Origin of the sequence: Sphingobacterium puteale (assembly GCF_003627955.1) — a bacterium.
Lineage (GTDB): Bacteria > Bacteroidota > Bacteroidia > Sphingobacteriales > Sphingobacteriaceae > Sphingobacterium > Sphingobacterium puteale.
This window is the reverse complement of sequence record NZ_RBWS01000005.1, coordinates 57672-115342: the sequence shown is the minus strand read 5'-3', so window position 1 is coordinate 115342 and position 57671 is coordinate 57672. Positions and strand designations below refer to the sequence as shown.

Genomic DNA, 57671 nt, shown 5'->3' with positions numbered 1-57671 from the left:
AATGGTTTCATCTGTTTTAGTATTGAGTATATTGTATTGCGTACTGAGATTTTGCCGATGCACATCCAGAATTTATCTTGTATCTGCTATTCTTACGTTTTTTAACACCAATACCCAGTCGTCCTATTTGTTTTCGTCCTATTTGTTTGATAAAGTACCAGCGATACTTGTCCTGTACGCTTTCACAGCGGGAATCAGCGCTGCGAGCACGCCGATGAGGCAAGCAACAAGCAAAAATACCAATTCTTTTGGATGTAGCCTAAAAGCTTCGATAAAGTCAGCGCTCTGGCTCGTTTGGTTACTGATATAGTATAAAGCCAGATGTGCGAATAAAAGTCCCACCAGTCCACCAACGATCGTTATGATCAGACCTTCCAACAGAACAATGTTGAATAACTTTCCTTTAGACGCACCGAGTGTACGCATAATGGCCAGATCATACTTACGTTGTTTCAACGCATTGTAGAGGTTAATAAATACACTCAGGCCAGCAATGAGCATGATGACATAAGCAAGGATAGCCAAAGAATCTATTCCTGCACCTAGGAGTGAAAACAGACGCGTACTTTCCATTGCCGGAGAAGCCGCTTGCATATCAGTTTGTTGGTCGATCATTTTGGGCAATATACCGATGGCTGCCGGTGACTGGTATTTTATTAAAATAGCCGTTATTTCAAGACCATTCTGTTTCACCATATCCGCGCCGATGGATTTAACAAATACACCTTCCTCTTCGTGTTCATGATCAGCATGTCCTTCATGGTCATGATCATGATGCTCCTTTTCATTGGTTGCTACTTGAGCAGTAGAATTTTCCGGCAAATCCTCGCCATGGTGGTGCAGGTGTGCTTTAACCGTTTCTTCGCGGTCTTCTTCCCGTTCACGTTTTTCTTTTTGAGCTGCTGTTTCGTGATCGGCATGATCATGGGCGATACCATGAACATCCCAGACGCTTTCGAGGTTGGTCAATATGAGGTTGTCAGTTACGTTGTTGTTTTGCTTTAGAATACCCACAATAGTAAAAGGATGTTCGTCATGACTATGGCCATCCTTGCTCAGTCCATGTGAGCTGTTGATCTGGTCACCTATTTTCAAGTTGTTTTTTTTAGCTACCTGTTCACCGATAACGACCTCAAAGTTTTTTTTCCAGATGCGGCCGTTATTTATTTTGGTACCATAGATGGCTAGAAAAGAAGAGTCCGTACCGACAATTCGATGTCCCTTAAAGTTATCACCCAATGACAAGGGAACCGCTAATTGTACAAGCGGGTTCTGACGCAGTGGCTCGAGTTCGTTCAAAGGTATATTTCCCGTTGGGTTGTCAATATGATATACGCTGGATAGGATCAATTGAAGAGGACTACCTTTGGCTCCGACGACCAGGTCAATGTTCTTACTGTTGTTGTCGAGCTGCTTTTCGAATGTTTCACCTGTAATCGAGAGTACAGCCAGTATGGAGATTCCAAAAGCTGTCAGTAAAATGCTCAAAAAGACAGAACCGAATTGTCTACTTAAATTTTTCCAAACCAACTGTATCGTGTTCATAGCAAATTTTGAATCTAAAAGGGTGATGAATATTTGGCGTGCGCCATTATTTTAAGAGATACATTTTTGAAAACTGATCTTTAATCCGTTTATCATGCGTGGTGATCAACAAGGTCGAGCCGGCAGTGTCTGCGATATCCATAAGAAGCTCCAACACGCGATTTGTATTGGTGTCATCTAAGGCTGCTGTGGGTTCATCCGCAATGAGCAGCGCCGGCTTATTGATCACACTACGCGCAATAGCGGCGCGTTGCAGTTGGCCACGACTTAATTCATTTGGATAGGCACCAGTTTTGTCCTCCAACTGCAATTGTTTCAATACCTGATGAATCTCATCTACATTGACTTTTTTTCCGGCGAGCGATTGTGCTAATTTGATATTTTCTAGCAAAGTTAAATTTTTGAGAAGGTGAGCTTCCTGGAAGATAAACCCAATATATTGCGATCTGAACTTATCTATTTTGCTATTTGATAATAGCGAAAGATCTTGATCATTAATTTTAACATGACCAGTTTTCGGTCTGGATAACCCCCCCAACATATTCAGCAAGGTTGTCTTTCCTGTACCTGAATCGCCCAATAATAGCGTGTGTTGCCCTTTCTCAATATGGATATCAGGAAATGCGATGCTTTTTGCATTCGTATATTGGAATGTTAGCTGTTCAGTAGATACGATCGGGTTGCTCATATGCTCAAAAATTGAAAATATATTCAAACTTAGAGAAATTGCTTTGTATATGCAATTATATTGCAATAATAAGATCATTCTTGGCATTTTGTTCCATAAATAGGGGAGTACTTTTCTTGTGATAAGCTATAGAATAAGAGGAACTATACCAAAAACGTGGAAATAGCTATTATATGTTAATAACTTTTTGACTTAATAATTTTATTACACTGCTTTAATATAATTCGATAGAAATTATAAAATCTCCGCTCAAAATGCAGTTTAGATGTGTTTTTGACCAAAATATAAACACAAAACCCTAATGAGTAACATTAAATTAACAAGTGGTTTACGTAATGGTAATTCCTTGTTAATGTTAATATAATATTATGGCAATAGCTTTGCAGAAACAAAAAACAAAATAAATTGGAACCACAATTACAACTTAAAAGAATCGCTGCTGCCATTACGTTCGTCGTAGCTGCGTCAACAACAGTTTATGCACAGGGGAGTGGGAAGATTGCAGGTAAAGTTACAAATGTCAAGACAGGAGAGACCATCGCGGGGGTGACGGTAAAGGTTCTTGGTACTTCACGTGTAGGAAGTTCGGATGTAACAGGTAATTACAATATTCCGGCTGTACCCGCAGGAAAGTATACCTTAGAATTTAGCTACTTGGGGTTTGCGACAAAGCAAATTACTGATGTAGAGATTAAAGATAAGGATGTAACGAATTTAGATGTGGTTCTTGACAATTCCGAGGGAAAAGTGTTGGATCAGGTTGTGATCACGGGTACATTTAAAAAAGAATCAATAGGTGCATTGTATGCGCAGCAGAAGAATAGCATTTCTATTTCTGATGGTATTTCAGCCGAAGTGATTAAGAAAACCCCAGATAAAAATACGGGAGAAGTGTTAAAGCGTGTCAGTGGTGCAAGTGTTCAGGATAATAAATTCATTATTATCCGCGGACTAAGTGATCGTTATAATTCAGCATTGCTAAATAATAGTCCGTTACCAAGTACGGAATCCGATCGTAAAGCATTTTCATTCGATATTATTCCTTCGTCATTGATCGATAATATTGTTATCAGTAAAACGGCAAGCGCAGATCTACCTGGGGATTTGACAGGAGGGGCGATAAATGTAAAGACAAAGGACTTTCCAGATCGAAAATCCTTTGAAGTGTCAGTCGGTCTTGGCTATAATTCTTTAAGTACTTTTAAAGATTTCTATGGAAATAAAAGATCAGCTGGTAATTATTTTGCGACATTAAATCCTGACAATAAATTACCCAATAGCTTTCCAGGCTCTTTTCAAGACTACTCCAATTTAAATCTTAGTGATAAAGTAAATTATAGTAAACAATTTAAAAATACTTGGGTAACTGAAAAACTAGGAAAAGTATTACCAGCTCAAAATGCACAGATTACGTTTGGGAATTCTTATCTACTTAGTAATGCGGGAAAATTAGGTATTATTGGATCCTTATCTTACCGCAATTCTGAAACAATTTCACCAGAAGTAAGAAATGACTTTAATACTCTTGATCAAGGTAAAGATCTCAAAATCTTTAGTTATAATGATACATACTATCGCTTCAATTCTAATATAGGAGCATTGGGTAACATATCATATATCAAAGACGATCTTAAGCTATCCTTTAAAAATATCTTTAATCAAGGTTTAGAGCAATCCTATACTCAACGAGAAGGATGGTTTGATGACGGAACAAAAGAGATGAGGAAAGTAACCTTACTCGAAACGGTTCAAAAAAGAATGTTTAATTCTGTTTTCGATGGCGAGTATTTACTTAATAACGATAAGCAATCCAAACTTTCTTGGAATCTTTCTTATAGTAATGTCAATGTGGATCAGCCAGATTTACGAAGGACAATTTATTCGAAAAAAGAAGGTAGTGATCCGAATAGTCCATATTCTGCTAGTGTGGGTACAATCCCTTCTCCATCAGGAGCAGGACGGTTTTATAGCACTTTGAATGAGAATATTTATGGTGGGGCAGTAAATTGGTCTATATCAACAAAGCTGTTAGGTCAGGAACAAACATTTAAAACGGGAATTTTAAAACAAAATAAAAAGCGTACGGTTGATGCTCGAGTTTTGGCATATAGAGATTTAAGTGAAAGTACGGCTGATCAGAAGAATTTATTAGCGATGCCATTAGATAAAATTTTTGCTCCAGATAATATCTCAAATAAAACTTTAGTTTTGGAAGATATTACTAATCCCGATAATTATTATGAAGGTACAGGGGATCTAAATGCTGCATTTGCCATGCTTTCTGGAAAAGTTACAGAAAAGTTGAAAGCTAGTTTAGGCGTTCGTTACGAAAATTATAAGGAAAAATTGTTAACTGGTAACCTAAATTCCAGTGAAGAAAATAATGTAAACAATACATATAATGATTTTTTGCCATCACTTAACTTGACATATGAACTAAATCCAAAGACTAATTTACGATTTAGCTTTTCAAATACCTTGGCGCGAGCGCAATTTCGTGAATTGGCATCTTTTTCCTTTTATGACTTTGTGACTGGTATTACAAAAAAAGGAAATCCTGATGTTAAGAGAACTAGAATCTCAAATTTTGATTTGCGTTATGAATTTTATCCAAGTCTTGGAAAATTGATCTCAGTTTCGGCATTCTATAAAGATTTGAAAGATCCGATTGAATCAAATATTATCTCAGGATCTTCACCTGCCAGTAAGTTAATGTCTTTCACCAATGCTCCAAAAGCATATATACTAGGTGGGGAAATTGAAATACGTCATGACTTTGGATTTATTGATCCAGATACAGAGTTCTTCAAAAATTTGGTTTTTAGTACAAATGCAGCAATTATGAAGTCTGAGGTGAATTTTGAAGGTTCACAACCAACGATGGAGAACAAAAGGTCATTGTATGGGCAATCACCGTTCTTATTGAATTTTGGTCTTCAATATTCATCTGACCGTCTTTTTGATGCGAATCTTTTCTTTAATCGTATCGGTCGAAGAATCGATATAGTAGGTTTTGGGCGTTATGAAAATGCAAACTTTATAAGTGAGTACCCTGACATTTTCGAGGCCCCAAGGAGTGTTTTGGACTTTCAACTCTCTAAAAGAATTATTTCTAAGAAAGCAGAACTAAAGCTAAATATTGGCAATCTATTGGATAGCAAATCAATTTTCTATCAGGACGTAGATAAAAGTGGTAGGTACAATGAGGCGGGAGATCGTTTAATAAATTCTATTCAATATGGTAGAAACGTGTCTCTCTCATTCGGTTATAGATTTTAAAGATTAAATAAATATTAGTTAACATTAAGGTTACACTTGGCTTGTAGCTTTGAAAAAAAAACAAATTATGAAATTAAACATGAGTTCAAAATGGTTTGCGTTAGCTTTAGTAGCGACTTCTATGAGTATTGCAAGCTGCAGTAAGTCAGATCCAAGCCCAGTTGACCCTAATCCTAACCCTGGAAGTGGAGATGTAGAGGTAATTGAAGGGAAAATTACGAGCAATAAAGTTTTAAGTGCTTCCAAAACATACTTGTTAAGAGGTTATGTGCAGGTAATGGATGGGGGAACTTTGGAAATACCAGCAGGTACTATCATAAAAGGAGAGAAAGCAACGAAGGCTGCGCTGATTGTTGAAAAAGGAGGCAAATTAAAAGCAAATGGTACAGCAACAAATCCTATTGTTTTTACATCAGATCAAACATCTGGAAATAGAAACGTGGGAGATTGGTCAGGAATAATTATTTGTGGTAAATCTAAGGTGAATTCTGCTGATGGTACTTCTCAATATGAAAGTGGTGTATTAGGTGCTACGGTTGCAACGTACGGAGGTGGAACAAATCCGGTTTTAAATGATAATTCTGGAGAGTTAACTTATGCACGTATCGAATTTGCTGGAAACCCAATTCAAACAGATAAAGAAATCAATGGATTAACATTATGTGCAGTTGGTTCTGAAACTAAAATTCACCATATTCAAGTCTCTTATGGGGGGGATGATGCTTTCGAATTTTTCGGGGGGACAGTAAATGCATCTCATTTAATAGCTTATAGAGGTACTGATGACGATTTCGATTTTGACCAAGGTTATACCGGAACAATCCAGTACGGAATTTCTATAAAAGATCCAATGATTTCTGACGGAGCTGGTACTTCACGTGGAATTGAGCTAGAAAATAAGGCTGCTGTGGCAAATAATATGTACTCTAGACCAGTCTTATCTAACTTTACTTTTATTGGGCCTGGAGTGGGGACCGATGTTGATAAACACGGAGCTACTGTACATTTTGGGCTAAACAGCCGTATGGTTCTAGCAAATTCAATTATAGTAGATGGTAAAACAGCTGGAATTGAGTTTAACTCGGACTTCCCTGCTGCTGAATTGAAAGCAGGTCGCTCAATTCTCTCAAATAATATGGTATTTGGTAATAAAGCAAACTATGTTTTAAAAGATGTTACATCGTTTGCATCAGTAGCTGACTTAACGGGTTATTTAAATGGATTTGGTGATTTTACAGTTGCTAATCTAGCTGCAGCTGGACTTACAAATACAACCATTGCAGCTCCGAACCTTTTATTGAAAGCTGATTCACCAGCTTTGGGAAAAGCGAAATATGAGGGAGATCTAGCTTCTTTAACAAAAGAGACGTTTATTGGAGCAATGGGGACTACAACAGACTGGACAAAAGGCTGGGCTAGTTGGGATCCTAAAAACAATAAATACTAGAATAATTTATAGTTTAGTAAAATAGAAAATCCTGCTGAAAGCAGGATTTTTTTGTAGCATCAAATTCTAATATATCGTTATATAATCAAAATGTATAAACTTTAGAATTATGACAAAGACAATCTATTTATTTGCGTTAAGCATATTTCTGTTTTTGGGCTGTAAAAAGTCTGATGACAAAGTTAATCCTGAAGATTCCGGACTAAAAATGGAAATAAAGGGAATTTCTGGCTGGGGTGATGGGGTGAACATCAGCATTGATCAAAATAAGACTGAAATTAAATATCCTAAAGATGGTCTATCAGGATCAAAAAAAGATAAAGTTTATAAAACAAGTGAGGCCACATTAAAACAGCTGTCCAGCTATATCAATACTTATAAATTAATGGATGTTAAAATTAATGAATGCGCACGTTGTGCGGATGGACTTGATTATGTGATCACAATTAAATCCGAAGGCAGAGAAAATACGGTAACCATTGCAGCATACCGTACAGATGGTCGATATACTGATCTATTAGACTTTATTAATAAGATGTAATAACTACAGCTAAGTGGCTATTTTTTGCCGGAAATTTTACCTAGGTTCATAATGATAAACGATCTGATACGATTGATTCTTGAGTTTATCGGACAATTGACCGATAGCTAAACTTTGGGCTTGTGGAGTAGGCTCACATATCGAATAGTATTTGCCATTGTACAAAACTGCGTCACCAATAGGATGTTCAAATTGGACGGCCATTGTGATATGCGTAGGGTAGAGGAGAGTGATCATTGGTAGATTGTAGATCTCCTTAACGAGATAAAAGAACAGCGCTGCACGATCATCGCAGTCACTATATTTATTTAACAAAGTCTGTTCCGCAGATAAACGTTTCTCTGTGCCAAAATTCTCTTCATCGTTTTCGTACAAAAAAGCATAACGTGTAAATCGCATTAAATAATCAACACCTTGTTTTTCGTTCTTGCCCTTTAAATTTTCTTTCAATGCTGGAATAAGCGATTGATAAGTTTCCTTGCTCAATGGAATATTAAAATAGGTTTCGAAATCAACTCCAGGATAGTTTTTAAAAAGATCGCTAATATCATTGTTCAGTTTAACATTAAAATGATAAGCCTTATGACCATCATTGAATGCTATCTGTTTTTCAATATAGTTTGCAGGTATAAAATCTGGAAGCTTGGTGATTTTATAGCTGAAATCGTTGGTGGCTTCCGGTACTTTAATCTTTACGGGTATATAGGCATCTGCTCTTTGAAATAGCTTTCCATAGTCATGGAAATTTAAGCAGGTATATTTTTTACCATCAATTTCAAAGAAAGGAATATCAGAAATATCCTCATTATTTTGGATAAAAAAGATAATCTGATTGTTTCCTACCGCCAAACGTGCATCATATCCAGATTTACACATTAGAAACCATTTGTATAATGTGTAACGTGCGTAATTTTCCGTTTTTGGCGCTATCTGTTGCGCTGTTCGACGCACGAGCTGATAATATACCCAGTCGTTGAGATGCTGTTTATCTTTGTATTCTAGCAAACTATTTACCAGATCACGATAGTCTGTCTGATCAGCAGTTTGGTAGAACTCCTGTACGAGAGATCCTGTTAAACTGTCATTGAATGGAATATTGAATGATGGTGATACGTTAATGCAAACTTTCCCATCATAGAAATCGAACACATGCTTTTGAGCGCTAACAAGTTGTGGACTGTAGGTTAACCAGCATAAAATGGTCAAAAACGCAATATAGTATCCTTTGATGTTCAATTCTTAACAATTTAATAACATTAGTGTAATATAAATTTAACAAATTATAGTTGCTTTTTATAGCGATTATTGAAAAATGTTTTTGGGATTGCAATGGTTGGAAACCTTTAAATAATACATACCATGTACTGCTCATAAATCGAGTATGCTCGCCCTGAACAATGGTTGTATGAAGCTATATGCCTTTTCATTTTCCTGATTTTTGGAATGTTATCAAATCAAAGTTAGGGAAGTGGGATACCAAAAAATTGGGCTTTTAAGCACTATTTTTTGGTGTTTGCTTCGGTATTTGTACAGTATTTCTTCGCCTTTTGTCCGTACCGTCTTCGGAATGCCCATATAGATTCTCTACTCATTCTCTACATATTGCCTACATAATCAGTAGGGAAAGAGTAGGTGTTGAGTGGAGAAAAGTAAGGTGATCGGCGAAGAAGGGGCGAAGCATTCCCGAATGAGTTCCGAAAATAGGATGAACAATTTTAGATAATGCTAATCGCACTAACTTCCTATGTTCGTTGCTATTTTTCCTGATCTTATTTGCACACTGACGTACCACTGACCTACTGTTGGCCTACTATTCTCCTATCCCAGTAAACCAAATGTAGGCCAACAGTAGGAAAACTATACCTGAAATACGGTATTACGGCAGGTAATTACTAAAGGAAAATAACTAGTTGGTTGTATCCCAAATACAGCACTATTTTCTTTGTTTGTTTTTTAAATCTGTTTTCCTGTGCAAAATTATTGCTAACAAGATGTTACAATATGAAGGTTTCATTTTGTTGTTTTTTGTAACATTTTTGTTTTATTTGATTTGTTAATTTTCTTTCTGTTCAAAATACACTCTTAGCATTAAATTAAAACAATCTTAATGATTTAATAACTAGCTGAATGACGGTTTGTGTGGGCTTGTTGTTAGTTTTGCAGCGTTCTAATCGAAGGTCTTATTACCTGTGATAGCTTATGTTATATATTTCTAATGCTTTCATATTTTATTAAAATAACTTTATTATGTTTCAATTTTGATTTTGTAAATATTTGTTTTGTTTGTTTTTCTAAATTATATTCGATCTAACTTTTAGAACCAATTGTAGATTTACTTAACCGAAGTTATTATGAAATGTAGTCAATTAACATTTTCTTTGTTAATGTTGCTGTTTTCTTCTTCCTGTAAGGAAGATGTTGCGACAAAACAGAGCGAGCATGATCCCAATAAACCGGTCGTGCTTTCTTCTTTCTATCCTGCAGAAGGCGGGGCTAAGGATAAAATCTTATTAGATGGTCAAAATTTTGGATCCGATCCAAATAAGATCAAAGTGTATTTTAATAATGCACGGGCCGCCGTAGTATCCTCGAGCGGAGAACGCATTTATGCCATTGTACCACGCCTCCCTGGCGATGATCCCAAAATCTCGGTTGTCATCGGTAAAGATTCATTGGTTTATGATAAATCATTTACCTATCATATCCAGGCACAAGTTAGTACTGTAACCGGTACGGGGGATAAAAACTTTTTGACGGGTACCCTTGATCAAGCACATGTCTACGGTAAATACCTAGATATGGACGCGCAAGGCAACCTGTTTATGACCTGGCGTGATGGTGGGTCATTTGGGATAGCGCGTATCAACGAAAAGGAAAATATTGTTACCCCTTTATATTCAGCGGCATCATCACCGAACCCTTATGCCAATGGAGTGACGGTAGATCGGGTGACTGGTATTATGACGGTTTCACATGAGTCGGTTGCCGAAGTGTTTTTTTCCTTTGATCCAAGGGAAGCTTGGACCATTCGCCAGCGGAATGCACAGTTCTCAGCTGCGGATTATGCGAAGATCGTTCAGGCCGACCGTTATGCCAACTTTGTGACTTTTTGCCCCTACGATGGACATTTATATACACGCTTTCGTGATGGTCATATCGCTAAAATAGATCCGGTGACATATGCTGCGACGATCGTGCACAAAGGGCCTTATGGTTCACAATATGGACAGGCTATTAATCCTGCAAAACCTTGGGAATTGTATATTACGTTGCACTCAAACGCTAGCCCGAACACGTTTGCACAGGGCATTTCTGTATTAGACCTACGTCCTGACCATATCAACGAAGGCTTCAAACGTATCAATGCACCGGGTGGGTCGGGATTTCGTGATGGCCCCGTCAAAGATGCTGTATTCAATTATCCAAAAGATATCAAATTTGATAAGACCGGAAATATGTTTATTGCCGATTACGGTAACCATTGTATCCGCATGTTATCGGCTGATGGAATTGTTTCTACTGTTGCGGGACAACCGACTAAAGCTGGTTATAAAGACGGTGGGCCTGTAGAATCGCAGTTCAACCAACCTTGGGGAGTTGCGGTGAATGATCAGGGTGATATCTATATCGCCGATTGGAACAATGCGCGTATCCGTAAATTAGTTATCGAATAATTAACCTACTTATTATATTATGAAGATTTTTTATTTTTTGTGCATCCTGCCGCTGTGCCTCTGGCTATCACCTGCACTTGCACAACAAGCAGAAGAACAGTTAGCGATTGCCGGAACTGTCGTTGATAGCAAGGGGCAACCTATATCTAAAGTGTCAATCTACGTCAAGGATAAACCGACAGGAGCAACTTCTACAGATGAAAAGGGAAAGTTTACTATTAAAGCTGTGTATGGAGACTGGTTGGTATTTACCAGTGTTGGCTATGATGTTGCCGAGCATTTGGTGGTAGAATCGACCAACAATCTGGAAATAAAAATGCTCAATAAGAGTACGAATATTGATGAGGTCGTCGTAGTTGGTTTGGGCGCAAAACAACGGAAAATTAGTTCTGTAGGTGCCATTACAACAGTTGATGTAAAACAGTTACAAAGTCCCGCGCCTTCTATCGCGAATATGCTGGGCGGTCGTGCAGCAGGCATTATATCCATGCAGACTTCGGGTGAACCGGGATCAAATATCTCTGATTTTTGGGTGCGTGGTATAGGTACATTTGGTGCCAACGCGAAAGCCTTAGTGCTTATTGATGGGCTTGAAGGCGATTTAAATACCATAGACCCTGCAGACGTGGAGAGCTTCTCCATTCTGAAAGATGCTTCAGCAACAGCAGTATATGGTGTGCGGGGTGCAAACGGAGTGGTATTGGTGACCACTAAACGTGGTACCGTAGATCGGATACAGATCACAGGGCGTGCAAATACGACCTTATCCAGACTGAATCGTTTACCGAAATACCTACGTGCTTATGATTATGCCCTATTGGCTAATGAAGCTTCCGTAGTGCGGGGGAGCGAGCCCTTGTTTAATGATACTGAATTAGGTATTATACAACAACATCTAGATCCAGATATGTATCCTGATGTCAGCTGGCAAGACGAGATTCTAAACCGAAGTTTCTGGCGTCAAAGCTACTATGCTTCGGGACGTGGAGGTTCTGAGGTTGCACGATATTTCCTGAGTTTGGGCGGTAATAGCGAAACAGCGGCCTACAAAGTTGATAAGAATAGTATTTACAGTTCTAATGTTGGTTACAATACTTACAATTATCGGCTTAACCTTGATATCAACCTGACAAAAACGACTAAGGTGTTTTTGGGTTCAGATGGATTTTTATCGGTTAAAAAAGAACCGGGTTATGGGAATACGGATGCGATCTGGAAAACACAATCGACACTTACGCCAATTTCCATTCCGCTTCAATATTCCAATGGCTTATTGCCTGGTTTAGGAGCAGGCCAACGTTCATCACCTTATGTGATGATCAATCGTACGGGTAACTATAATAATCAAAACTATAAAGGTAAGGTAACCGTGGCGCTTGATCAAGACTTAAGTAGTCTCCTGGAAGGTCTGAAAATTCGTGGTCAGGGTGCTTATGACATTCAGAGTTATTTTGCCGAACGTAGATGGATGCAACCGGCATTGTATGAGGCAACCGGCCGAAACTTAGACGGTTCGCTAATCATGGTTCAAAAGGTACAGGAAAGTCCGGCTTCCTATCTGAAGACCGTAAGTCAGTACCGAAAATATCATTTTGAGTCTACACTTAATTATGAGAAAAAATTTGGTGAGGATCATCGTACCTCAGCTTTGGTTTATTATTACCTGAGCGATGCTAAAGATACCGATGATGCAACCAGTAATATGACCGCAATACCTGTTCGTTATCAAGGGGTTTCCAGTAGGTTTACCTATGGTTATAAGGATACATACTTATTGGACGCCAATTTTGGATATACAGGTTCTGAAAACTTTCAGCCCGGCCGTCAGTATGGGTTCTTCCCATCGGTGGCAGTGGGATGGGTACCTTCAAGTTACCAATTTGTGAAAGATGCAGCACCTTGGTTAGACTATTTCAAAATCAGGGCATCTTATGGTACCGTAGGTAATGACCGGATTTTAAATGCTGTCCGTTTCCCTTATCTGACGAAAGCGGATATTTACAATAGCGGTGTTTGGGGTGTTGGTGGCATTGAAACAATTTCTGAAACGCGTATCGGGGCGGACAACCTAGCATGGGAACGCTCGATTAAGTCCAATCTAGGAATAGAGGGAAAGCTCTTTAATAACAAAATTGATTTTGTGATTGATTTTTTCCAGGATCAGCGCAACGGTATCTTCCAGCCACGGGTTCAGGTGCCGGATTATGTGGGTGTAATATCCAATCCTTACGCCAATGTGGGGCGTATGAAAAGCTCGGGTGCTGATGGTAATTTGAGCTACACCACCAAACTCAATAGCGATATGACTCTTACTTTGCGGGGTAATTTTACCTATTCAAAGAATGTCGTACAAAATTGGGAACAGGCTTACCTGGAGTATTCTTACTTGGAGTTTAACGGCTATCCTTACGGCTCTATTCGTGGTTATCAATCATTAGGATTATTTAAGGACGAAGACGATATCAAATACAGTCCGACACAAAGCTTTGGAACGGTATTACCTGGTGATATCAAATATAAAGATGTAAATGGTGACGGTATCATCAATACGCTGGATAAAGTTCCATTGACCCATAGCAACTATCCATTGACCATGTATGGTTTCGGAGGAGAGTTTCGTTACAAAAATCTATCTCTAGGAGTGTTATTCAAAGGTACAGGGAAGACGTCCTTTTTCTATGTGGGGCAGCCAATGACATATAAAGATGTTACTGAAAATACCGGTATGGGTTATATGCCGTTTTTTGGCGGTACAGATGGTAACGTCATTACCTTGGCTAATGACCCTGCCAACCGTTGGATCCCAAGAGACTATGCGTTACAGCATGGTATTGATCTATCTTTAGCTGAAAATCCAAATGCTAAATTCCCCCGTTTGCAATACGGAAACAACAGTAACAACAGTCAGCTGTCTTCGTTTTGGATGGATGATGCCCGCTATTTGCGCTTACAGGAGGTTACTTTGAATTATACCCTAAGCCCTAAGTTTTTAAAGAGACTGGGTGTCAGATCTATGGATCTTCAATTTGTTGGGAATAACCTTTATATCTGGGATAATGTTAAGATTTTTGACCCCGAACAAGCGGCCTGGGGAGGGCGTAAATATCCAATTCCGACGACTTACTCGTTACAGGCTTATATTAATTTTTAATAGTATAGAAATAAATGAAGGACATGAAAACGTCAGTAATCATAAAGAGAATAACCAAATTCGTCTTAGCCATACAACTGTTGTTTATGGTGGCATCCTGTAAAGATTATCTAAATATTGATAAATACTTTGATGATGAGTTTAATATTGATTCAGCTTATACAAATACGCGTTATATCGAAGCGTATATGTGGGGGGCGGCAGCACTGTTCCCTGATGAATCCAATACGATCAGATCAAATTATACGCCCGGGCCAATGGCGACAGATGAAGCTATAAATGGCCTTACAGGCACTGGAACTACTAATATTTATTACGGGATGGATTTTGTAACCGGAAATATTACGCCTGATTTTTACGGTGGACTTAATCAATGGGGAAAATACTACAAAATCATTCGTAAAGCTAATAATGTTTTAAAGAACCTCGATGTGCCAAGGGATATGAGCTACGCAGACCGTAACCGTATCGAAGGATATACACGTTTTATTAGAGCTTACGCATACTATAACCTCATTATAGATTTTGGCCCACCGATCTTGCTGGGAGATGAAGTTGTGAATACCAATGAGGATATTGCGTATTATGACCGGCCCCGGGCAACGTATGATGAGGCTATGGAATACATCTGTGGTGAATTTGAAAAGGCTGCAATACAACTTCCCACTGATGTTAGTCTATTGGATTTTGGCAAACCGACAAAAGGAGCAGCATTTGCATTGATCGCCCGTTTGCGCTTGATCCATGCCAGTCCATTGTTTAATGGCGGACCGGTTGCCGCATCCTATTTTGGTAGCTGGATTCGCAAGACCGATGGTACACATTATGTATCACAACAATACGATGAAAAACGTTGGGCAGTAGCCGCTGCCGCTGCTAAGCGTGTCATGGATATGGGCCGGTATAAATTATATACAGTGCCAGCGGACGAAAGAACGCCCACACTTCCGGCTGGCGTAACTTCCGACCCCAACTTTTATGGAAGCTATCCGAATGGGGCGGGTGGTATTGATGCATTTAGATCATATTCTGATGTCTTTACCGGTGAAGCTGTCGCTTCAATCAATCCTGAATACATTTGGGGGCGTAATACAGAATATTTTAGAACGGATTTGAATCAGGGGGCATTTCCGCCAACTTTAGGAGGATGGGGACGTTTCTCGGTGACACAAAAAGTTGTAGATGCCTATCTGATGGATGACGGACGTACCAAAGAAGAAGCACGTGGCGATACGTATTTTGAGGCAGTGGCTGATCTTCCTGCCGGTGGCACTTTTGACGATTTATTTACGGCTCAATCGCGTAATTTTTCGGGTTACCCACTGAATGCAGGGATATTTAAGATGTATGCAAACCGGGAAATGCGTTTTTATGCATCGATAGGTTTCAACGGTGCTGTGTGGCAGGCTTTGTCGAGTACGACGTTGAATACACATACGGCTAAATATTTTTACCAGGAACCTGATGGTCGAGGTGGTGTCTCGGCATCTTCACCTAACTATCCATTAACTGGTTATGTTATTAAGAAATGGGTAAACCCATTTGATGCAATCAGTGGTACGGGGGCCAGAATGATGCCCAAAGCATATCCTATTATCCGTTATGCAGAAATATTGTTATCCTACGCTGAAGCACTAAATAACCTTACTGGAAGCCATACAGTACAGCTTGGTGATAAAACCTATACCGCGAACCGGGATGAAAGTGAAATAAAAGCTTCTTTTAATTCTGTTCGGTATCGTGCAGGTTTACCAGGATTGTCCTCTGCGCAGCTTGCCAACAAGGCAGAGGTGCAGAAGCAAATAGAACGTGAGCGTATGGTGGAGTTTCTATGGGAAAACAGACGCTTTTACGATGTACGCCGTTGGGGCAAGTACGAAGAAACAGAACGTGAGCCTATTCGCGGTATGAACCCCGATGGTGCGGATCGGGAATCTTTCTACAAGCGAGTTTCACCAGGTACATCGTCATTCCTGACAAGGCAGGTCGATAAAAAGTTGATTTGGGTGCCTATACCTCGTGCCGAAATGCGCAGATTACCATCATTGGATCAGAATCCGGGCTATAATTAGGATTAAGCATTAGAAAAGGAAAATATAACCGTCTTCCATAACCGTTTTGGTTTGTGGAAGACATTAAAATATTAAATTATGAAACGAAGTTTTATCGCTATACTGACATCTTCGATGGCTTTAGTTGCCTGTAAGGACAACGAAGTATTCGAGAAGGAAATGTATAAAAATGAGGTAGCATTAATAAGTTCTGATTATCACAATACGTTTAAAGAAGTGGTTCGCTTGACCGGAGAAGAGGTAATTGGCTATGTAGCGGCATCATCAGGAGGTACACATGCGCCTGATAAAGATCTTGTTATTGCACTGGAAGAGGATTCAGAACCTTTAGTAAAATACAATTTTGCTGTTTATGATAATTCGGAAGATCTGTATGCCAAATTACTTCCCAAAGAGAAGTATGACATCATGGACAAAAAGATTGTGATCAAAGCAGGTGAGCTAACAGGCCGTACCATGGTTAAATTGCGACCAGATGGATTATCTCCGGACTCTACCTATTTTATTGGACTGAAAGCGACAGGCTCATCCGGTGTTGAAATCAATCCTAAGAAAAGCACCATGTTGTACCAGGTTATCATAGAGAATGAATATGCATCACAGGCCAAAAATACCATGTATTCAATGGTGGGGTTTGCCAATGGTTTGTCTACAGCGGCGAATAAACAGCTATTTCCATTAACCAGCAATAGCGTGCGGATGGTCGCCGGCAATGAGACCTTTATATCTAAAGTACCTAATATTGAGAAAAACTGTCTTACCTTGGAGATAGATGATTTTAATAACGTAAAGATAAAGCCTTACAAAGATATTCAGGTCGTACAATTGGACAATGACCCCATGTATCCGAATAAATTCAAAGTGGAAGAAGCATTTGGTATGCGCACAAACGTGTTTCTATTGTCATATCAGTATACAATAGGCAATGTGACGACAATTATGAAGGAACGTGTTGAAATGCAGGCTAAATAAAATTATGGAATTCATGAATACGATTAATTATTACAAATTGGATACGCTTCCAAAATCAATAGTTGTCTTTTGTCTTAGTTTGATAATGATACTAACATCCTGTAAAGACGATCTTGCGGTACATGGTGATTTTGCACTAAAAGATAACCCATCAAAATTGGCCGCTGCGGCTAATGGTGTATCTGAAACCTACACTGTTCAGGCGACTGGCAAATGGAAGGTTGAGCCCCTCCGAAAAGAAAACTGGGTTAAAATAGATCCAATGGAGGGGAATGGAAATGGAACATTTACCGTTACCGTTCACAAAAATACCGATCCCGAAGCGCGTGAACTGACTTTGTTTTTTACTTTAGATGGAAAGTTACAAAATAACGTGCTGAAGGTAGAGCAGGCAGGAACCACAGATCAAGGACAGGTGAAAGATCCCTATTTAAAAATAGATGGCATATCCAACCGTTTGGAAGTTCTGGAAGCTGGTATAACTGGGCAGTATATTCTCCGCGCTACGGGGAAATGGAAAGTCGCTTTGGAAGATGAATCTGAATGGGTGAATGTTGCTCCTATGGAAGGTGAGGGCGATACTCCAATAACAATCACAGTAAATAAAAATACCGACATTGAGCGTACAGCAAATCTATTGTTGTTTTTAGACGACGTGCAACAGGCATCTCCGCTAGCTGTATATCAGAAAGGTGTAAAATTGCAGGTAGAGGGCGATGTCGTTCTTAAGGAGGACTTTAACTGGCTGACTTATGGAAGCGAGATCTTTAATGCGACGTCAGGCGAAACCAGGATTGCTTTATGGAGTACCGAAGAGTTGGCCAAAGGCTGGACCAGTACGATCAATACGACGGAAGGTGGCGGTAATTATGCATCGATTTATGCGCGACCGGGTTTTATTAAATTAGGACGTACGAACTACGGCGGCGATCTAATTTCGCCGAAGCTGGCCAATGTACAGCGTACAAAAAATCTGTTGGTTACCTTCAAAGCTGTGCGATATGCCACTGGTGATCATCATCTACTCAATGTTGGTGTCAAAGGACCAGGAACGGTCAGTGTGAGCCAATTTAATGTGATGAACGTTGCAACTCCTAATTCGAATTTAGAATCGTGCAGAGCTGCATGGCAAGCTCCAGAGGCGACCTATTCTTTTGTTGTTACGGGAGCTACTGCGGAGACTCAAATTTGGTTATTGGGTGGCGCTTTTGATCAGCGTGCTGGTAATTGGCCAGCTACCGTTAACCGTATTTTTGTCGACGATATCGTTGTTACAGTAACTAAATAATAAAACTAGCCCATGTATACCTTTTTGTGAAAAGTTACATGGGCTAGTTTGTGCCCTCCGTCGAATAGTTTTTAACCGCTATCACAAACTTAGACGGCTTTTGCATGTTGTTATTTTATACAAGTCCAAGCCCAAAAACTGGCTCTATAATCTTTTAAGAGAAATTAATACGTTACTTTAGGCTTGCCATTTTCACAGATCACACCTTTAGCCGGTTTTTCATTTGTCTCACTACAATTTAAGCTTTTGTCCAGTATTCTTTTGGCATTGTCCAAATGATTATATTGTTCTGCCATATTTCCAAACTCAGCAAAGTTTTCTTTGTCCGTATACAATATGGAGATAAATTCACAGTCTTTACGAAAGGTGGCAATGTGCCATTTACTTGGGTCGTTGCAGGGAATGTCATCAAAAAATGTCTGCAATTTGGGGAGCAGATCCGCCAATCGTTGATTGATTTCGGATAATTCCAGATCTCTAGCCGAAGCGACTTTCAGTTTACCGGCGATGCAACGTATCCCAAAATGGGGTGGAAGATAATTAGGGGCTACGCTCGTGTTGTAAATAATTGGTCCTTTATATACTTTCTGTGCTCTCTCTTTAAGATCTGCGGCCTCGGCAAGTAATTTATTATAGGTTTGCTCGAAGCTCGGATGTACGGGTACGTAGGTATAATAAAGTGTGTCAATACGGCATTCCTTCAGATCATTGCAAGAAAGATTTTCAGTAAGTTTTACCGCTTCCTGAATTTTGAGATCCGCCAGTCTAGAAAGCTCATCGTAATTATCTTCTTTTTTGCATCCGGAAAATAGAAAAATACTGAATAAAATGGTGTAAAATAAAGTTATCCTTTGCTTCATAAAATTTGGTTTTAATTATTTTGATAATAATATAACGATCATTATTAAGGCTACGCTACAAAGATGAGGATAAATATCAACCCATCGAAGATGCGATAGTTCGCTAGGAAGCATCTCATGAATAATTGTACCTTATTCCATAGTTCGATTGTTTCGTCTGTGATGTAATTAGATATTGTATATAAAGGCAAATTTATCTAAGTTTGAAAACCAAATGGCTGCAAGTATGTTCCTTTCATCCATTTGGAACCTATGTAAAAATACAGATGTTAAGCAGAAATAGTCTTAGTTGTGATATGGAAGAACGGGAGCATTTAATGCTTTTGAAGAAAGGAGACTATCATGCTTTCGATGCACTTTATAAGATCTATAGCCCCAAGATATTGGGTCGACTGATCCGTTTATTGGGAAGTGAGTATGTCGCCGAGGAAATTTTACAGGATCTCTTTTTCCGAATTTGGGAAAAAAGAGAACAGATAGATATTGATAGACCTTTTAAAGGCTATCTGTTTGCTATTGCGCAGAACCTTGTGTATGATCACTTTCGGAAATTGAGCATCAATGAGCGGTATAAAGATGAGTTTGTACGGGGCTATTCGGAATTGTACGGACATGTGGAGGAAGATATTATCTTCAAACAGACCGAAGAACGTCTGATGCAATCGATCAATCAACTGCCTCCACAATGTAGGCAAGTATATGTACTTTTTAAATTGGAAGGCAAAAGCTATGCTGAAATAGCTGAGCTGATGGGGATCAGCAAATCAACGATCAATAATCACTTGACAAAAGCAAACGCTGTTTTAAAAAAAGAATTCCCCTTTTTGGGGCATTGGATCGCAATTGCCTTTACCATATTATGGCGCAGTTACTGAATATGGATGTTACTACAATGAGCTCAATTCTTCCATATTAAAAAAAAGTTAACTTTCTATTAGGTACTTTTTAATAGCAGTCCGTATTAGCTATTAAAGGACCTAATCAATTGAAAGAAAAAACGAATCTAAAGGAACTATTCAACAAGTATCTTACAGGCAAAGCTTCTGAGGGTGAACTCTTGCATTTACTGGATTTTTTCAAGTTGGAAGAAGATTCCGCTTTATTGCGCGCATTGATTTTAGCGGAGCTTGAGGAGGAGGAAGCTTTGGAAACAACCGAGGAGCAGCATGCTATTCTAGATCGGGTATCTTCGGTATTGAAGTATGGTATCAGAAATGAGAAGGTTCGCTTACGTAGATTGTACGTCCGCTGGGCAGCTGCAGCTGCTGTAGTTATAATCGCTGGCTTTTGGATTGCTTTGGAGCGAATTCAAGAAGGTGCCGGAATTTTTACAAGCACTCGACAAGAAGTTATTGCCCCTGGACAGGATAAAGCGATTCTGGAATTGGAAGATGGCCGGATTATTAACTTGGATAGCAGTATTGGATCGGGGGTAAAAAATAGCTATGTTTTTGCCGATACCAACGGAATGATGACATTCAATACCCGGGGATTACCTGCTACGGATAAAAAGTCGGGCGAACGGACCCTCAGTACTCCTAAAGGTGGACAGTTCGCTGTTTTACTTTCAGATGGAACCAAAGTTTGGCTTAACGCCGAATCTTCTATCAGCTTTCCCGCAATTTTTGCTCAGCACACAAGAGATGTAAGCATCACGGGCGAAGTCTATTTTGAGGTAGCCAAAAATCCAACGAAACCTTTTTTGGTCCATGCCAGACAGCAAACGGTCAAAGTGCTGGGTACCCATTTTAACATCAATGCTTATCCTGAAAATGATGCTGTACAAACGGGCTTGCTTGAGGGCAGTGTTGCTGTAATTGCCGGAGGAAAACAAGTACAGCTACTTCCTGGGCAAATGTCAGTATGGCAAGAAAGCCAAGGCGGACTGAAAGTTGGTCGGATTCCGGACCCGGAGACCCTGCTGTCATGGAAAGGGGGCATGTTTTGTTTTGATCATAATAATATCACCGAAATTATGCAGGTTCTAGCGCGTTGGTATGATATCGAATTCTCTTTTGAAAATGGGGATTATAGCAACTGTGTTTTTGACGCGATGATTCCGAAGAAGAAAAGTATACAGGAAGTCCTGAATATTTTGGGCGCTTCGCAGCAATTGGAATTTAAAATAAAAGGAAGAAAAGTGGTCGTTTCCCAAACGAACAGCAATAGTAACTAACAACAATTATGTCAAATAACCTAAACAAAAAAAATATGTAAAAGATTTATCTACAGAAAAGTAAAGAAAAAGTCCCGACGGCAATCGGGACTAAAATTGGAGCTAGCCTCTACAGAATTTATAGTGTTCATTAACTAACTCTTAACCAAAAGTATGCAAATCTATTCGGATAAAAAAGCTCCTTTTGCAAGGTGGCTTTGCCGTATTCATTTGTCCTCTCCGAACGATATATCGGATATCAATCGCCTGAGGACGCAAAAAGTCTGGAGAATTATGAAATTAACTGGAGTTTTGACCTTTGTTCCGCTGTTGCACTTAAGTGCTTCGGTTTATTCGCAGCAAGTGACCCTTAAAGGTCAGCGGGTGAAAATAAAGGATGCCCTGCGAACAGTTACCAAGCAAACCGGATATGGCTTTCTCTATAATTCCAAAATGCTGGATGTAGAAAGTAGTATTTCTGTTGATCTGAAGAACGCTCCCCTGTCCAAAGCCATGGAGGAGATATTGGCAGCTAAAGGGTTTAATTATAGGATTGAAGAAAATACAATTGTTCTATTGCCAAAGCATGAACGGATCATCGAAACCAAAGAAACGCTTATCCAAAAAGGAATTCGAGGGAAAGTCACAGATGATAATGGAAAACCGCTGGCGGGTGTTTCAATTGTATTTAGCAAAGATCTTTCTTTTACTACTGATGCAAAAGGTGAGTTTAATCTTCCTACATCGGTTGACGGAAAAGAAGCTACATTCAGCTTTGTCGGTTATAAAAAACATGTACAGGTCTTAACAGCTAAATCGGGAGTATATGAGATCAAGCTGCAATCGTCGCACGAGCAATTGAGTGATGTCGTTGTGACAGGTTATTTTAGCCGGACCAAACAAAGTGTAACGGGGTCTCAGGTCGTTGTATCTGGGGAAGACCTGAGAAAAGTAGGGTCGTTGAATCTGATGCAGGCGCTCAATGCATTTGACCCTTCAGTGCGGACAACACCCAATTTAGACTTCGGTTCCGATCCAAACCGAGTACCTGAGATCACTATACGGGGAGAAAATGGTTTTGATTTACGTTCCAGCGCGGATGATTCACGAAGTAATCCAAATGGCCCCTTATATTTGCTTGACGGTATCGAAGTGTCTGCAACGCGGATCTATGATTTGGACATGAACCGCATTGAATCTTTTGTGATTTTGCGGGATGCATCTGCTACTTCCTTATATGGGTCGAGAGGCGCCAATGGCGTCATTCTGATCACAACGATTCCACCCAAAGAGGGGGCAGTTCGTGTTTCCTTTAATGCCACTTCGAATGTGTCCGTGCCTGATCTTCGGGACTATAATCTGATGAGTGCCCGTGAGAAACTTGAGTATGAACGATTGGCTGGTTTGTATACCAGTAGGACCAATAGCCGTGAAGAACAGATTCTTCTAGATCTTAAATATAGCGACAGACTGGCGGAAGTTGAAAGGGGAGTGGATACCTACTGGTTATCTAAACCGCTTACAACCAGTGTTAATCAACGCTATAATGCTTTTGTTGAAGGGGGAGACCGAAGTTTTCGTTATGGTGTCAATTTGAATTACGATAAAGATAAAGGGGTGATGAAGGAATCTGGCCGTGATCGTTATGGTATCAATGTCAGCTTCAATTACTACCCAAGGAAAGATTTTTTGATCCGAAACGATGTTTCTGTCAATAATGTAAAAGGTTTCAATTCTCCTTATGGGACTTTTGATACTTATGCCAAACAAAATCCCATTGACCGCATTTACGACAGGCAGACCGGGGATGTCATTCGTTTTTACGAATTTAATAGCACATTGAATCCTATGCTTGACGCTTTCTTGCCCAATAAAGATTTCAATCGCTACACGGAAATTCAGGACAATTTCAATATGGATTGGCGAATTAACCCTAATTTTCGGGTCACAGGACGGGCTTCTTTAAGCAAAAAATTAGCTAAGGCCGAGAAGTATACCTCGCCATTCTCTTCCAAATTCGATCGGGAAACCGAATCGGATAAAAAAGGTAGCTATGAGATTTATGACCAGGATGACCTGAATTTTGATGGTACCGTTACTGCTTCATATAATAAGATATTCATGGATAAAATTACCACGAATATCGGTATTGGCGCGAATGCGGTAACGACCTCTGCCGTTGGAGAAGGATACACAGCTACTGGCTTTTTGAGCGATAATATGAACTTTATCCAATATGCACAGCAGTTTAAGGAAAATACCAGCCCTAAGGGCTATTTTGATAAGTCAAAGATGATCGGTTTTTTCCTTAATGCCAATGTAGGTTATGAAAATCGTTATTTTGTCGATCTTTCCTTTCGTACTGATGGTTCCAGCCGTTTTGGACGGGAATCGCGTTTTGCACCTTTCTGGTCTGCCGGTGTTGCATGGAATGCGGATCGTGAAAAGTGGTGGGATAGTGATGCGACCCTTAAGGTCAGGGCTTCAGTAGGTAGTACTGGATCTGTTAATTTTTCAGCAGATCAGGCATTGACCAAATATGGCTATGATCCGCTATATGAATATAATGGATATTATGGTGCTCGATTATTAGGGTACGGTAACCCTGCGTTGAAATGGCAAAATACACTTCAGAATAATATCGGTGCAGACTTGACAATGTTCAAAAACTTGCTCGTTTTAAATATTGATGCTTATATCAAGCAAACCCAAAATTTGTTGCTGCCAATTGATATCGCACCTTCGACCGGATTTTTGAGTTATACCGAAAACCTAGGTTCCATGGAAAATAGGGGGATGGATATGCGTTTACGCTTTAATGTCCTTCGTGGAAAAAATCCCGTCAACTGGAACTTTACATTGGGAGCAGCGACAAACAAAAACAAAATCAAGCACCTCTCCAATGCGTTAGAGGCAATGAATGAAGAGGCTGGTAAAAAAGATAATGTTACTGGACCTAAGCCATTACGTACTTATCAGGCAGGAAGATCGCAGAGCGCATTAATGGTGGTTGAATCTCTGGGCATCGACCCAATGACTGGTAATGAAATCTACCGGAAATTAAACGGCGATCTAACTTTTGATTATGATCCGAAAGATAAAATTATTGTAGGGGATATGAACCCTAAATGGATGGGAACCTTTCAGTCCAATCTACTGTATAAAGGATTCAATTTATATTTCATCCTGGCCTATGAATATGGTGGTAAAATTTATAATTCAACATTGGCGCAAAAGGTTGAAGGGGCCAATCCTCTCTTTAACGCAGACCGACGCGTACTTTACGAGCGCTGGAAAAACCCAGGCGACATTGCTCTGTATAAACGTATCGATGATACAGAACCGCCTTACCAAACGACAAGGTTAGTGCAAAGGAATGATTTCCTAAGATTACAAACCCTGACGTTGACCTATGATCTACCTGCCAATGTATTGACGAATCTAAAGCTGGAACGTGCCCGTATTATGTTGACTAGTAACGATCTGTTTCGTTTTTCCACAGTAAAAATGGAAAGAGGAACAATCTATCCTTATGCCCAGACCTTTTCGCTGGCACTTAATCTGACATTCTAAAGAAATAGATATGAATAAACAATTTATTCTGATGAAACTAAAACTTGTGTTACTACTAGGGGCTTTATTCTTTTTGTCAGCCTGTAATAAATGGCTAGATGTAGAATTGGCTGATAAAGTAACGCAGGAAAAACTTTTTAGTACACCACAGGGTTACCAGGAAGCCCTGGCGGGTGTATATAGCCAAATGGCGGATTCGAGCCTCTATGGAAAAAAGTTGAGCATGGAGGTGATGGATTTAATGGGAGATTATTATGGTACCAATAATGTTGCGGCCAGGTATGCTAAACTTAGGGCTTATGATTATAAAGATGCCGGCTCACAGGTAATCATTGCAAAAATATGGAACCAGTTGTACAGTGCCATTGGCGGAGCCAATAATATTATAGAATGGGCTAATAAAGATGTAAATGTATTAAGTCCTGATCTAAAAAATCAGATATTGGGTGAAGCCTACGCGCTTAGAGCCTACCTGCACTGTGATCTGATGCGTATGTTCTGTCCGGATGTCGTCGCTTCACCAAAAGCATCAGGAATTCCATACAATTTGGTGTTTGGTGTTTCATTGCCACCAATTTATACTGTAGAGGAAAATGTGCAATTGGTTATTGACGATCTTAAAGCTGCCGAAAAATACCTGGCAAACGATCCGATTACGAAAGTAAAGCCTTACGAAATGGTCAATAAAAACGAGGCCGACAAATATGTAGCCCGCTTTAATCTATATGGAGTCAAAGCGCTGTTGGCCCGTGTAAGTCTAATGCGTGGGGATAAAAACAATGCGATCAAATATGCTAAGGAGGTTGTAGAATCACAAAGATTTAGACTTTTGGATTTTGCCAGTGTGGATAAATCGGAGAAGGAAATTGATATGTTGTTCTCAGATGAGCATATTTTTTCACTGCGTAACAAAAAGCTTTCCGATTTTACGACCGAAATTCATTATTCGCATACAGATGACAAAGGCACCACAACCTTGGCTTTCTTACCTTTCGCAAATGTAGCGCAACTGTATGAGGCGAATAATGATGATATCCGTTATATCAAATGGTTCTCGACCACAGACGGTTCCTTTATCAAATATAAGGTGGACAATAAAGATAAGTTCTTCCCCAAAATGCCGATGATCAAACTTTCTGAGATGTATTTAATACTGGCCGAATGTTACCTCGGAAAAGATGACCAACAAGCCCAATCATATATCAATCAATTACGAGATCATCGTATCCGGAACAATGCGCACTGGTCATATCTGACCATGGAATATATTATGCGGGAGTCGCAACGGGAATTTTTGGGCGAAGGCCAGCTATGGTACGCCATGAAAAGATGGATTCAGGGTATGCCGAATATAATATTTGTATTCCCTATGCCATTAAAGGAAATTGAAACTGGAAACCGAAATTAAAATGGAATAATATGAAACGTAGATATATTATCATGTTGCTGTCTTTTTTGGTCGCAGTGGTCCATTTTTCTTCTTGTGACCAATCGATAGACAATTTATATACAGAAAAATCACGTATCCAATTTAGATACTATAAAGAGGATACCATTTTGCAGAAAATAACACGGACTTATGTTGACCGAAGTGTTTATTCTTTTGGTATGGCCGCAGAGGATACCAAAGAAGATACAGCGCGGATTGTCGTTGAGTTTTTGGGGTCAGCTGCAGATAGAGATCGAACTTATGGAGTTATCGTAGGATCAGATTCGACAACTGCTGTAGAGGGTGTGCATTATAAGCCGATCTCGCCTACACAAACCTTTCGAGCAGGTAGAATGAAGGATACGCTAAAAATTGTTGTGTTGAGATCAAACTTAAATAGCAGTTTTATAACGCGTGAAGACCGTCGGATTGCTTTAGATCTGAAACCTACGGATGACTTTAATCTTGGGATGAAAGGTGGGCTGAGAACCTATTTATATCTCAATAATTATCTGTCCCAGCCAATATGGTGGACCGACCCGCTGCGCGGCCCCTACCTAGGATTCTATCATCCGAAAAAATGGAAAATACTGATTTCATTCAATGCGAAATTCTCCAATAAAGAAAAATGTGATTTCGATATTAACAATGTAGGGCGGGAATATTTTAATGGCTTGGCTAGGTATTTGGATGCTGTGCCAACTTTTGATGATGAGACCGGAGCTCGAATTTATATGGATAAGATGGTGTTGCAAGACTAATTAAGAACCCTATAAATAGCATAAATAATGAAATTTTATAATAAACTAGTTCTAATGTTACCCCTCGGCGCAATGTTGGGTTCCTGTTATAAGGATCTGGGCACAGGGCCAGGGGATTATGTGGAAATCAATGAACTGACCATAGCAGGTATCGATAGACAATATGCCCGTGATATGGATGATAGTTTGAAGATAACACCTCAGCTTCAGGGGACACATTATAGTGATACAAGCAAATTTAACTATAGCTGGGATATAAATAATACGATTGTTTCTAATAGTTTGAACCTAAATTTCAAGGTATCTCTGGTTCCCGGAAACAAAATATCCCGTTTTATTGTGGAAGATAAGGCCACCAAGGTGAAAAATTACTTTAGGTTTGACCTTAATGTTTCCTCCTCCACAGCCGGAAATTTGATCATGGTATTGAGCAAGTCCAAGGGGAAAGCGGAATTATCCTACTTGCGTCTGGATAAACCGGCTAATTGGGCAATCAACTACTATGAGTCCCGATTTGGGAAACCTTTGGGTGTAAATCCGCAACGGTTGGATTTTTTGATGGTAGAACCTACCTCTCAGACCGCGTTAACAAATATTGCCCCATTTGCCAATCAGTTTGGCAGAGTCTTGGTATTAGCAGACGATCGTCTGGTTCTTATTGATAAGAGCACATTGGAACCCAATGTCGTTCCTACATTAGAAGGAGAAGCTTATACACGTTCAGCATCTTATCCTGCCCCAGATATCAGTGGCTACAAGCCAGAGTTTATGGCACAAGGAGTAGAAATGTGGCGTAATAATCCTTATGGAAGCAATTTCCATCAGAGCATACATTTTCAATTGATTTCCGGTGGCGCCTTATATTTTGCGAACTTGGCTCCACCGCCTTTTACAACGAGTTTTTCCTACAACCGTAAGAGCGCTTATGGTCCCACAGGCTATTTTTCACCATTTGGATATTTTGACACGATGACACCAACTCCTAGTGGAAACTTATTCCATCACGGTTATACCTTAGGTAATTTTATGTTGTTTGATCGTGTTTTTGGCCGTTTTACTTATGCTAGTTATGGCAGTAGTTATACCATACCAACGACGGAGCTAAAAGCTTTTCCCGGTCATGATCTTCTCTATGGGGCTGCTACAAGTCAAACAGGAACTTCGTTTGCGGTGTTGAAAGCTTCTGCAAGTGCCCTGAAATTTTTGTTATTGGGCAAATCGGGTAATAAATACAGCTTAGTAGGTGAAGTAAGCGGTGGCGCCGCCAATGATCAAAGTAAGTTTTACAATATGAAAACTTCGCCTTATGTATTCTTCACAGCCGGTAACAAATTGTATAAGTATAATATTTTGGATGTGACATCCAATATGGTACCTAATTCGGGACACGTTGCACTTTCACTTTCATCTCTTGGTTATACGGAAGATGCAGTGATTACCAGTATGACCGTATCGCGCACGGAGAAGACTTTGCTCTTGGGCGTATCCCGCTATGGTGCAGATAAAGAGGGCAATGGTGACGCCAATAAAGGTGATATTTTACGATTTGATCTCGATAAAACGAGCTTAGGGCTGACCTTAAAAGAAAAGTACGAAGGGGTGTCCGGAATTCCGGTCGATGTCAAGATTAAGTATCAGACGCATTGGCGCGATGGTAGATCCAATGGCGGTGTAACAGAGTTAGATAATATTTAATAAAGATGATGTCATGAAGAAGATTCTTAAGAAAATATATTTTTCATTTTTATTATTGTCTCTTTTTAGTTTTTCGGGCTGCGTCAAAGATACAAGCCTATACTTATCGCAAAATAAAAAAGAGGTCAATGTAGATGACTACGATAAAGACGGAACAGGGCCGGGAGCTGTCGAGGGAGAACTGACTCCGGGGGTACAGCTGGTTAAATTAAAGGTGACCCATAACGGGAAGGAAACGGAACGCAGGTTCAAGTACTTTATGCCGGTATCGATAGTCAAGTCAAAACCGATTTCCCTGATATTTAATTTTCATGGTAGCTATGGTACGGGGTCGGATCCGATTGCGGGTGTATCCATGAGTGATCCATTGGCACAGTTGGCCATCCGTGAAAATTGTATTATTGTTTATCCCGCTGGAGAGGATACAGGGGCTGCTGTAAACTGGCAGAATTCTGATTATCATTTTCCTTTTGTGGATGCTATGGTAAACTATTTTAAAACGCATACGCCCGTTGTGGATGAGAACAGGATCTATACCTGTGGTCAGTCTAGTGGTGCGATCTTTTCTTTTGTACTGGCCTATTACCGTTCTGAGGTGTTCGCCGCAGCGGTACCCGTATCTGGGCAGATGAAGCTCGCTGAATCGAATCTGCCGGCACGGGCTGTTCCTATTCGTGCATTCAATGGCAAAAATGATAACATCGTAATTCACTCGGCAGCATTAGAAAATATCAATGCATGGGCTAATTTGGTAGGTGGTTATTTTGCCTCGGATGCATTGGTGAGCGATACTTTAAAGATTGACAATTACAAGTCTTACATGACCAGAAAATGGAACGGTGGTAAGGCAGATATTGAATTCTATACGATATTAGATGAGGGGCATGGTGTAAGTTGGTACTATATTGCTCCATTAATGTGGGAATTTATGAATACCCATCCTAAAAATGCGACTTCTACGAGCATTTATCTGTCCTCACAGCTGAAACGCTTTGATGCGGTAGAAGGACAGCCTTTTAGTTCGGAGATCCGCTGTAATCAAGGTGCTACGCTGAGTCTGGTGTCAGCTCCATCAGATTGGACGGTGACTTTGTCAGGGAATACCCTAAAAGTGAAGGCTCCAAATGATTTCTTTGCGGCAACCACAGTCAATAGAAAAGGTGAAATTAAACTGCGGGCACAGTATAACGGGAAAACAGCAGAGCTATCTTTGCCTTATAGCTTAGCTGCACCAAAAACCTTTTATGAGCTAGGCGATCTTGTATATGACGCAGACTTTAAGCCTACCGGTATTGTTTTTTGGGTAAATCCTGCCAATGTTAAAGAAGCCAAAATCATTGCTTTAGAGCATACTGCGAGACCTTTCGGTGCCGTAGGAACCGCTTTCTTCACACCGAGTCCATCAGATGGCTATGGTAATACCCTGTCATTGGTAGAACGCAATAAGGAACAGAACTTGGGGCTGAATGCAGCGACAAGCGGATTTATGTATGCCTATGAATATAAAGCCGGTGCTGGTAAGACTGCGGGCTGGTATCTTCCTGCCGTAGATGAACTAAAATTGGTCGACGCAAATCTGACCGCTGTGAATAATGCGATAAAGGCCAATGGTGGGGCAATACTGGACATTTCTTCTGCGACAGGATCTTATCATTTGTCATCAACGGTGACCAATAGTGCCGGGAAAAAGCAGTTCAATACCTTTGACTTCAATACCAATCCAAGCTGGCATGGATATTATAATGTAGCAGCGAATGCAGCTGATAATTCACCAAATGTCTCCACGAGACCAATTAAACGGATAACGAAGTAATTAATAATCATATGGGGAATCAGGGGACTTTACTCCTCCGATTCCTTGTATGTGTTTAAAAAAAATAAAATGAAGAAAATTATCACAGCCTTGTTGCTGTTTGTAGGGATATTATCACTACATGCACAAGATCATATCGCTTTTCAGAAAATCAGTTTTGAGGATGCGAAGAAACAAGCCAAAGAAACTGGCAAATTGATATTTTTGGACGGCTACACCTCTTGGTGTGTTCCGTGTAAATGGATGGAAGGAAATGTCTTCAACCAAAGCCAGGTCGTACAATATTTCAATACGAAGTTTATCAATGTAAAGTTTGATTGTGAAGCGGGAGAGGGGATAGCAATTGCGAAAAACTACCAGATCAGGAGTTTTCCAACCTATCTCTTCATCAATGGAGATGGTGAGCTGATCTACCGGACACAATCGAAGATGGAAGCAAATGAATTTTTAGAGCAGGGGCAACGTGCAAATATGCGTGAATATCAGATTCCTGTATTGAAAGCCGCTTTCCAGGCCGGTGATCGTCAGCCAAATTTTTTACTGCGCTATATATTGGTCATGAATAATGTTGACCAAGCTTTGGCAGAAGAGGGAAGAAAGGCATTGGCAGGCGTTGCGAATGATAACTTTTTAAAAAGCCCGGATGGCTGGGAGGTCATCAAAATGATGGCGAGATCAGATCAGGATAAATATGCACGTTTTTTTCAGGCGAATAAGGCCTATTTCAAATCCATCGCTAAACCCGAAGATTTTGAAGCGAAGGAAACTTACCTGATACGTTATGCGATGTACGGATTTATCCGTGATGGCAAAAAAGCTGATTTTGATGCAGGACTGGCCTATTTTTCCTGTTTGAAAGGAGCTGAGGCAAAAATAGAGGTCGCATTATTTCGTGCGGAATGGGTCGGTAATCAAGGGACACCAGAAGAATTTGTCCGTGTGACAAATGAGCTTAGAAAAGGCGTGCTGAAAGACGAGGATCAGCGCTTGAGCTTTATTGCACGACGTTTTGCAAAAGATACAGAGAAGGGAGCAAAGAACATCAAGCTGCAGCAATGTTATGTTTTGGCCAAACAGGCAGTGCAACTGAATCCGAATGATTACTCCAATCAAGGGACATTTGCGGATATCTGTATCCAGCTGAAGAAGAAAAAAGAAGCGGTCAAAGCTGCGGAAGCGGCCAGAGCATTGGCAGAACTTGAAACGTCTAAAATAATCAAACTTGCCGACGCTTTGTTGGCGCGCGCAAAAAGTATTTAAAACATGAAAATTCTATCAACAATAACATTAGCGGCTTGCATGGCAATAGGTTCCCTGCAGGCCCAAGAAAATAACTTTAGCATCCGTATTGTTTCTCAGAAGCCTACGGATAAGAGGGCGAAAGTGTTTATACGCTATTTCAAGGAAAATCAATTGGTATTGGATTCTGTGATGTTGGGAAATCGGGAGGCAACTTATAAAGGCCTTTGTCCCGAGCCGACATTGGTGAATTTGTATTATTCGCCCGACGGAACGTCATTTTTCGGAAGAAAAGTGAATAGACGCATGGATCGCGTTAACCTTTATGTCGATCAGGGGGCAACTGTGGTGACTTTGAAAGATGAAATTGCGGATGCCGTGATAAAGGGAGGCGCTACGCAGACAGCTTACGCGCACTATGCTGACTATATGAAAAATCTGGCGGCTGAAACGGAGGAGTTGACTGCTAAGCGATCGGCTTTGTATCAGCAAAAGGAGAGCGCGGATCAAACGGAACTGAATGCTGTTTTGCAGGCAATGAATGATCTTGACCGTCGTAAGGATAAGGCCAAAGAACAGTATATTAAATCCAATCCCTCTTCTTACTTTAGCTTACTGGCGTTGAAGGACCTCGCTGGCTACGCGATGGATGTAAATTATGTAAACCCCTTATTCGAACTTTTGAGCGCTGACCTAAAATCAAAAAAAGAAGGGCTAACTTTAGCAAAAGGAATTGAGATCGCAAAAAGGCTTGCAATTGGAAATGTAGCACCTGATTTTATACAGCCAGATGCCAACGGAAAACCAGTGAAACTAATTGATTTTAGAGGACAATATGTGCTTTTGGATTTTTGGGCTTCCTGGTGTGGACCCTGTCGCGCCGATAATCCCAATTTAGTCAAAGCTTATGCCGCGTTTAAAGATAAGAAATTTACGATCCTTGGACTATCTCTGGATCGTCCGGGTAAAAAAGATGATTGGCTGAAAGCAATCGAAAAGGACGGACTGCCCTGGCACCATGTAAGTGATCTGACAGGCTGGAAAAATGAAGTAGCTGCATTGTATGGGATACAAGCGATTCCGCAGAATTTCTTAATTGATCCCCAAGGTAAAATCATTGCAAAAAACCTCCACGGTGATGCCCTAAGCAATCTGTTAAAGACGCTTCTATAAAAGATGTGCTATCTCAATGGGATAAAGAAGCTGTTTAATAAGCGAATTGCCCCTGAGAATAGAAAATCTGAAAGGAGCCCCGAAGGGGTGAATAAAATTAAAGAAAAATAGGGATGTCCGATCTTTGAAGTGACTCCAGAAAGTTGGACATCCCTATGAATTACTAACTTGTGATTTTTAGGTTTTAGTTTCTCCATTTTCTTTTTTAAAATCCGTATCTTCGTGCAATGGATAATTTTATTGTTTCTGCACGTAAATACCGCCCGATTACCTTTGATTCGGTTGTAGGTCAGCAACACATCACAGGCACCCTAAAGAATGCAATTCACAACAATCAGTTGGCGCAGGCATTTTTATTCTGTGGGCCACGGGGTGTTGGTAAAACTACTTGTGCGCGTATTTTGGCCAAAACAATAAATTGTGAACAGATCTTATCCGGAACGGAGCCTTGTGGTCAATGCGATAGCTGCAAATCCTTTCAAAACGGTAATTCTTTCAGTATACACGAACTTGATGCTGCATCCAACAACTCTGTAGACGATATTCGCAATCTGATCGATCAGGTCCGTATACCGCCGCAGGCCGGAAAGTATAAGATCTATATCATTGATGAGGTGCACATGCTTTCGCAGGCTGCTTTTAATGCCTTTTTGAAGACCTTGGAAGAGCCGCCTTCGTATGCGATTTTTATCTTGGCTACAACAGAGAAACATAAGATTTTACCCACGATCCTTTCGCGCTGTCAGATCTTTGATTTCAACCGTATAAAAGTGGAGGACATGGCAGGTCATCTGGCGAGAATAGCTGATCGTGAAGCGATAGCTTATGACCAAGATGGTTTGCATATCATTGCCCAAAAGGCAGATGGTGGTCTTCGTGACGCCCTGTCCATGTTTGATCAGATCGTCAGCTTCTCCAATAAAAACGTAACCTATCAAGCTGTAATCGATAACCTGAATATTCTGGATTACGATTATTATTTTAAGTTAACGGATTCGATCTTGGCTGAAGATGCTGCACAAACGCTTTTGACATTTAATGAGATTTTGAACCATGGCTTCGACGGAAGTCATTTCATTGCTGGTTTGTCGGCCCATTTCCGTAATCTGCTGGTGGCCCGAGAGCCCGCTACCTTAAAACTATTGGAAGTTAGTGATAGCATACGTCAAAAATATTTACAGCAAGCGCAGAAAGCTTCTTCGGGACTTCTATTGTCAGCATTGAATATTTCAAATCAGTGTGAAATAAATTACAAGACGAGTAAAAATCAACGCTTGCAGGTAGAGCTCGCTTTGTTGAAAATGTGTCACATCGCAAGTGCCATTAAATTAAGCCAGCTTGGTTCCGTACAGATTCCTTCAGCTGCTGAAGGAGTAAAAAAAAAACTCCCTGAGCCAGTAGTTTCGCAGGTGAAGGAAAGTTCTTCTACGGCAGCATCTTCTGTAAATACAGGACAAAATGCGCCATCAGCACCAGCTTTATCGGCTCACGCGCCTGTCCCCAGCCCGCCAACAACAATTTCCAATCCCCAGACTTCGACCGTCAAACCCGAAGTAAAAAATGAGGGAGCTTCAAACGTGCCCCCAAAAGTCAAAAAAGGAGGATGGGGATCCTCTGCCTCAGCAATTATTCCATCGCTGCCCGATCTGAACACCATTTATGACAATAATTCTGTTGCCAAAGAGGGGGATGAACCTGAATTAATAAGAGGTACCGAACAGCGTGAGGTAAGCTTCAATCAATTTATAGCCATCTGGAATGCTTATGCCGAGCAATTGAAAGCAGAAAATAAAATCAATCTATATACGATGATGACGGCTACGCAACCTCGCTTGAAGGGCACATTGATCGAGATAGATGTCGAGAATGCTGTACAGATGGATGTATTGCAAAGTGCGAAAGTGGATGTGTTGAATTATCTTCGCGTCAAGCTGCAAAATTTTGCGCTCGATCTACAAGGGGTTATGATGGAATTTACCGTATCCCGTAAACCATACACCTCCCAGGAAAAGTATCAGGCTATGGTGAGCAAAAATCCACTTTTGGATACTTTGCGTAAGGAGTTTAACTTAGGTTTAAGCTAAATCAAAGCTTTAATTCCTGTTAATTTTTGTACCTTTGCAATCTCTTCTATTTGGAAGGTAATATTTAGTTTTTATGATGCAAGGAAATTTTCAGAGACGTGATCGTGATCACGGCGAAAAACGTGAAGTAAATCAGATGGTGTTCGGTATCCGAGCTGTCATCGAAGCGATCGATAGTGGTAAAGAAATTGAATCGTTATTTGTACAACGCGGATTAAGTGGTAGTTTGATTCTGGAACTGAAATCCTTACTGAAAGAGCATAATATTGCTTTTCAACAGGTGCCCATCGAAAAATTGAACCGTATCACTCGGAAAAACCATCAGGGTGTTATTGCGGTGATATCGCCAATTACCTATCAAAATATTGAAGAGCTCCTCCCTCAGATCTACGAAAAAGGTGAAACGCCTTTACTTTTGATGCTAGATGGGGTGACTGATGTCCGTAATCTGGGAGCGATTGCACGTACAGCTGAATGTTCGGGCGTACATGCGATCATCGTACCGAAAAAAGGGTCTGCTGAAGTCAATCCGGATGCCATTAAAACATCAGCTGGAGCGTTGTATAAAATTCCGGTCTGCCGTCATGATAGTCTATCAAAAGTGGGTAAATTTCTGATAGATTCAGGGGTGCAATTGGTTGTTAGTACGGAAAAAACAACATCGAGCATCTATGATGTCGATTATACAGCACCGACCTGCGTCATCATGGGCGCCGAGGATGTCGGTGTATCAAATGATTTAATCCGTATCGCGGATAATCTCGCAAAGATACCGATGTATGGCGAAATAGGCTCTCTTAACGTGTCTGTATCGGCTGCGGTTGTTATTTATGAGGCAATTCGTCAACGCCTGCCCAAGAAGTCATAAGTATAAAATCTATGATATAACATAGCCTCTGTCTTTGACAAAGGCTATTTTTTTGAATACCGATCTTGTTGCGTTTACTCGATGCGTAAACAAAAGCGGGAGCAATTTTATACTGATCTTGCTGATTCTTATTTCAATACACAGACAAAAGCCTGGTCCAGACACTGTCATCTTACATACTTTGTTGTTTGATCCTGAGAAATAGGTTAGTCTTTTTATCTCGTTAAGTATTGTAGATCGTCTCAACCTCCTTCGCATACTTTTGCAGGATGACTTTTCGTTTCATCTTTAAGGTGGGGGTCAATTCACCCGTCTCTATCGTCATTTCATTTGGAATAATCGCAAATTTTTTGATCTGCTCCCAACTGCCAAAATTTTGATTGATACGATCGAGCTCAGATTCAATCTGCCGTTTAACTTCTGGACTGTTTAAGAACTCTATCTTCGAAAGCTCTGTCAAAGCCGGAACAGTCTGTTTGCCCCATTCCAACAGATTGACATAGCTTGGAACAATGAGAGCTGCGGGGAATTTCTGTGACTCACCAATTACCATCACTTGCTCAATAAAAGAAGATTCCGCAATTTTGGACTCAAGCTGTTGTGGGACAATGTATTTTCCGCCGGAAGTCTTGAACATCTCTTTCTTGCGGTCGATTATTTTAAGAAACTTACCGTCCACCCATTGACCGATATCTCCTGTATACAGCCAACCGTCTTTTAGGACCTCAGCAGTGGCTTCTTCATTTTTATAGTAGCCAATCATATTGTTTTCACCTTTGGTGAGGATCTCTCCATCATCGGCAAGTCTGATTTCGATATTGATCAGTGGCAGACCGACAGTACCGATTTTCATTCCTCTTTTAAAGCAGTTCACCGCAATACAGGGACCTGCTTCAGTTAAACCATAGCCTTCATATATCGGTATGCCAGCAGCCATATATAGTCGGATTAATCTTTCCTGTAAAGCTGCACTGCCAGATGCGATACCTTTGATATCTCCGCCTAATGCCTCTCTCCATTTCGAAAAGACTAATTTTCGTGCAATACTTAATCGAATGTCATACCACCAAGAACGGTTCTCCAATGTATATTGTTCTCCGATACGAAGCGACCAAAAAAATATATTGCGTTTTAATCCGGTCAGTTGATCACCCTTGGCCTTAATTTTTTCATATACTTTTTCAAGCACACGCGGTACAGCAGAGAAAATATGGGGCCGGACTGATTTAAAGTCTTCACCAATAGTATCCATCGATTGTGCAAAAAAGATTGTCAATCCCTTATACATATAGACATATTGGAACACACGTTCGTAGGCATGGCAAACCGGAAGAAAGGAAAGGGCCCGGTCGCCACGTTCAACAGGAAAGGAATACTCACTGCTCATAGTATCGGCCAATAGATTACGGTGAGCCAGCATTACTCCCTTCGGATTTCCGGTTGTGCCCGATGTATAGATGATTGAAGCCAGGCTATCGGTATTGACGGCATTTCGAAGTCCCTGAACCTGCTCATCGGTAATGGAAGCGCCGGCAGCTACAAAAAGCTGCCAATCTGGTAAATCCGCTTCTTTATCTAAGGTGAAAATATGCTCCAGAAGCGGGCATGAGTCTTTGATCGAAGTGATTTTAGTGTATAATTTCCTGGAACTTACGATACAAGTTTTGATCTCAGCATGGTTGAATATATACCTGTAATCGGATTCAGAAATATTGGGGTAAATTGCTACAACGACTGCGCCGATCTGCTGGATTGCAAAATCAAGAATATTCCATTCGATACGGTTTTCACTGATTAAAGCAACATTTTCTCCTGCTTGAACACCTAGTGCAATCAGACCTTTGGATACCTGATTGACTTGTTCGATAAATTCTGTATTACTTACCGCTACCCAATTTGTTCCTTTTTTGTAGGAAAACATCGGAAAGCCGGGCGCAGTTTCTTGTTGCAGATAGGCTAAGTCAAATAATCGTGTTGCTGTTAGCATGATGGAAATCCCGTTCGTGTAATTAAGCTAATTTACGGATTTTTGAGGATATTAAAGCAGATGGGAAATGGAATAATCGCATTAAGCTGAAGAGAAGAGTAGGGAGGAACTGGTTGTGAATCCGTCGGGGAATTATAAATGAAAAAGACTCTGATCTGCAAAGCCGGGGCTTTCCAGATCAGAGTCTTTATACGCTTATCTAAATACTAAACCTAGTATTTGCTTTTAGATTCTTTACGTTTACCTGAGAAATCACGGAAACCTCCGCCATTGCTGCTGCCACGGTCACGTCTTTCGCCGCTGAATCCGCCTTCACGTCTTCCGCCACGGTCACCGCCTCCGTATCCACCTTCACGTCTTCCACCGCGATCACCACCACGATATCCGCCTTCGCGTCTTCCGCCACGGTCACCACCACGGCTTCTTCCACGGCCTTCGCTTTTTGCTTCTCCAGATACTTCGATACGTACTTGACGACCGTTGTAATCCACACCTTGGAATCCTTGGAATACTTTCTCTACTTCAGCATCTTGAACTTCAAAGAATGTAAATACACCTTTTAAGTCAATTTTACCGATAGATTTTCCGGAGATGTTCGCGTTGTTGCAGATAAAACCTAACATGTCTCCACGGGAGAATTCATCTACTGAACCTAAGTTCATGAACAAACGGGTATAACCTTTTGAACCTTCACGAGAACGACCATCACGTCTGTCGCCACGATCTTCACGAGAACCTTCGCGGGCTTCGATATTTAGATCCGGAGCGTTTTTATAATAATCCAAGAAACGGTTGAATTCAAGGGATGCAAATCTTTTGATGATATCTTCTTTTGAAAGAGATTCCAGATTTTCCATAATTGCAGGCAAGAAAGGACTGATTTGCTCATCATTTACTTCAACGTTTTCAATCTTCTTAACGATAGAGAACAATTGTTTTTCGCATACTTCAGCACCTTGAGGAACTTGTTTTTTCTCAAAAGGTTTACCGATGATCTTTTCAAGATGACGGATTTTGCTGAGCTCTTTTACATTGACCAATGAAAGCGAGATACCAGTTTTACCTGCACGGGCAGTACGACCAGAACGGTGCGTATAGTTTTCTGTTTCATCCGGTAAAGAGAAATTGATCACGTGAGTTACATCACTTACATCAATACCACGAGCAGCTACGTCTGTTGCGATCAATAGTTGTAAACTACGGTCACGGTAACGTTTCATTACTTTGTCGCGTTGTTGTTGGGACAAGTCACCGTGCAACGAGTCTGCATTGTAACCATCTTTGATCAACGCTTCGGCGATGTCCTGTGTCTCGATTTTTGTACGACAGAATACGATACCAAAGATATCAGGGTTTGAATCCACAATACGTTTGAACGCAGCATATTTATCTTTTGCTTTGATCAAATAATAATGGTGTTCGATGTTGGCATTACCGGTATTTTTTGTACCTACAGTAAGCTCAACAGGATCGGTCATATAATTTTTTGCAATACGACGTACCTCGGAAGGCATTGTCGCCGAAAATAACCAAGTTTTTTTCTCGTCAGGAGTTTCTGACAAAATGCTGTTGATGTCTTCTTTGAAGCCCATATTGAGCATCTCATCCGCTTCATCTAATACAACATATTTTACTTTTGAAAAATCAATTGCATTCCTGCCAATGATATCCAACATACGACCAGGGGTCGCTACTACAATTTGCACTCCACGTCTGATTTGACGTAGCTGGTCTGAGATATTTGCACCTCCATATACAGCAACAACATGTACGTTGTCAACGTATTTAGCAAATTTTTCTAAATCTTTTGAGATTTGTAAACATAATTCCCGAGTAGGGCAAAGGATTAATGCCTGTGGGTGTTTTTGAGAAAAGTCTAATTGCTCTAATAATGGAAGACCAAATGCCGCGGTCTTTCCTGTGCCAGTTTGGGCTAATCCGACAAAATCGTCGTTACCAGTCAATAAAACAGGAATGGCTTTTTCCTGAATTTCAGAAGGTTTTTCGAAACCTAATTCTGAGATGGCATTAACAACTTCCTCACGGATTCCCAGTTCTAAAAATGGGTTCATGAAATATTATATACAATAGGCACTATTGCCTAAGGCGTTGCAAAGGTAAGAATAATATTTGAATAATCAAAGAATTTAAATGATTGGTTTTTAATAGGATTGAAGAATTTCAAATTGAGGGGATAAAAACTTTAGTTGAGGTATACCTTTAATGACGGACTGAAAAGTATTCTTTTGATTGTAAACAATTTTGCTTCCTTGTGCTTTCTTTATTCATTTATTAATAGAAACTTAATATCTCAACCTTATTTTTGGTATTAGTATGGATCAGTTACCAATTATATATCAGCAATGGCTAAGGGCGATTAAAGAGCGAAATGATACGAATGCTTATGCTGAGTTATATCGGTACTGTTGGAAAGATCTTTATCAACATGCTGCCCGCCGTATCATTGACTCGCAGGATGTAGAGGATATTCTTCAGGAACTGTTTGTTCAGTTTTGGGAAAAACGTCATACGATCGATATCCAGATGAATCTTCCTGCCTATCTCAAGGGAATGCTCAAATATAAAATTATAGATTTTTTCAATTCCAATAAAGCAAAAGATAAACTTTTGGATCATTGGAGCAAACATATTTTTGATTACGTACAGCATCATCCGGAAGAACTTGAAACTTACCTCTTGCTAGAAAAGATGCTGGAAGATGAATTGGAAATTATGCCGCATAATATGCGGCAGGTACTCTTGTTGAAGTGGGAGCATCTATCAATTCGTGAGATAGCGCTGCGGATGGGGCTCTCTGAACAAACCGTAAAAAACAACCTCACAGAAGCGTCCAAAAGGCTGAAGAAAGCGATTGTCGGCTATCAAAATGTTCAAAACGGCAGTTTTACTCTCTTACTTATTTTTGTTTTGGATGAGCTCTCCAAGTAGGGATTATGCTTTTAAAGGCGATCGCAGGAATAAAAATCAACTTAACAATTCTTTTATAAAACATTAACCATTTCTTGAAGTACTTTCCGGCTTTTTTAAAGACTTGTATATAAACAGCAGGCAAGAAAAGTGAAAAGAAGAATTTTTGAATCCTTAATCTATAGATATCAGCAGAACAAAGCCAACAAGGCTGAGCGGTCCATGATTGATCGTTGGTACGATACGCTCGATCAGGAAGAACTTCCTGTAAAGGAGATAGATGAGGTTCAGTTGTGGAATAGTATACAGCAACGTATCGGAGGTACAGTTCCTAAAAAATCAGAGGTTCGGAAAATAAGCTATTGGAGTGGAGCAGTTGCCGCAAGCCTGCTGTTGTGCTTTGGTATTTTATTTTGGAAAAAACAGCAGGAACTTAATTTAATCGCAAAAGAAACGCATTTAAAACCGGGTTACCGGATTTTTGAAACAGGGGCCTCGCAACGTAAACGGGTACTTTTGGCTGACGGATCAACTGTCGTAATGAACGCCTATTCCAAAATTAAATTGGATACTGTTTCTTATGACAGGAGGGACCGTGTTGTGGAACTGTTAGCCGGAGAGGCGTTTTTTGAGGTCAAGAAAGATTCTACAAAGGCTTTTATTGTAAATACCCAACAAGTACAGACAACGGTCCTGGGAACCTCGTTTACTGTGAAAAACTATGCGGAATTGGATGATATATCGGTATCTGTATTTACAGGTAAAGTGCAGGTCACGGCCAATAATCATCCGTTGGGTGTGTTGACTCGTGGCGAAGAGGTCCGATATTCTAAAAATAACCACCATAGTAATCAGGAGGCTTTTGATCTGACGACACGTAATAGCTGGATTGAGGGGAGAGTTTACCTTAAGCAAAGCAGTTTTGCAGAATTGGCACTGGCGGTCAAAAATATCTATGATGTGGATATTAAAGCTGACGATGAGCGGATTGCTCAACAACGGTATAGCATGCCGATATCAAAGCAGCTTTCCTGGGCCGCAACCCTCGAAAGTATCAAAGCAATTCATCACAACAAATCCAGAAAGGAGGGCGGAATAGTGCATATTTACTAATGCGGGATAAAAAAAGAGCTGACGACGGCCATCGTCAACTCTGAATCATACACCATTTGGAGATGGTATAAATAACATATACAACAACTTATAGAGATATTATATACGCATACAAATTTATGAATTTTAAGCAATACGTTACGCAAAACGATATTAAGTTTATGATAAGGACATCGTTGGTAGGTTTACTTCTTTCGATCGTGTCGGCCGAAATGCTTTTTGCTTCGGGCGCATACGGCCAGTTACTCAATAAAAAGATTACAGTTTCTTTTAGTGAATCCAATATTCCGGCAGCTTTCGAGCGTTTGGAATCCCAAAATATACATATCGCTTTCGATGCCACGAAATACAATCTGGCAAAGAAAAAGGTCAATGCCAAAATTTTTAAAAGTAACAGCGTCCGGGACGTCATGCGTTATCTGCTCAGAGAGACTAATCTGATGGCTCATGACAACGGGGTCTATATTACATTGGTCGAAAAGCCGGTACAGCAGGATGGGCGCATCTCAGGTAAAGTGATTGATGATCGCGGTCAGCCGTTGGCTAATGCCAGCATCAAACTGATCGGTGCCAATAAATCAACCCAAAGCGGTATCGATGGTAGCTATGTGTTGAATGCCGAACCGGGAACCTACATACTGGAAGTTAGTTATCTCTCTTACCAGACCCAGCGTATTGAGGGGGTCAAAATACAGGTCGGACAACGGACAGGATTAAATATTGCCATGAAGGCGCAGGTAAATGCGTTGGAGACAGCTGTTGTCAGCGTATCGTTTAAAAAAGCTTCCGTAGCGGGATTGTATGCGGCACAAAAAAACGCAGCTTCGGTAACGGATGGTATTTCGGCTGAACAAATCTCCCGCACACCGGACAATGATATGGGACAAGTTTTGAAACGTGTTACCGGAGTGACAACGGTTAATAATAGAAACGTAATAGTACGGGGTATGTCGGACCGCTACAATCAGGCCATGCTGGATGGGGTCGTGATTCCAAGTACTTCGCAGAATAGACGTGATTTTTCCTTTGATATTATCCCAACAGAGATGGTCAGCTCGGTGGTGGTCAATAAAACGGCAACACCGGATGTATCCGCTGAATTCTCGGGCGGACAGGTTTCGGTGAATACATTAGATATTCCGGAGAAGAATTTTACGACAATACAATATGGGATAGGAGGAAATTCCCGTACAACAGGCAAAGACTTTTACCGTCTTGGGGAGCGGAAAGCATCTGAATTTTTTGGTTTTAATCATTCTTCTTCAAAACAACCTGAAGGGATATTGCCTTGGTATTGGAATGGTGAAGCCCGACGTCTGGATGCGCCTCCCGGGTATGTACTGAACGATCCAAAGTTAAATGAAGAATTGTTAATGCCGGGTTCAAATCTCAAGTATAATGACATTGATGCAATATCCCAATCGAAACAGGTCAATGCAGACGCTATGAAACTATATCGTTATAAAGCCAATCCCAATCAAAATTTTCGGTTTGCATTGGGGCGACGGTATAATCTTTCAAATGGATTATTGTTTGGTTTCTCTGCTTCTACGAATATTCGAAATGAACAGAATATTGTAGCCTTCAATAATGTGAGAGGATCCGCTATTAATGGAGCACATTACATTGACAGTACAGGAATCGGCTTAAATGGAGCTGGCACTTCTTATCGTTTTAGTAGCAGTGGTGGTTTAGTCGCAAATTTTGGGCTACAGGGGAAGGATTTTAAGCTCGCATTCAAAAATATGTATGCCCGTACTTATAATAATACCTATAATGAAAATATTCGAGCAGCTTTCGCCGATCTTAGTAATGTTCCTGCAAAAAATCAATATCAGTTGCCAGAAGCAATGTCCTTACAACAACACCAGATAAGTGGTGAGTATAAACTGCCTTGGAAGATTAAAGCCGAAGGAATGTTTGCTTATAATAAAATCAAACAGCAGATTTTAGATGAACGAAAATTAAGATATAGATTGACAACTGTAATGGATGGTGAATATATGTTTCAAACTCCAAATTTACTAAATATTTCAGGATGGTCTAATTCATCTGTGCTAGGAAAAGATTCCCGGATGTGGACACAGATTAATGAGAATGATTATAATTGGGCTGTGGCATTTTCCCGCATCTTTGGAGAAGGGCAATCAGTCAGCACTTTAGCCAAAATTGGCTATCAGGGCTGGTCGAAGCAACGGGATCTTTCCATATTCCGTTTATTACCTTTTACTCGTTCTTATTTGCCCAATGATCCTTCAAAACCAGCTCCTGCAATTGAAGCGCCCTATGATGTATTGTTTTCTCCGGAGAATATTGGAAATGATGTAGGGCACGCTTATTACTACCCTGAGCTCATTGGAGGGAACGTATATGATGGAAGTATGCAATCACATGCTGGATATTTTATGTTGGATCAGAAATTTTGGGATAAATTACGCTTGGTGTATGGCGTCCGTGCAGAATATTATAACCTGAAAAATCGCCAAGATGAGATGTTTAGAAAGCAGAATGGTGATCCGAATGATGACAAAAATAATTTTATAAAGTACAAATTGCTAGTGCGTGAAAATAACTGGAAATTTTTACCATCCATTAATGCTACTTATAGTGTGACCAATACCTTTAATGTTCGAGCTAGCTATTCAAAAACCGCAATCCGTCCAGATTTTCGAGAAACAGGTTTTTTTGGATTTTATGACTTTGAACTGGATGCGATTATTTCAGGGGATAATGTGGAATCAACCTTTATTGATAATGCAGATCTGCGGTTGGAATGGTATCCAAGTCCTGGTGAAATTATATCCTTAACTGGATTTTATAAATATCTGGATAAACCCATTGAATTGGTCGAAGATGAATCATTTTCGGGTGGTGAATATTATGTTTTTAATAATATGGAATCTGCTAAAAATAAAGGAATAGAATTTGAAATCCGTAAAAATTTAAGTTTTATAGGCGATAAAGATTGGCTCACTAAGCTTTTTATCTCAGCAAATACAACATTTTTAAGTTCTAAAGTAAATGTACTGAGTTCGTGGAAGTATAAGATTGTTGACGGAAAGGAGTTGCCAGATAGGATCAAAGATAGATCTCCTAATCAGGATCGTCCTTTGATTGGTCAGTCACCATGGTTGTTAAATTTTGGAATTGGCTATTGGGGGGACTCTTTTGGAGCGACTGCTAGTTATAACCATAGGGGCTATAGAACGAATATTACCTCAGTGAATCCCAATAGGATAGAATACGAACTGGCACCAAAGCAATTAGATTTTCAAATATATGCACGTTTTTTTAAAAACAGGTTAGAAGCTAAGTTAAATATGGCCAATCTGCTTGATGACTGGACACGCTACTATCAGAATACCGAAGGATATAATATAGGAAATGAAAACGGGATATACTCAATTGAGAAATTAAAAGGGGATAATAGATACAATAAAGCGGATGGGGATATTATAACCTATCGCAAAAAAGACGGGAGAAGATATAATCTATCCCTGACATATAATTTTTAATAAGATAAAACTATCTGCGCGAGGCAGTTTCATATCACTCCTTAATAATGTAAATGAATTCCGGGTTTGTCCAATAGCACAACAGGAAGATAAAATAGAAACAAAAATGGGTGATTGAAAACAACTATGCAACCTTATGAAATGCTATCCCATAGGGCGCATAGTCTAAAAAATGATCTTGTGATGGCAAAACTAGTAATTATTTAACACAAAATGAAAAAAATCTTAACAGTAGCAAGCGTATGCGCAATCGCATTGGCTTCTTGTAACAAAGACAACGTAGGACCTAATTCAGATTTGAATGCTGGTTTGCCGAGCAAACCTCAGGCAACAATCCCAACAGATGCGAACGGTATTATTACTAAAACTACGCTATCTGCAGATACCGTATGGAAAATTGATGGTGTTGCTTTCGTAAAACCAGGTACTACATTGACTATTTTACCAGGTACGTATATTACTTCGGGAGCAACAAAAGCTTACAGTGATCAAACGACCGGATTGACACATCATATTAAAGGGGTATTGGTTGTGCCAAAAACAGCGAAATTAATTGCTAACGGTACAGCTTCTGCGCCGATCGTATTTACTTCTCCAAACGCGGCGGGATCTCGTAATCCTGGTGATTTTGGTGGTGTTGTATTATTGGGTAGCGCAACAACAAACCAACCTACAACAACAAAAATTGAAGGATTGCCACAGCCAATAGGAACTGATGTGTCATATGGTGGCGCAAATGCTGCAGATAATTCAGGCTCATTAAAATATGTACGGATTGAATTTGCAGGTTACAATCTTAATAATAATAACGAAATCAACGGACTAACTTTAGGTGGTGTTGGTACTGGTACGACGCTAGAAAATATCCAAGTATCTTGGGGTAAAGATGATGGATTCGAGTTCTTTGGTGGTACTGTCAATGCGAAATACTTAGTTGCATTATCAAACGACGATGATGATTTTGATTTCGATCATGGTTATACAGGAACAATTCAATATGCCTTATCACTAAAGGATCCTAATTCTACAAATAGCACATCAAGCGGTAGCTCGGATTCAAATGGTTTGGAGTCGGATAACGAAGGTACAACGCCATATGCAGCGACGCCTAAGACTCGCCCAGTATTGAAAAATTTTACATTCCTGGGAATTAAGGATGCTGCTGTAGCTGGTACAAAACTGAAATTTGGTAACCGTTGGAGAAGAGCTTCACAGTATGATATTCAAAATTCGATTATTGCAGGTTATGCCACAGGTGCTGCATTCCAAGATGGCGCAACAGGTACATTTACGGGTAATGTTATACATGCGTATACAGCAGCTTTCAGTGGTGCAACACCCGCTGGAAATCAAACAAATGTTTCAACGGATGCAACAACGTATTTGAAATTGGCTGGTGCTGCTAATATCTTTTATCCAACAAGCCCATATAATCCAGCTGTTTTGAGGCCATTATCGACTTCACCGGCATATGGTGATGGAAGTACAACTTATAAAGGTGCATTCCATCCAACAAATACTGTCTGGACTGCTGGTTGGACGCAATTTGCGCCAAAAACTTATTAATATTTATTTGTTGAGTGAGCCATTTCTATGGCTCACTTTCTTAATTACTTTATATATGATTAAAAATATATTTATCTTTTTTGTAACTCTATGGGTTGGATGTGTGTTGTCCTCCTGTCAAAAAGGGGAGGTCATTGAAGATCAGCGGCAATTGGCACGCGTGTCTTTTAAAGCTTATTCGGGCGAAAATTTAGGCATAAAAAAGATATCCATAGATGGTGAATACACTAAATATGATAAGGATCAAGCTAACTATCTTTTTTTCTTTGATAAGAGTAAAGATACTTCTGATGTGATTGCTTTTGGTGATGATGAGAAAATCGTGCTGCAACAGCGCTTGCCGTTGAAAAGTGGAAGCAATATTTTTGGAGTATATCCCAAAAGTCCGATAGACCCAACATTAGTAGTTGGGGAGAATCCCTTAGATGGGTCAGAACCAAATCAGGGGAATTTTCAAGTCAAAATATTGAACTACAATAAGATTATTTCTCCAAATAGTGAACCGATACGCCTGGCTATTTATAGTGGAACAATGGTTTTTAATGAAAACACATTTGAGGAAAAGATGGTTTATGATGATGAACCTCTTTTGATTACTGATTTGATAAGTGATCAAATACCAGACAGCTTTATTCAGATACCATTTGAAAGATCTTCATATTTAAGAGCAACGGTACTGGATAAAGATGCCAAGCCATTCTTGGTCAATGGGCAATCAGCCTATGTGTTTATTGGAGGATTAAATGTAGATAAACCAATTTCTATTTTATATCTTCCTAATAAAGAGCCCGACGTAATTTTCGATCGTGATTGGGTGACTTTTCTTGATGGGCCCGGTTTTGAATTGTTTGATATATGGTTAAAAAAATAAGAGATTTAAAGAAAATACCGCCAAGTCAATAATTAAATTATAGGTAAATCAATTAGCATAAATTTATCATGAAAGGTATCAGTGATTTAAAACATCGTAAACTATTGGCGATCTCTTTGGAAATCCAAGGAGATGTGAAACATGTTATTGATTCGGAAGTGCTTTACAAATTGCGTCGGGAATTTACCAATCTGAATGAACTGTACAGGCAATATAGCGAACTATTACAGCAATTAGAGAGACTGGTGCAGGACTATGAAACGAAAGAACGAACCATACGTTCTGAAATCTTGTCTCGTCCTCTTCGCAAGTTAGCCAAAAATGGGAAGACTGGAGCTAATCTGCGTATGGTCATTACCTCATTAAATTCCTGCGCACACTGATGAAACTACTTTTCGGTCTTGTCTTGTGCGCTAACTTCAATAGGTATTGTCTGATAGCTACTTCCCATATATTGGGGAGCTATATTACTGGTTCTTTCTGTTGTATTATTGGCAGCGCTTTTGGTTCTGGTATTTTTATTGTCGATTATTTGTAATACTTCCTGTATCAATGGATCTCTGGTGTCACCTATTGGGGCCAAAGGTAAAAAGGCAAATTCGTCGATCTTGGTAGAAGGAGTAATTCCATCGCTATAATCTCCCTGTCCCACTTTATTGTAGATTTTATAAATCATAGGGATCAAATGCCAGGCTCGTTCTGTACCATGAATTTCTTCGGGGGTGGATATGGTGGTCGAAGCCATATCCTTTCCGTACGTTTTGTCTCCAATTTGAATCACTTGTAAATAGGGACGCAATCCATTGATTAACATTTCGGATGCAGATGCCGTATTTGGTCCCGTGAGCATATAGATTCTTTTTAAATGTAAACCTTGCTTTAAAATTTCTGTTGCCATAAATGAATAGCCGTCGGGCTGTCCTTCCAACGCAGCTGCAAAGCTGTCTGCTCTATTTTTGAGGTTTTTGTTGCCTTGGTATTTGGTAAAAATGTCATTTTCTTTGATATCTGCCAATAAGAGCGCGCAAAACGCGGCAAAAGCGACTTGGCCACCTGGATTGTAACGTAAATCGACAACAAGTTCCTGTACCTGTTGGGACTTGAAATTTTGAACTGCTTCCAATAATGAATAAGCTCCACTAAAGTCAAATTGACTTAAGAACATATAGCCTACTTTGGGGGAGGAGGAGATGAGCTTGGCGGTATAGAGGATGGGCTGCGAAATATAAGAAGAGGGGAGGATAAATATTTTGCCATCGTTTCGCGTCAATTGCATTGCCGGTAAAAGCAAGGATTTGCTTAGTAGGGATTTCAGGTTGCTGTGACCAATGGGCTCGTTGTTGATGTGGGTGATGCTGTCTCCCCGTTTGAGTCCCATTAAATCCCCTTCGCTGAAGGGAACAACTTGGGTTACAAGTTGGATGGTTTTGTCGGTTGTTTGGAGTTGCACCATATCGAACCCAAAAGTGTTCGTTAATGTATTACCATAGGTGTCGCTGTTGAGTGTCTGTAATATGCCGGAGTAACGGTCGTCTTGAAATAGAATACCTTTAAAAAATAGATCTGGAGCTTGCTGATAGTCGTTTGGTTGTCTGATTTTATCATTCCAATAATAGTATTGCCGCATCTGTTTCAGTGTCCATTGATTGATCGCTTCATTTGAGCCTGGTTCGTTTAAGGGCGGGTCTTTTTCACAAGCGGAAAAAATCAGCGAAAAAAGGGCCAAAACAAGAATTTGTGGTTTACGCATTTTTTATGATCTTAGCTTAATAAAAATACGGATAATGTAAGTTTTGTTGGTGTTATCTTTTTGTTTTTCAAATGTTTATTTACTATAAACACAAGAGAGTTATCAGATTTAGTCTATTGATTCCATAAAAAAAGGCATCACTTGAAAGTGATGCCTTTTGGCTGTAGAGATCGAATAATATCGATTAATAAAGTGTAAACTCTACACGACGGTTTTGTTGACGACCATCAGCAGTTTTATTGGATGCAATTGGTTGGTCAGGACCATAACCTGTAGCTTCGATGCGTGAAGCATTTGCGCCTTGAGATACCAAGTAAGCTTTCACTGACTCAGCACGCTCTTTGGATAAACGCATATTCAATTCGCGTGAACCTGTGTTATCTGTGTGCCCTGCTAATTTCAAGCTAAAGTTTTTCTCGATCAACAATTCAGCTACTTTGTTTAATGTTGCGTATGAAGTAGGACGGATCGTCGATTTGCTTAGATCAAACTCTAAGTTTTTGATCGCATCAGCGACAACTTTCTTGTCTGCTTCTGTGACAACAACTTTCTCTACGACTCTAGTTTCGTTTTTTACTGTGATTGGACAGCCGGCACCATCTACTTGCACACCAGAAGGTGTTCCTGGACATTTATCGTATTTGTTTGCAACACCGTCACCGTCATCATCTTTCAGGTCACTGTTCAAACCATCCAATTGACTTTGTAAAGCTTGGTTTTTTGCGTTTAACGCATCATTTTGAGCTTTTAAGTCATCGTATTTTACCGTATAATCACTTACTAGGGTCGCTACAGGGTTTGAATTGTTCAAGGCTGGTTTGCTACCGCTACCCAAAGCAAACTCTAAACCTGCGTGTGCGTAAGTGAACAAGTCGTTTTTGTCAATTTTTGGTCCGCCAGCTGGGTTAGCCAAATTGTCGAAGCGTTGATTTACCCAGTTCAGCTGATAACCCAATTCAAAATTGATGCCTTTTGCAACGGCAAATTTAAAACCGAAATCAGCAGGTACAAAGATTTTTGAATAAGAATCGCCATACTCACCTCTGTTTCCTCCGGTAATTCCAGCGGTTTCGGCATTCATTACACCCACACCAATAGATGCGTAAGGTTTGATGAAGCTATTGAAGAATCTCCAGTTGGTATTGGCCGCTAAAAATTCTCCAGATAAAGCTACTGACCAAGGAGTTTTTGTTTCAAAACCGGTTTGCTTGTCATCAGCTGTATAGCCAGAGGTTTTGCCGCCAAAATAAGTTGCCTTGATTCCGAACGAAGGTGAGATTTGCTTTTTGATATAGGCACTGTAACCTAGGTTCCAGTCCAGTTTGTCATAACCTCCATTATTTAACTTGGCAATGTTTTGTAAGCTAGTTACGCCAGCGCCCACACCGATGGACCAAGTCCTGTATTGTGTTGCCGGACCAAATGGAGTTGTGCCTTCAATTGATGACTGCTTTGCACTTTGTGCAAAGGATGCGGTCGAGATAATTCCTGCCGCGATTAGTAATCCTGATTTTTTAAGGCTAATTTTCATAATGTGTTCTTGTAAAATTTTCTACTATAAAATTCTTGTTAAATTAATTCATTGACTACTCTTGCAATAAATTTGCCAAAAATTATTTGGTCAATCTACTCGGCCGAAAAAATTTGGTACCTCAATTTCAAAAGCCATGTGCTTAACAATATTTTCAGTAAAAATGTTTTGAAAAAAAGTTTTTCTACTTTTTGTAATCAAAATCACATCAATATCTTCATCTCTGATAATCGTATGTATTCCGTTTGCGATGTTCTCTCGTGAACCGGCGAAATAGCTCGGCGCTTTGACAATATATGAAATGTCTTCAATGCCTGTTTCAGCAATAATCTGTTCAATCCATTTTTCGAGTTTTTGGCCTAATGTATTGATTTCTAGTTCACTTTTGTTGATATGGATAAGTTGTAAATGGAAGTTTTTCCCATACAAAGGAATCGCTTGCTTAAGCACTTCAAGCTCACCGGGCTTAAAATTTGTCAGCAATGCAATGTTATCTTTTTTTAATTTTACGGCATTTTTTGGGATTGCCAATACGGGAATTTTTGACTCTTTAATAACGTCATAAGTGTTGCTTCCGATTAGTACAGATTCGAGTCCGGTGACTCCTTTTGTTCCCATAATCACGGCCCGATAGCTATCTTTTATCTCTTGTTTATCCAAAGATTCTGCTAAAATCCCGTTCGTAAACAGAGTAGAAATTTTTAACGAAGGATATTTTTGTAGCAGTTCGGCGACAAGTTCCTCCATCTTACGATGAGCCTCATCTTCGGTCGGGTCTACTAAATGCTTCGCATTTGCAAATTTATTGATATGTGAAGTGAAGGAGTGAAAGAGTGTAATTTCATCATGTGTTTCCTGCGCGATCTGGGCTGCATAGGCTGCTGCGATTCGTGCATTTTCGGAAAAATCTACGGGTATTAATAATTTAGACATAGCGATATACTTAATTATGCTTTGGTAAAAAATATTGGAACTAAAGGATGGCTAAACAATGCTTTTGCCACTGATCGGGTGAAAGCACGTTCAAAAAATGATTTTCGCGAACGTGTCACCAGTAATATCTTGATCTTTTCAGCATGGATCATTTCATTGATGACCTCAGGGACGGTGTCGAGATCTTCAATATCTCCCTGTATCGAGTCGACTTCAATAGCGATGTTGGTGACGCCGATATATTTTTTGATTTTATATTTCCACACTTCCAATTTGTCTTCAATCCGGTTTTCTGAAGAATGATCATAATGTACATGCATCAGTTTTAATTCAAAATCTTTGCCCATGATATTGACAAAATCCCGAACCGTCTGCACCTCTTCTTCCTTGAAATTGGACAATAAACCAACTTTGTCAAGTTGTTCAAATGACACCTCTGCGGGGATGGCCAAAACGGGAATTTTTGATTTTTTACTAATGACATAGGTTGTACTGCCGATAAGTTGACTGTCATCATTTGTAATCCCTTTTGTGCCCATAATCACGAAATCAAAGCGATCAGGTGTAGCGATATCAGGTAAAGTCTCTGTGATCATGCCGCGCTCACATTGGGTCGTAACCTCAAGAGCAGCATTCATGGACGTAATCTGTTCGGCAAGCTTCTTAATCAGAATATCAGCTTTAAATATAGGACTCTGTTTACCTGTGGAACCTGTTTCCTCCTCGAATACAGCGGAAGCTGAAGTGTAATTGTGGTAAAGGTGAATGCTGTACCCTTTCTGAGTTGCCAGACCCACAGCGTAATTTACCGCATTGTTAGAATGTGCCGAAAAATCTACGGGTAGTAGAATGTTTTTTTTCATTGGAAGGAATTTTATCTGCGCTATCTTATCTTAAATTTCTATTTCGGTATAGGGTAACTATTCAAAAGAATCGTTGTTGAGGCCCCTTATCCCTATCAAATGTAATAAAACAAATGCAATTGTGGATGGGTATCAGTCAAAATGTTTTTATTGTTAAACGTATTGGAACTAATTATGATGATACAAAGTTGGATAACATTTAATGCTTTTAAAATGATGTATTTAATGTATAATGATGATTACCGTCATCTTGAAAATAGAATAACCCTGTCCGCCTGAATCTTAAGTCCTGATCTTTTTGTTAGAAAAGTCAATTTTCTATGCAGAAGATAGGCTGTTAAAATCGTTGAATCGAGGTTATTATCTGGTATTCTACATTGCATAACAGACCAATTTTGAGTAAGTTTGCACATATTTTTAGATAATTAAATGACAAGTAGAGAAATTCGTCAAGCCTTTTTAGACTTTTTTAAAAGCAAGGGGCATCAGATAGTACCTTCAGCACCAGTAGTTGTAAAAAATGATCCGACATTGATGTTTACCAATGCAGGGATGAACCAGTTCAAGGATTTATTCTTGGGAGAAGCACCGATTAAATTTCCGCGTGTTGCTGATACGCAGCGCTGTTTGCGTGTTTCAGGTAAGCATAATGATTTAGAGGAAGTTGGTATAGATACTTACCACCATACCTTATTCGAGATGTTAGGAAACTGGAGCTTTGGCGATTACTTTAAGAAGGAAGCTATTGCTTGGGCCTGGGAGCTATTGACCGAAGTCTATAAGCTCGACAAAGATCGTTTATATGTGACTATTTTTGAAGGCGATGCAACTGAAGGTTTGAACAGAGACATGGAAGCATTCGATTTCTGGAAGCAGTGGATAGCCGAAGATCGTATCTTGCTTGGCAACAAAAAGGACAATTTCTGGGAAATGGGAGAGACCGGTCCTTGTGGACCTTGTTCTGAAATCCATTTTGATATGCGTAGCAAGGAAGAACGGGCACAGGTTTCAGGGCAAAGCCTTGTCAATGCAGACCATCCACAGGTGATCGAAATCTGGAATTTGGTCTTTATGCAATTCAACCGCTTGAAAGATGGTTCACTTCAAACTTTACCCGCGAAACATGTGGATACAGGGATGGGCTTTGAGCGTCTTGTCAGATGTATTCAAGGCAAAACCTCAAATTATGATACAGATGTCTTTACGCCGACCATTGATTTTATCGCTGCCAAGTCAGGGATAAAATATGGCTTAGACGAAAAGAGTGATATCGCAATGCGCGTGGTATCTGATCATATTCGTGCCGTTAGTTTTGCGATAGCGGATGGACAATTGCCCTCTAATAACAAAGCAGGCTACGTAATCCGACGTATTTTACGCCGTGCTGTACGTTATGCTTATACGTTTTTGGGATTTAAAACGCCATTTATTCATGAGCTTGTTCCGGTACTGGCAGTACAATTCAGCGGTGTATTTGATGAATTGATCCAACAGCAGGATTTCGTGCAGAAAGTAATCTTGGAGGAAGAGGTTTCATTTTTAAGAACCTTGTCCACTGGTGTACAACGTTTTGAAAATTACGTGGAAGATCATACACTTATTAATGGTGACTTTGCGTTCGAATTATACGATACTTACGGTTTTCCAATTGATCTAACTGAATTATTAGCGCGGGAGAAAGGATTGTCTGTTGATATGGATGGTTTTAAACAGGCACTTCAGATTCAAAAAGATCGCTCGCGGGCGGCAACAGCGATAGATACTGGTGACTGGGTTATCGTTAATGATGATGAGGGCTTCGAATTTGTAGGCTATGATACATTGACAGCAAAGACAGAAGTCGTAAAATACCGTAAAGTTGTCGCAAAAAATAAAGAACAATACCAACTGGTACTTTCTGTCAGTCCATTTTATGCAGAAGGAGGAGGTCAGGTAGGCGACTCCGGTGAATTGATTTCGGAGGAAACGGGCGAAAAGATCTACATTACGGATACAAAAAAGGAAAATGGAATCTTCGTCCATTTTACCAATAAGTTGCCATTGGATCTTAACGGAACCTTTATCGCCGAGGTTGACAGCACCAAAAGATTGGATACGGAGAATAATCACTCCGCAACCCATCTATTGCATGCTGCACTAAAACAGGTATTAGGTACACATGTAAATCAAAAAGGTTCATTGGTCAATGCGGATATCCTACGTTTTGATATTTCTCATTTTGCAAAGATGAGTGAGGATGAGATCAAACAGGTAGAGGATATCGTAAATGCTAAAATTCGTGAGAATATCCCGTTGAAAGAAGAACGGAATGTACCTTACCAACAGGCTTTGGATTCAGGTGTAACAGCTTTGTTTGGTGAGAAATACGGTGATTTTGTTCGTGTGATTACTTTTGAAGACCAATTCTCCAAAGAGTTATGCGGGGGAACCCATGTGAAAGCAACGGGGCAGATCGGATTCTTTAAGATTGTTTCTGAATCGGCTGTTGCTGCGGGAGTACGTCGTATTGAAGCGATTACGGGGACGCGTTCAGCTGCGGTAATTCGTGAGCATTTTGAATTGGTACATCATTTAAAAGAACTCATGAACAATCCAAAGGACTTTGTATCAGCCTTGGGTAAGATCATCGACGAAAATGGTGCACTGAAAAAGGAAATTGAGAAAAGTATTACCGAGAAATCTTTGGCGTTGAAATCGGATCTGGAAGCAAAGATAGAGCAGGTTGGTGATGTCAACTTTTTATCGACTCTGGTTGATCTCCCTAATGCAGAAGCGGTTAAAACCTTAGCCTATGCTGTAAAGGGAGCTGTCAATAATTTGTTTTTGGTTATAGGAGCAGAATTCGACGGGAAACCAAGTTTAACTGTTGTTATTTCAGATGATTTAGCAAAAGAAAAAGGTTTGAATGCAAGCAATATCGTCCGTGATCTGGCAAAAGATATCCAAGGCGGCGGTGGCGGGCAACCTTTCTTTGCGACAGCGGGAGGTAAAAATTCTGCGGGATTAAAAACCGCGATTGAACGTGCGAAGGAATTTTTAAGTTAAATTTGCGTATTTAAATCGGAGACTTAGGATACTTATTTGAATAAGTTTCAAGTTTATCGGAAGTCTCTCCGAAAATTCTATGCTATGAAACTATCCTAATTATCCAAACCGGGTGTAACGAGCTCGTAAATTTGACTGAAGAGCAATTTATGAATGAATAATAACAAGGGTGGAAAGCAATAAATAGGATAGTTTCTACAATAAAAAAAGGAAACCGAGTGCTATTAACATCCAGTTATGGATGGACTTGAAGCGCTTACAAAACGATATATAGATGAAAAAGGCAGTTTTTTTAGTAGCTGGAGTGGTTGGATTGATGTTTGGTTGCCAGAATAAAGAGCAGTTTACCATCGAAGGAAATATAGAAAACCCCGGTAATATAAAAGTTATCTCCTTGTACGAAGGGGATACCAAGCTGGATTCTATGTTTTTTGGCGATAATAACAAATTTCAGTTTGTGCGTCAAGCGAGTCAATCTAGGCTGTTGTCGTTACGCGTCGGTAAAAATCGTTATGATCTTATCGCTTCTCCGGGTGAGACAATTTCATTTAAAGCCGATTTGCATAAGGACGTCAATGATTATCTTGTTGAAGGATCTGAATTGTCGAAAACAATACAGCCATTTGCTAAGGAACGGAACCATCGCGATTATGTGCAAGATTCTCTTCAGGGTGTCTTTTCCAAATTAACAGCGAATTCGACTGCTGACGAAATAGAAAAACTTCGTGCAGAATATAAAGCCAAATTTGCGAATGAACTTCGTAACTATACCAGCAAGGCGGTTGATTTTTCCAGTAAGCATAATGATCTAGCTGGATTTTACGCCATCTCAACACTGGATCCTGAAGTAGCAGAGGCAGAAATAATTGCTTATGCAGATAAAATTAAAAATGAATTTACGGAAAATAGATATGTGACGCAGTTTAAGGAAGAAACCCAAAAACTGAAGAAAATGGCTATTGGTCAACCGGCACCGGAACTTACATCTTTTACACCTACTAACAAGGAAGTAAAGCTGTCCAGTTTCAAAGGGAAATATACTTTAGTGGACTTTTGGGCCTCTTGGTGTATGCCCTGCCGTCAGGAAAATCCGAACCTCGTCAAGTTGTATAATGCTTATCATACCAAAGGTTTCGATATTCTATCTGTTTCATTTGACGACAATCCCGGTTCGTGGATGCGGGCTATTGCAGACGATAAACTTACTTGGACCCATGTGTCTGACTTGAAAGCTTGGACTTCACCGGTTGTAATAGACTATC

37 protein-coding genes (1 of these 37 only partly in view) are annotated in these 57671 nt (G+C 40.0%); 27 read left to right on the top strand and 10 right to left on the bottom strand.

Annotated elements, in window-relative coordinates:
- Positions 1-138: 138 nt before the first annotated feature.
- Together D7322_RS06080 and D7322_RS06075 are read right to left on the bottom strand one after the other, a co-directional pair.
- A complete protein-coding gene (locus tag D7322_RS06080) occupies positions 139-1545 on the bottom strand; it encodes an ABC transporter permease (RefSeq protein WP_121122303.1) in 1407 nt (468 codons plus the stop codon).
- Between the two features lie 46 nt (positions 1546-1591).
- Complete coding sequence (locus tag D7322_RS06075) at positions 1592-2233, bottom strand: ABC transporter ATP-binding protein (protein ID WP_121122301.1); 642 nt, start codon at positions 2231-2233, stop codon at positions 1592-1594.
- A 405-nt stretch (positions 2234-2638) separates the two neighbouring features.
- On the opposite strand from D7322_RS06075, the gene D7322_RS06070 reads away from it, so the two are divergent.
- From D7322_RS06070 to D7322_RS06060, 3 genes are all read left to right on the top strand, one after another.
- Complete coding sequence (locus D7322_RS06070; protein WP_121122299.1) at positions 2639-5512, top strand: TonB-dependent receptor; 2874 nt, start codon at positions 2639-2641, stop codon at positions 5510-5512.
- A gap of 67 nt (positions 5513-5579) precedes the next feature.
- Positions 5580-6959 (top strand): T9SS C-terminal target domain-containing protein, encoded by a 1380-nt coding sequence (locus tag D7322_RS06065; protein WP_121122296.1) that lies wholly within the window; start codon positions 5580-5582, stop codon positions 6957-6959.
- A gap of 109 nt (positions 6960-7068) precedes the next feature.
- The gene (locus D7322_RS06060; protein WP_121122294.1) at positions 7069-7500 is read left to right on the top strand and encodes a hypothetical protein; all 432 of its coding nucleotides are present in this window, start codon (positions 7069-7071) and stop codon (positions 7498-7500) included.
- Positions 7501-7536: 36 nt separating this feature from the next.
- Here the strand turns inward: D7322_RS06060 and D7322_RS06055 are convergent, their stop codons facing one another.
- Entirely contained in the window at positions 7537-8736 is a 1200-nt protein-coding gene (locus D7322_RS06055) for a hypothetical protein (protein WP_121122292.1), read from the bottom strand.
- A gap of 1115 nt (positions 8737-9851) precedes the next feature.
- On the opposite strand from D7322_RS06055, the gene D7322_RS06050 reads away from it, so the two are divergent.
- From D7322_RS06050 to D7322_RS06030, 5 genes are all read left to right on the top strand, one after another.
- Complete coding sequence (locus D7322_RS06050) at positions 9852-11174, top strand: IPT/TIG domain-containing protein (RefSeq protein WP_121122290.1); 1323 nt, start codon at positions 9852-9854, stop codon at positions 11172-11174.
- Between the two features lie 19 nt (positions 11175-11193).
- Positions 11194-14325, top strand: a complete 3132-nt coding sequence (locus D7322_RS06045; protein WP_121122288.1) for a SusC/RagA family TonB-linked outer membrane protein — start codon at positions 11194-11196, stop codon at positions 14323-14325.
- 23 nt (positions 14326-14348) lie between these two features.
- Complete coding sequence (locus D7322_RS06040) at positions 14349-16397, top strand: RagB/SusD family nutrient uptake outer membrane protein (protein WP_121122758.1); 2049 nt, start codon at positions 14349-14351, stop codon at positions 16395-16397.
- A 78-nt stretch (positions 16398-16475) separates the two neighbouring features.
- Positions 16476-17369, top strand: a complete 894-nt coding sequence (locus tag D7322_RS06035; RefSeq protein WP_121122286.1) for a DUF1735 domain-containing protein — start codon at positions 16476-16478, stop codon at positions 17367-17369.
- 13 nt (positions 17370-17382) lie between these two features.
- Positions 17383-18657 carry a BACON domain-containing protein gene (locus D7322_RS06030; protein ID WP_245971263.1) on the top strand — a complete coding sequence of 425 codons (1275 nt, stop codon included), beginning with the start codon at positions 17383-17385 and terminating at the stop codon, positions 18655-18657.
- A 164-nt stretch (positions 18658-18821) separates the two neighbouring features.
- On the opposite strand, the gene D7322_RS06025 is transcribed toward D7322_RS06030, so the two are convergent.
- A complete protein-coding gene (locus D7322_RS06025) occupies positions 18822-19517 on the bottom strand; it encodes a hypothetical protein (RefSeq protein ID WP_121122282.1) in 696 nt (231 codons plus the stop codon).
- A gap of 266 nt (positions 19518-19783) precedes the next feature.
- On the opposite strand from D7322_RS06025, the gene D7322_RS06020 reads away from it, so the two are divergent.
- The 11 genes from D7322_RS06020 (at position 19784) to rlmB (ending at position 36307) form a co-directional block, all read left to right on the top strand.
- Complete coding sequence (locus D7322_RS06020; RefSeq protein WP_147430299.1) at positions 19784-20392, top strand: RNA polymerase sigma factor; 609 nt, start codon at positions 19784-19786, stop codon at positions 20390-20392.
- A gap of 110 nt (positions 20393-20502) precedes the next feature.
- Positions 20503-21693, top strand: a complete 1191-nt coding sequence (locus tag D7322_RS06015) for a FecR family protein (RefSeq protein WP_121122278.1) — start codon at positions 20503-20505, stop codon at positions 21691-21693.
- A gap of 273 nt (positions 21694-21966) precedes the next feature.
- Entirely contained in the window at positions 21967-25245 is a 3279-nt protein-coding gene (locus D7322_RS06010; RefSeq protein ID WP_183078618.1) for a SusC/RagA family TonB-linked outer membrane protein, read from the top strand.
- A 31-nt stretch (positions 25246-25276) separates the two neighbouring features.
- Complete coding sequence (locus D7322_RS06005; protein ID WP_183078617.1) at positions 25277-26653, top strand: RagB/SusD family nutrient uptake outer membrane protein; 1377 nt, start codon at positions 25277-25279, stop codon at positions 26651-26653.
- A gap of 11 nt (positions 26654-26664) precedes the next feature.
- A complete protein-coding gene (locus D7322_RS06000) occupies positions 26665-27435 on the top strand; it encodes a DUF4843 domain-containing protein (protein WP_121122271.1) in 771 nt (256 codons plus the stop codon).
- Between the two features lie 27 nt (positions 27436-27462).
- Positions 27463-29130 carry a PKD-like family lipoprotein gene (locus tag D7322_RS05995; protein ID WP_121122269.1) on the top strand — a complete coding sequence of 556 codons (1668 nt, stop codon included), beginning with the start codon at positions 27463-27465 and terminating at the stop codon, positions 29128-29130.
- 13 nt (positions 29131-29143) lie between these two features.
- Entirely contained in the window at positions 29144-30943 is a 1800-nt protein-coding gene (locus tag D7322_RS05990) for an alpha/beta hydrolase family esterase (protein WP_121122267.1), read from the top strand.
- Between the two features lie 69 nt (positions 30944-31012).
- Entirely contained in the window at positions 31013-32203 is a 1191-nt protein-coding gene (locus tag D7322_RS05985) for a thioredoxin family protein (protein WP_121122265.1), read from the top strand.
- A gap of 3 nt (positions 32204-32206) precedes the next feature.
- The gene (locus D7322_RS05980; protein WP_121122263.1) at positions 32207-33355 is read left to right on the top strand and encodes a TlpA disulfide reductase family protein; all 1149 of its coding nucleotides are present in this window, start codon (positions 32207-32209) and stop codon (positions 33353-33355) included.
- 227 nt (positions 33356-33582) lie between these two features.
- A complete protein-coding gene (locus D7322_RS05975; protein ID WP_121122261.1) occupies positions 33583-35439 on the top strand; it encodes a DNA polymerase III subunit gamma/tau in 1857 nt (618 codons plus the stop codon).
- A gap of 73 nt (positions 35440-35512) precedes the next feature.
- Positions 35513-36307 carry a 23S rRNA (guanosine(2251)-2'-O)-methyltransferase RlmB gene (gene rlmB, locus D7322_RS05970; protein ID WP_394342584.1) on the top strand — a complete coding sequence of 265 codons (795 nt, stop codon included), beginning with the start codon at positions 35513-35515 and terminating at the stop codon, positions 36305-36307.
- A gap of 223 nt (positions 36308-36530) precedes the next feature.
- On the opposite strand, the gene D7322_RS05965 is transcribed toward rlmB, so the two are convergent.
- Entirely contained in the window at positions 36531-38294 is a 1764-nt protein-coding gene (locus D7322_RS05965) for an AMP-dependent synthetase/ligase (protein WP_121122259.1), read from the bottom strand.
- A 212-nt stretch (positions 38295-38506) separates the two neighbouring features.
- Entirely contained in the window at positions 38507-40366 is a 1860-nt protein-coding gene (locus tag D7322_RS05960; protein ID WP_121122257.1) for a DEAD/DEAH box helicase, read from the bottom strand.
- 262 nt (positions 40367-40628) lie between these two features.
- On the opposite strand from D7322_RS05960, the gene D7322_RS05955 reads away from it, so the two are divergent.
- From D7322_RS05955 to D7322_RS05930, 6 genes are all read left to right on the top strand, one after another.
- Positions 40629-41243, top strand: coding sequence for an RNA polymerase sigma factor (locus tag D7322_RS05955; protein WP_121122255.1), 615 nt, complete (start codon positions 40629-40631; stop codon positions 41241-41243).
- 129 nt (positions 41244-41372) lie between these two features.
- On the top strand, positions 41373-42335 hold the full coding sequence (locus D7322_RS05950; RefSeq protein WP_121122253.1) for a FecR family protein: 963 nt from the start codon (positions 41373-41375) through the stop codon (positions 42333-42335).
- A gap of 161 nt (positions 42336-42496) precedes the next feature.
- Positions 42497-45850 (top strand): TonB-dependent receptor, encoded by a 3354-nt coding sequence (locus tag D7322_RS05945; protein ID WP_245971262.1) that lies wholly within the window; start codon positions 42497-42499, stop codon positions 45848-45850.
- A gap of 213 nt (positions 45851-46063) precedes the next feature.
- Positions 46064-47416, top strand: coding sequence for a hypothetical protein (locus D7322_RS05940; RefSeq protein ID WP_121122249.1), 1353 nt, complete (start codon positions 46064-46066; stop codon positions 47414-47416).
- Positions 47417-47471: 55 nt separating this feature from the next.
- Positions 47472-48287: a hypothetical protein gene (locus tag D7322_RS05935; RefSeq protein WP_121122247.1), complete on the top strand. Its 816-nt coding sequence runs from the start codon at positions 47472-47474 to the stop codon at positions 48285-48287.
- 68 nt (positions 48288-48355) lie between these two features.
- Positions 48356-48670 (top strand): hypothetical protein, encoded by a 315-nt coding sequence (locus tag D7322_RS05930; protein ID WP_121122245.1) that lies wholly within the window; start codon positions 48356-48358, stop codon positions 48668-48670.
- Positions 48671-48675: 5 nt separating this feature from the next.
- On the opposite strand, the gene D7322_RS05925 is transcribed toward D7322_RS05930, so the two are convergent.
- The 4 genes from D7322_RS05925 to D7322_RS05910 form a co-directional block, all read right to left on the bottom strand.
- Complete coding sequence (locus D7322_RS05925; protein WP_121122243.1) at positions 48676-50037, bottom strand: S41 family peptidase; 1362 nt, start codon at positions 50035-50037, stop codon at positions 48676-48678.
- Positions 50038-50221: 184 nt separating this feature from the next.
- Complete coding sequence (locus D7322_RS05920) at positions 50222-51568, bottom strand: OmpA family protein (protein WP_121122241.1); 1347 nt, start codon at positions 51566-51568, stop codon at positions 50222-50224.
- A gap of 90 nt (positions 51569-51658) precedes the next feature.
- On the bottom strand, positions 51659-52501 hold the full coding sequence (locus D7322_RS05915) for a universal stress protein (RefSeq protein WP_121122238.1): 843 nt from the start codon (positions 52499-52501) through the stop codon (positions 51659-51661).
- 14 nt (positions 52502-52515) lie between these two features.
- Entirely contained in the window at positions 52516-53364 is an 849-nt protein-coding gene (locus tag D7322_RS05910) for a universal stress protein (protein ID WP_121122236.1), read from the bottom strand.
- A 429-nt stretch (positions 53365-53793) separates the two neighbouring features.
- Between D7322_RS05910 and alaS the strand changes: the two genes are divergently transcribed.
- Positions 53794-56409, top strand: coding sequence for an alanine--tRNA ligase (gene alaS, locus D7322_RS05905; protein WP_121122235.1), 2616 nt, complete (start codon positions 53794-53796; stop codon positions 56407-56409).
- 274 nt (positions 56410-56683) lie between these two features.
- Positions 56684-57671: the 5' portion of a TlpA family protein disulfide reductase gene (locus D7322_RS05900; RefSeq protein WP_121122233.1), read on the top strand. 110 nt of this gene lie beyond the right edge of the window; only the first 988 of its 1098 coding nucleotides appear in the window; its start codon is at positions 56684-56686; the stop codon falls past the right edge of the window.

What these genes read in the sequence shown, in the direction of transcription:
- D7322_RS05930 (WP_121122245.1), top strand. Translation starts at nt 48,356, where the DNA reads ATGAAAGGTATCAGTGATTTAAAACATCGTAAACTATTGGCGATCTCT.
- D7322_RS06020 (WP_147430299.1), top strand. Translation starts at nt 19,784, where the DNA reads ATGTTAAGCAGAAATAGTCTTAGTTGTGATATGGAAGAACGGGAGCAT.
- D7322_RS05940 (WP_121122249.1), top strand. Translation starts at nt 46,064, where the DNA reads ATGAAAAAAATCTTAACAGTAGCAAGCGTATGCGCAATCGCATTGGCT.
- D7322_RS06010 (WP_183078618.1), top strand. Translation starts at nt 21,967, where the DNA reads ATGAAATTAACTGGAGTTTTGACCTTTGTTCCGCTGTTGCACTTAAGT.
- D7322_RS06050 (WP_121122290.1), top strand. Translation starts at nt 9,852, where the DNA reads ATGAAATGTAGTCAATTAACATTTTCTTTGTTAATGTTGCTGTTTTCT.
- D7322_RS06030 (WP_245971263.1), top strand. Translation starts at nt 17,383, where the DNA reads ATGAATACGATTAATTATTACAAATTGGATACGCTTCCAAAATCAATA.
- D7322_RS05985 (WP_121122265.1), top strand. Translation starts at nt 31,013, where the DNA reads ATGAAGAAAATTATCACAGCCTTGTTGCTGTTTGTAGGGATATTATCA.
- D7322_RS06005 (WP_183078617.1), top strand. Translation starts at nt 25,277, where the DNA reads ATGAAACTAAAACTTGTGTTACTACTAGGGGCTTTATTCTTTTTGTCA.
- D7322_RS06065 (WP_121122296.1), top strand. Translation starts at nt 5,580, where the DNA reads ATGAAATTAAACATGAGTTCAAAATGGTTTGCGTTAGCTTTAGTAGCG.
- D7322_RS05910 (WP_121122236.1), bottom strand. Translation starts at nt 53,364, where the DNA reads ATGAAAAAAAACATTCTACTACCCGTAGATTTTTCGGCACATTCTAAC.
- D7322_RS05915 (WP_121122238.1), bottom strand. Translation starts at nt 52,501, where the DNA reads ATGTCTAAATTATTAATACCCGTAGATTTTTCCGAAAATGCACGAATC.
- D7322_RS06045 (WP_121122288.1), top strand. Translation starts at nt 11,194, where the DNA reads ATGAAGATTTTTTATTTTTTGTGCATCCTGCCGCTGTGCCTCTGGCTA.
- alaS (WP_121122235.1), top strand. Translation starts at nt 53,794, where the DNA reads ATGACAAGTAGAGAAATTCGTCAAGCCTTTTTAGACTTTTTTAAAAGC.
- D7322_RS05995 (WP_121122269.1), top strand. Translation starts at nt 27,463, where the DNA reads ATGAAATTTTATAATAAACTAGTTCTAATGTTACCCCTCGGCGCAATG.
- D7322_RS05945 (WP_245971262.1), top strand. Translation starts at nt 42,497, where the DNA reads ATGATAAGGACATCGTTGGTAGGTTTACTTCTTTCGATCGTGTCGGCC.
- D7322_RS06080 (WP_121122303.1), bottom strand. Translation starts at nt 1,545, where the DNA reads ATGAACACGATACAGTTGGTTTGGAAAAATTTAAGTAGACAATTCGGT.
- D7322_RS05980 (WP_121122263.1), top strand. Translation starts at nt 32,207, where the DNA reads ATGAAAATTCTATCAACAATAACATTAGCGGCTTGCATGGCAATAGGT.
- D7322_RS05960 (WP_121122257.1), bottom strand. Translation starts at nt 40,366, where the DNA reads ATGAACCCATTTTTAGAACTGGGAATCCGTGAGGAAGTTGTTAATGCC.
- D7322_RS06075 (WP_121122301.1), bottom strand. Translation starts at nt 2,233, where the DNA reads ATGAGCAACCCGATCGTATCTACTGAACAGCTAACATTCCAATATACG.
- D7322_RS05955 (WP_121122255.1), top strand. Translation starts at nt 40,629, where the DNA reads ATGGATCAGTTACCAATTATATATCAGCAATGGCTAAGGGCGATTAAA.
- D7322_RS05965 (WP_121122259.1), bottom strand. Translation starts at nt 38,294, where the DNA reads ATGCTAACAGCAACACGATTATTTGACTTAGCCTATCTGCAACAAGAA.
- D7322_RS06035 (WP_121122286.1), top strand. Translation starts at nt 16,476, where the DNA reads ATGAAACGAAGTTTTATCGCTATACTGACATCTTCGATGGCTTTAGTT.
- D7322_RS06025 (WP_121122282.1), bottom strand. Translation starts at nt 19,517, where the DNA reads ATGAAGCAAAGGATAACTTTATTTTACACCATTTTATTCAGTATTTTT.
- D7322_RS06040 (WP_121122758.1), top strand. Translation starts at nt 14,349, where the DNA reads ATGAAAACGTCAGTAATCATAAAGAGAATAACCAAATTCGTCTTAGCC.
- D7322_RS05935 (WP_121122247.1), top strand. Translation starts at nt 47,472, where the DNA reads ATGATTAAAAATATATTTATCTTTTTTGTAACTCTATGGGTTGGATGT.
- D7322_RS05990 (WP_121122267.1), top strand. Translation starts at nt 29,144, where the DNA reads ATGAAGAAGATTCTTAAGAAAATATATTTTTCATTTTTATTATTGTCT.
- D7322_RS05920 (WP_121122241.1), bottom strand. Translation starts at nt 51,568, where the DNA reads ATGAAAATTAGCCTTAAAAAATCAGGATTACTAATCGCGGCAGGAATT.
- rlmB (WP_394342584.1), top strand. Translation starts at nt 35,513, where the DNA reads ATGATGCAAGGAAATTTTCAGAGACGTGATCGTGATCACGGCGAAAAA.
- D7322_RS05975 (WP_121122261.1), top strand. Translation starts at nt 33,583, where the DNA reads ATGGATAATTTTATTGTTTCTGCACGTAAATACCGCCCGATTACCTTT.
- D7322_RS06000 (WP_121122271.1), top strand. Translation starts at nt 26,665, where the DNA reads ATGAAACGTAGATATATTATCATGTTGCTGTCTTTTTTGGTCGCAGTG.
- D7322_RS06060 (WP_121122294.1), top strand. Translation starts at nt 7,069, where the DNA reads ATGACAAAGACAATCTATTTATTTGCGTTAAGCATATTTCTGTTTTTG.
- D7322_RS05925 (WP_121122243.1), bottom strand. Translation starts at nt 50,037, where the DNA reads ATGCGTAAACCACAAATTCTTGTTTTGGCCCTTTTTTCGCTGATTTTT.